The sequence below is a fragment of the Propionicicella superfundia DSM 22317 genome, assembly GCF_000423465.1.
GTDB lineage: Bacteria > Actinomycetota > Actinomycetes > Propionibacteriales > Propionibacteriaceae > Propionicicella > Propionicicella superfundia.
This window is the reverse complement of record NZ_KE384021.1, coordinates 373,115-430,785: the sequence shown is the minus strand read 5'-3', so window position 1 is coordinate 430,785 and position 57,671 is coordinate 373,115. Positions and strand designations below refer to the sequence as shown.

General features: G+C 69.9%; 51 protein-coding genes, 1 tRNA gene and 1 pseudogene (1 of these 53 cut by a window edge). 19 read left to right on the top strand and 34 right to left on the bottom strand.

Annotated features, from left to right (window positions below):
• On the bottom strand, positions 1–602 hold the 5' end (the start) of the coding sequence (locus G555_RS19680; protein WP_051208947.1) for a UTP--glucose-1-phosphate uridylyltransferase. The gene continues 811 nt to the left of window position 1, outside the view; 602 of the gene's 1,413 nt are visible here — the first part of the coding sequence; it begins with the start codon at positions 600–602; its stop codon lies off the left edge, out of view.
• A 423-nt stretch (positions 603–1,025) separates the two neighbouring features.
• Between G555_RS19680 and G555_RS0111805 the strand changes: the two genes are divergently transcribed.
• The 12 genes and pseudogenes from G555_RS0111805 (at position 1,026) to G555_RS0111750 (ending at position 10,554) form a co-directional block, all read left to right on the top strand.
• Positions 1,026–1,098: transfer RNA gene (locus tag G555_RS0111805), tRNA-Arg, on the top strand.
• Complete coding sequence (locus G555_RS22860; protein WP_211223244.1) at positions 1,087–1,449, top strand: hypothetical protein; 363 nt, start codon at positions 1,087–1,089, stop codon at positions 1,447–1,449. Before G555_RS0111805 ends, G555_RS22860 begins: the two co-directional genes overlap by 12 nt.
• Positions 1,439–1,801, top strand: a complete 363-nt coding sequence (locus tag G555_RS22855; RefSeq protein WP_342662682.1) for a nucleotidyl transferase AbiEii/AbiGii toxin family protein — start codon at positions 1,439–1,441, stop codon at positions 1,799–1,801. The genes G555_RS22860 and G555_RS22855 overlap by 11 nt, the downstream gene beginning before the upstream one ends.
• A gap of 160 nt (positions 1,802–1,961) precedes the next feature.
• Positions 1,962–3,215, top strand: a complete 1,254-nt coding sequence (locus tag G555_RS0111795) for an ATP-binding protein (protein ID WP_028709019.1) — start codon at positions 1,962–1,964, stop codon at positions 3,213–3,215.
• Positions 3,154–3,411 (top strand): annotated as a pseudogene (locus G555_RS23295) (type II toxin-antitoxin system RelE/ParE family toxin); the annotation flags it as partial. The gene G555_RS0111795 and the pseudogene G555_RS23295, both read left to right, overlap by 62 nt.
• A 56-nt stretch (positions 3,412–3,467) precedes the next feature.
• Positions 3,468–3,785, top strand: coding sequence for an addiction module antidote protein (locus G555_RS0111785; RefSeq protein WP_028709017.1), 318 nt, complete (start codon positions 3,468–3,470; stop codon positions 3,783–3,785).
• A 139-nt stretch (positions 3,786–3,924) separates the two neighbouring features.
• Entirely contained in the window at positions 3,925–4,668 is a 744-nt protein-coding gene (locus G555_RS0111780) for an SDR family oxidoreductase (protein ID WP_211223243.1), read from the top strand.
• A gap of 468 nt (positions 4,669–5,136) precedes the next feature.
• On the top strand, positions 5,137–5,802 hold the full coding sequence (locus G555_RS19665; protein ID WP_245581265.1) for a TetR-like C-terminal domain-containing protein: 666 nt from the start codon (positions 5,137–5,139) through the stop codon (positions 5,800–5,802).
• Between the two features lie 116 nt (positions 5,803–5,918).
• The gene (locus tag G555_RS0111765; protein WP_028709015.1) at positions 5,919–6,122 is read left to right on the top strand and encodes a hypothetical protein; all 204 of its coding nucleotides are present in this window, start codon (positions 5,919–5,921) and stop codon (positions 6,120–6,122) included.
• On the top strand, positions 6,119–6,517 hold the full coding sequence (locus G555_RS0111760) for a type II toxin-antitoxin system death-on-curing family toxin (RefSeq protein ID WP_028709014.1): 399 nt from the start codon (positions 6,119–6,121) through the stop codon (positions 6,515–6,517). Before G555_RS0111765 ends, G555_RS0111760 begins: the two co-directional genes overlap by 4 nt.
• 347 nt (positions 6,518–6,864) lie before the next feature.
• Positions 6,865–9,360: an McrB family protein gene (locus tag G555_RS21320; protein WP_028709013.1), complete on the top strand. Its 2,496-nt coding sequence runs from the start codon at positions 6,865–6,867 to the stop codon at positions 9,358–9,360.
• A 6-nt stretch (positions 9,361–9,366) separates the two neighbouring features.
• A complete protein-coding gene (locus G555_RS0111750) occupies positions 9,367–10,554 on the top strand; it encodes an McrC family protein (protein ID WP_028709012.1) in 1,188 nt (395 codons plus the stop codon).
• Positions 10,555–10,732: 178 nt separating this feature from the next.
• On the opposite strand, the gene G555_RS0111740 is transcribed toward G555_RS0111750, so the two are convergent.
• The 7 genes from G555_RS0111740 to G555_RS19645 are packed head-to-tail and all read right to left on the bottom strand — an operon-like array spanning position 10,733 to position 18,830.
• Positions 10,733–12,016, bottom strand: coding sequence for an O-antigen ligase family protein (locus G555_RS0111740; protein WP_156887533.1), 1,284 nt, complete (start codon positions 12,014–12,016; stop codon positions 10,733–10,735).
• Between the two features lie 58 nt (positions 12,017–12,074).
• Positions 12,075–13,322, bottom strand: coding sequence for a glycosyltransferase family 4 protein (locus G555_RS0111735; protein WP_169337912.1), 1,248 nt, complete (start codon positions 13,320–13,322; stop codon positions 12,075–12,077).
• Positions 13,309–14,565 carry a lipopolysaccharide biosynthesis protein gene (locus tag G555_RS22325; RefSeq protein WP_028709009.1) on the bottom strand — a complete coding sequence of 419 codons (1,257 nt, stop codon included), beginning with the start codon at positions 14,563–14,565 and terminating at the stop codon, positions 13,309–13,311. Before G555_RS22325 ends, G555_RS0111735 begins: the two co-directional genes overlap by 14 nt.
• Positions 14,562–15,233: an LbetaH domain-containing protein gene (locus G555_RS19655; RefSeq protein WP_051208941.1), complete on the bottom strand. Its 672-nt coding sequence runs from the start codon at positions 15,231–15,233 to the stop codon at positions 14,562–14,564. Before G555_RS19655 ends, G555_RS22325 begins: the two co-directional genes overlap by 4 nt.
• Complete coding sequence (locus G555_RS19650; RefSeq protein ID WP_051209175.1) at positions 15,230–15,874, bottom strand: sugar transferase; 645 nt, start codon at positions 15,872–15,874, stop codon at positions 15,230–15,232. The genes G555_RS19655 and G555_RS19650 overlap by 4 nt, the downstream gene beginning before the upstream one ends.
• 47 nt (positions 15,875–15,921) lie before the next feature.
• On the bottom strand, positions 15,922–17,049 hold the full coding sequence (locus G555_RS0111715) for a DegT/DnrJ/EryC1/StrS family aminotransferase (protein ID WP_028709008.1): 1,128 nt from the start codon (positions 17,047–17,049) through the stop codon (positions 15,922–15,924).
• Entirely contained in the window at positions 17,046–18,830 is a 1,785-nt protein-coding gene (locus G555_RS19645; protein WP_211223242.1) for a polysaccharide biosynthesis protein, read from the bottom strand. Before G555_RS19645 ends, G555_RS0111715 begins: the two co-directional genes overlap by 4 nt.
• A gap of 456 nt (positions 18,831–19,286) precedes the next feature.
• On the opposite strand from G555_RS19645, the gene G555_RS19640 reads away from it, so the two are divergent.
• The 4 genes from G555_RS19640 (at position 19,287) to G555_RS0111690 (ending at position 25,374) form a co-directional block, all read left to right on the top strand.
• Complete coding sequence (locus G555_RS19640) at positions 19,287–20,765, top strand: tyrosine-protein kinase domain-containing protein (RefSeq protein WP_051208937.1); 1,479 nt, start codon at positions 19,287–19,289, stop codon at positions 20,763–20,765.
• Positions 20,762–21,334: an arsenate reductase/protein-tyrosine-phosphatase family protein gene (locus G555_RS0111700; protein ID WP_028709007.1), complete on the top strand. Its 573-nt coding sequence runs from the start codon at positions 20,762–20,764 to the stop codon at positions 21,332–21,334. Before G555_RS19640 ends, G555_RS0111700 begins: the two co-directional genes overlap by 4 nt.
• A 523-nt stretch (positions 21,335–21,857) precedes the next feature.
• Positions 21,858–22,880 (top strand): LCP family protein, encoded by a 1,023-nt coding sequence (locus G555_RS19635; protein WP_051208934.1) that lies wholly within the window; start codon positions 21,858–21,860, stop codon positions 22,878–22,880.
• Positions 22,881–23,412: 532 nt separating this feature from the next.
• Positions 23,413–25,374 (top strand): helix-turn-helix transcriptional regulator, encoded by a 1,962-nt coding sequence (locus G555_RS0111690; RefSeq protein ID WP_028709006.1) that lies wholly within the window; start codon positions 23,413–23,415, stop codon positions 25,372–25,374.
• Here G555_RS0111690 and hutI read toward each other — a convergent pair.
• From hutI to hutH, 5 genes are read right to left on the bottom strand one after another with little or no spacing between them, the layout of a single operon-like run.
• The gene (gene hutI, locus G555_RS0111685) at positions 25,360–26,511 is read right to left on the bottom strand and encodes an imidazolonepropionase (RefSeq protein ID WP_028709005.1); all 1,152 of its coding nucleotides are present in this window, start codon (positions 26,509–26,511) and stop codon (positions 25,360–25,362) included. The two genes, G555_RS0111690 and hutI, sit on opposite strands and share 15 nt — an antisense overlap.
• Positions 26,508–27,632 (bottom strand): formimidoylglutamate deiminase, encoded by a 1,125-nt coding sequence (locus G555_RS0111680; RefSeq protein ID WP_028709004.1) that lies wholly within the window; start codon positions 27,630–27,632, stop codon positions 26,508–26,510. Before G555_RS0111680 ends, hutI begins: the two co-directional genes overlap by 4 nt.
• Entirely contained in the window at positions 27,629–28,816 is a 1,188-nt protein-coding gene (locus tag G555_RS0111675) for an allantoate amidohydrolase (protein WP_028709003.1), read from the bottom strand. Before G555_RS0111675 ends, G555_RS0111680 begins: the two co-directional genes overlap by 4 nt.
• Complete coding sequence (gene hutU, locus G555_RS0111670) at positions 28,816–30,465, bottom strand: urocanate hydratase (RefSeq protein ID WP_028709002.1); 1,650 nt, start codon at positions 30,463–30,465, stop codon at positions 28,816–28,818. Before hutU ends, G555_RS0111675 begins: the two co-directional genes overlap by 1 nt.
• Positions 30,462–31,988 (bottom strand): histidine ammonia-lyase, encoded by a 1,527-nt coding sequence (gene hutH, locus G555_RS0111665; RefSeq protein ID WP_028709001.1) that lies wholly within the window; start codon positions 31,986–31,988, stop codon positions 30,462–30,464. Before hutH ends, hutU begins: the two co-directional genes overlap by 4 nt.
• 85 nt (positions 31,989–32,073) lie before the next feature.
• On the opposite strand from hutH, the gene G555_RS0111660 reads away from it, so the two are divergent.
• Positions 32,074–32,817, top strand: coding sequence for an IclR family transcriptional regulator (locus tag G555_RS0111660; protein WP_028709000.1), 744 nt, complete (start codon positions 32,074–32,076; stop codon positions 32,815–32,817).
• Between the two features lie 15 nt (positions 32,818–32,832).
• Here the strand turns inward: G555_RS0111660 and G555_RS0111655 are convergent, their stop codons facing one another.
• The 3 genes from G555_RS0111655 to G555_RS0111645 are packed head-to-tail and all read right to left on the bottom strand — an operon-like array spanning position 32,833 to position 35,509.
• Positions 32,833–33,633, bottom strand: coding sequence for an ABC transporter ATP-binding protein (locus G555_RS0111655; RefSeq protein ID WP_051208930.1), 801 nt, complete (start codon positions 33,631–33,633; stop codon positions 32,833–32,835).
• Between the two features lie 5 nt (positions 33,634–33,638).
• Positions 33,639–34,508 carry an ABC transporter permease gene (locus G555_RS0111650; protein WP_051208927.1) on the bottom strand — a complete coding sequence of 290 codons (870 nt, stop codon included), beginning with the start codon at positions 34,506–34,508 and terminating at the stop codon, positions 33,639–33,641.
• Positions 34,505–35,509: an ABC transporter substrate-binding protein gene (locus G555_RS0111645; RefSeq protein WP_028708997.1), complete on the bottom strand. Its 1,005-nt coding sequence runs from the start codon at positions 35,507–35,509 to the stop codon at positions 34,505–34,507. Before G555_RS0111645 ends, G555_RS0111650 begins: the two co-directional genes overlap by 4 nt.
• A gap of 354 nt (positions 35,510–35,863) precedes the next feature.
• Here G555_RS0111645 and G555_RS19630 point away from each other — a divergent pair, with 354 nt between their 5' ends.
• Positions 35,864–36,487, top strand: a complete 624-nt coding sequence (locus tag G555_RS19630; protein ID WP_084635213.1) for a TetR/AcrR family transcriptional regulator — start codon at positions 35,864–35,866, stop codon at positions 36,485–36,487.
• 40 nt (positions 36,488–36,527) lie between these two features.
• Positions 36,528–38,168, top strand: a complete 1,641-nt coding sequence (locus G555_RS0111635; protein WP_028708996.1) for an amidohydrolase — start codon at positions 36,528–36,530, stop codon at positions 38,166–38,168.
• A gap of 84 nt (positions 38,169–38,252) precedes the next feature.
• On the opposite strand, the gene G555_RS0111630 is transcribed toward G555_RS0111635, so the two are convergent.
• The 18 genes from G555_RS0111630 to G555_RS19585 form a co-directional block, all read right to left on the bottom strand.
• Positions 38,253–39,560, bottom strand: coding sequence for an O-acetylhomoserine aminocarboxypropyltransferase/cysteine synthase family protein (locus tag G555_RS0111630; RefSeq protein WP_028708995.1), 1,308 nt, complete (start codon positions 39,558–39,560; stop codon positions 38,253–38,255).
• A 61-nt stretch (positions 39,561–39,621) separates the two neighbouring features.
• Positions 39,622–41,004: an aminotransferase family protein gene (locus G555_RS0111625; RefSeq protein ID WP_028708994.1), complete on the bottom strand. Its 1,383-nt coding sequence runs from the start codon at positions 41,002–41,004 to the stop codon at positions 39,622–39,624.
• 576 nt (positions 41,005–41,580) lie between these two features.
• The gene (locus tag G555_RS19625) at positions 41,581–42,168 is read right to left on the bottom strand and encodes a carboxymuconolactone decarboxylase family protein (protein WP_051208923.1); all 588 of its coding nucleotides are present in this window, start codon (positions 42,166–42,168) and stop codon (positions 41,581–41,583) included.
• 4 nt (positions 42,169–42,172) lie between these two features.
• A complete protein-coding gene (locus G555_RS19620) occupies positions 42,173–43,078 on the bottom strand; it encodes an ABC transporter ATP-binding protein (RefSeq protein WP_084635212.1) in 906 nt (301 codons plus the stop codon).
• Positions 43,075–43,863 carry an ABC transporter ATP-binding protein gene (locus G555_RS19615; protein ID WP_036922492.1) on the bottom strand — a complete coding sequence of 263 codons (789 nt, stop codon included), beginning with the start codon at positions 43,861–43,863 and terminating at the stop codon, positions 43,075–43,077. The genes G555_RS19620 and G555_RS19615 overlap by 4 nt, the downstream gene beginning before the upstream one ends.
• Positions 43,853–44,776, bottom strand: a complete 924-nt coding sequence (locus G555_RS0111605; protein ID WP_084635211.1) for an ABC transporter permease — start codon at positions 44,774–44,776, stop codon at positions 43,853–43,855. The genes G555_RS19615 and G555_RS0111605 overlap by 11 nt, the downstream gene beginning before the upstream one ends.
• The gene (locus G555_RS0111600) at positions 44,776–45,738 is read right to left on the bottom strand and encodes an ABC transporter permease (RefSeq protein ID WP_028708992.1); all 963 of its coding nucleotides are present in this window, start codon (positions 45,736–45,738) and stop codon (positions 44,776–44,778) included. The genes G555_RS0111605 and G555_RS0111600 overlap by 1 nt, the downstream gene beginning before the upstream one ends.
• Positions 45,739–45,742: 4 nt before the next feature.
• Positions 45,743–47,383: an ABC transporter substrate-binding protein gene (locus tag G555_RS19610; RefSeq protein ID WP_084635210.1), complete on the bottom strand. Its 1,641-nt coding sequence runs from the start codon at positions 47,381–47,383 to the stop codon at positions 45,743–45,745.
• A 325-nt stretch (positions 47,384–47,708) separates the two neighbouring features.
• Entirely contained in the window at positions 47,709–48,626 is a 918-nt protein-coding gene (locus G555_RS19605; protein ID WP_036922809.1) for an alpha/beta hydrolase, read from the bottom strand.
• Between the two features lie 270 nt (positions 48,627–48,896).
• Positions 48,897–49,679 (bottom strand): tyrosine-protein phosphatase, encoded by a 783-nt coding sequence (locus tag G555_RS0111585; protein ID WP_084635209.1) that lies wholly within the window; start codon positions 49,677–49,679, stop codon positions 48,897–48,899.
• 269 nt (positions 49,680–49,948) lie between these two features.
• Positions 49,949–50,881 carry a cysteine synthase A gene (cysK, locus tag G555_RS0111575; protein ID WP_028708990.1) on the bottom strand — a complete coding sequence of 311 codons (933 nt, stop codon included), beginning with the start codon at positions 50,879–50,881 and terminating at the stop codon, positions 49,949–49,951.
• A 53-nt stretch (positions 50,882–50,934) separates the two neighbouring features.
• Positions 50,935–51,363: a thioredoxin family protein gene (locus G555_RS0111570; protein ID WP_028708989.1), complete on the bottom strand. Its 429-nt coding sequence runs from the start codon at positions 51,361–51,363 to the stop codon at positions 50,935–50,937.
• A complete protein-coding gene (locus tag G555_RS19600; RefSeq protein ID WP_051208918.1) occupies positions 51,360–51,845 on the bottom strand; it encodes a DUF4395 domain-containing protein in 486 nt (161 codons plus the stop codon). The genes G555_RS0111570 and G555_RS19600 overlap by 4 nt, the downstream gene beginning before the upstream one ends.
• A 429-nt stretch (positions 51,846–52,274) precedes the next feature.
• Entirely contained in the window at positions 52,275–53,045 is a 771-nt protein-coding gene (locus G555_RS19595; protein ID WP_051208915.1) for an enoyl-CoA hydratase/isomerase family protein, read from the bottom strand.
• Between the two features lie 46 nt (positions 53,046–53,091).
• Positions 53,092–54,852 (bottom strand): ABC transporter substrate-binding protein, encoded by a 1,761-nt coding sequence (locus tag G555_RS0111555; protein WP_028708988.1) that lies wholly within the window; start codon positions 54,850–54,852, stop codon positions 53,092–53,094.
• Positions 54,853–54,912: 60 nt separating this feature from the next.
• Positions 54,913–55,902 (bottom strand): ABC transporter permease, encoded by a 990-nt coding sequence (locus tag G555_RS0111550; protein ID WP_028708987.1) that lies wholly within the window; start codon positions 55,900–55,902, stop codon positions 54,913–54,915.
• Positions 55,903–55,904: 2 nt separating this feature from the next.
• Positions 55,905–56,831 (bottom strand): ABC transporter permease, encoded by a 927-nt coding sequence (locus G555_RS19590; protein WP_036922488.1) that lies wholly within the window; start codon positions 56,829–56,831, stop codon positions 55,905–55,907.
• Positions 56,828–57,671: ABC transporter ATP-binding protein (locus G555_RS19585; protein ID WP_211223241.1), on the bottom strand; the 844-nt coding region annotated here is incomplete at its 5' end. The genes G555_RS19590 and G555_RS19585, both read right to left, overlap by 4 nt.

Here is a 57,671-nt window from a genome sequence, read left to right as displayed (position 1 = left end):
TCCAGCAGCGCCGCCAGAATCCCCGAGGCCGCCAACTGGGCGAACACCTCGCCGTGGCCGGGCGGACACCATTCCTTCTCGGGGTCGGCGGGCCAGGAGACCGGCGTCGAATCGTCTTCGCGGACCTTCGGATACTGGCTCTGCAGGAAGTCCAGCGGGATGCCCGGAACCGGCAGGTCGCGATGGGACGCGAGCCGCGCGAGAGTGTCGTCGCGCGTGCGGAAGCTGTTCATGAACAGCAATGGCAGCGGCACGTCGTAGGCCTTCCGCGCCGCGCGCACCTGCTCGACGATGAGGTCGAGAAAGGTGAGCCCCTCGCGCACCGGCAGCAGGGTCTTCGCGGCCGCCAGGCCCATGGATGTCCCGAGCCCGCCGTTCAGTTTCAGGACGGCCGTGCGGCGCAACGCCTCAGCGCCTGCGTCCTCCGCGACATCCGCCGAGCGCGGCGGATCGGGCAGCGGAGCGATGGACGATTCCGGGATCATGCCGGTGACCCCGGAGTCGAAGAGTTGATAGGAGTGGGTGAATCCGTCGATCTCCGACTGCGAGCAGTCGTGGCGCCGCATCTTGGCGACGGCGGCGGCCAGTCCTTCAGCGGTCATGACCCGAACTCTAGCGGCAGCGTCCGACCGCACGATGAGGCCAACGGGGAGGGAGGTCCGAGGGCGCCCCTCCAGAACCCGTCTCGGGACGCAAAAGGAGAGCGACGCCGGTCGAAGGGCTTGAAGCCGTCTACCCACCCCCAGGAGACATCATCAACCCGGCGTCGCTCTCGCACTCAGCAGCTTAGGGCAGAACCGGCTCAATGCCAACTCCAGCCCGGAAACGGCCCCCAGAGTTGCCTGGTTCACAGGCTACACACAGCGTTCGATCCCCCCACGAGGGGACAAAACGGGACATTCGACCTTGGGCGGCCCCGTCGAGGTGCAGCCCCACGCGCTTTCGGCGTCCGTCCGACTCGCACAGGTGCCGCGCCCCTTCCTCCGCCCCGCGGCGGCAACCCGGTATGCTTTCAAGGCATCCTCGGCCCCATAGCTCAGGGGATAGAGCAGAGGTTTCCTAAACCTTGTGTCGCAAGTTCGAATCTTGCTGGGGCCGCCGAATCTGAAGATCCCTGCCTGGAGTGCCGACCACCCGTGGCCGACCGCCGAGGAGGTCGAACAAGACCTGCTGCTGTCCCGCGCGATCTGCGCGATCGCCGCCGACGACTACAGCGAAGACCTCGGCTATGTGCGCAGCTCGGCGTCCGGAATCGGCCCGCTGCCCCAGGCGCTGACCAGGCTCGGTGCCGAACTCGGCTACCCGTCAACACCCAGGGTGAGCCAGCACCCGAAGGTGTACTGGCGCGCGGCCGCCGCCACGGGCGTGCCGTTGCGGCTGAAGATCGAGGTCAACACCCATGAGCGATCTCCGGCGCTTCCGCTGACGACGCGACCCCATCCAGGTTGAGTCAGCCTGGTGGGGCGGACGGGCGGACGTGCTCACCTTCCAGCCTGCCGAACTGGTGGCCACCAAGATCCGCGCCCTCTACCAGCGATCCAAGGGGCGTGACCTGTTCGACCTCTGGCTCGCCCTCGATCACCTGCAACTGGCCCCCGACGAGATCCTGTCGGCATTCGGCCCCTATCGGCCTGAGGGGCTGACGGCAGCCAGGGCAGCCGAGAACCTCGCCCGGAAACTCGCCGATCCGGTCTTCCGCGCCGACCTCGATCCGCTCGTCCCGAGATGGCCCGACCGCTACAGCATTGAGGCCGCTGCAGCGCTCATCACTTCCCATCTGCTCGACCGACTCGACGACTGACCCTCCACACCGCCCCAAGCCAAAGCAGATGGCCCAAGCACCTCCTGCATCATCGGCTCGGATTTCGTTGCACGAAATACGCTGTCCCCTCTGAGCAATCCGTTCAATCCGATTCCGGCAATCTGTAAAGTTCAGATCCGGCAAAGTGTAAAGTCGGCGCATGGTTGAGTATCGACCCCGGGTCGCGGACGGCGAGTTGGCCGCGAAGATGCGCGCGGTCGGCGCTGTGTTGATCGAGGGTCCGAAGGCGTGCGGGAAGACTGCGACCGCTTCACGAGCCGCGGCAACGACCTTCGACATGGCCGGCGACCCCACCGCGCAAGCATCGGTCGATCTGAACCCCGACTGGCTGTTCGATCGGCCGACACCGATCCTGTTCGACGAGTGGCAGGCAACCCCCGCCCTGTGGAACCGGGTGCGGCGCGCGGTCGACAACTCCAACCGCGGTCGGGGCCTATACCTGCTCACCGGATCGGCGACGCCGCGCGACGACGTGAACCGCCACTCCGGAGCCGGCCGGATCGGAGTGCTCCGGATGCGCCCGATGAGCCTGTTCGAGTCAGGGCACTCGACCGGTCAGGTCTCGCTGGCCGGCCTTCTGGAAGGTCGGCGGCAGCTCGGAGCCGACAGTGGGCTAACGGTGCCTGACCTGATGGAGCGAATCGTCATCGGCGGCTGGCCGGATCTGCTCGACGCCGAGGAAGCGGACGCCCGGGAGTGGCTGCAGGGATACCTGCGCCAGATCATCGAGGTCGACATCGCCTCCTTCGTCGGACGCCGCGACCCAAGAACCCTCGAACGGGTTCTGGCGTCACTGGGGCGATTCGTCGCACAGAGCCCGGCAACCCGCACGTTGGCCGCAGACGCGGGAGGTGAGCGCGGCCCGGTGACGGCGCCCACGATCTACAGCCACTTGGACGCGCTCGACCGCCTCCGACTGCTGGACGACTCCGCGGCCTGGCGGCCCCACATGCGATCGCGCACCCGGCTGCGGACCACCCCGACCCGGTACTTCGTCGATCCCTCCATCGCGACCACTGCTCTCGGCGTGGGTAGCCGTGACCTCCTGGCCGATCTCAGGGCAGCCGGCTTCCACTTCGAGGCGCTGGTCGTCCGCGACCTGCGGATCTACGCCCAGGCGCTCGGGGGACGGCTAGACACCTGGCGTGACGCCGAGGGCAACGAGGTCGACGTGATCGTCAGCCTTCCGGGAGGCAAGTGGGCCGCGTTCGAGATCAAGATGAGCCAGGCTGACGTGGATGCCGGGGCGGCGAATCTGCTGAAGTTCACCGAACGCGTTGACGTGGCGGTCCAGGGCGAACCCGCGGCACTCGTCGTGGTCACGGCGACCGGTGCCGCCGGCCAACGACGTGACGGTGTGCACGTCGCCCCGGTCACCTCCCTCGCTCCATGACCAGGTCATCGAGCCGTGTGTCTGCGGGCGTATCGAAAACGGCGATCTCGGAGCATGTTCCCGGCTCACGCACGGAAATCCGGGTGATGTGGGGCCGGTCGGTGAAGGCGTCTCCGAACTGCGAATGCACCTCGGCCCGGGCTGCCGGGTCTCCTTCCTGCAGGACGGAGACATCCTGATCGTGCTGCTGGCCGGCGGCGACAAGTCCATCCAGCAGGCGGACATCGAGAAGGCCCATGAGCTTGCGGACGAGTGGCGAGAGGAGCAGAAGAACAGGCAACCAATACGTTCAAGCCGTTCGACGCGGCCGACTACCTCGACGGCCTCGACGACGTTGCCGCCTACCTGGCGATCGCGCTCGAAGAGTCCACCGAAGACCCCTCCGCCGTGCCGCGCGCGCTCGGCGTGATCGCGCACTCCCGCAACATGAGCGAACTCGCCCGCCGCGTCGGCATGAGCCGCGACGGGCTCTACAAGGCACTGTCCGCAGACGGCAACCCCACCTGGTCGACCATCCTCAAGGTCACCGAAGCGCTCGGCCTGCGCTTCGAGTTGCACGCCGTCGCCTGACATCGACCGCGAGGACCGGGGAGGAGCCGGACTCATCTGATCCTGTGAGTGCCCCAGCCACCTATATGGACGAACCGTGCATTTTGTGATGATATGTACACATCGTCCATATAAGTGAGCGGGCCCGGGAGGTCTCATCGTGAACACCACACCCACCACCAACCGCGTGGCCTTGGTGACCGGCGGCTCCGGCGGCATCGGCCGCGCCGTCGTCGATCGTCTCGCACAGGACGGCTTCGCCGTCGCAGTCCACTACGCCGGAAACGCAGCCAAGGCCGAGGCGATCGTCGCCGAGGTCGTCGGCAACGGCGGCCGGGCCATCGCCGTGGGCGGTGACGTGGCCGACGACGACGCGATGAAGGCCGCGTTCGACGCGACAACCTCCGCATTCGGGGGCATCGATGTCGTCGTGAACACGGCGGGCATCATGCTCCTGTCGCCCATCGCGACCATGGACCTTGCCGACCTCGACCGGATGCACCGGACCAACATCCGCGGCACCTTCGTCGTCTCGCAGCTTGCAGTCAACCAGTTGCGTGCCGGCGGCGCGATCATCAACTTCTCCACCAGCATCACCAGGACGTCCTTCCCTGCATACGGCGCCTACGCCGCGTCCAAGGCCGCCGTCGAGGCCCTGACCCTGATCCTGGCTCGCGAGCTGCGTGGCAGGGACATCACCGTCAACGCCGTCGCCCCCGGCCCCACCGCGACGCCGCTGTTCCTCGACGCGAAGGACGATGCCACCATCGCGAACCTGTCCAAGGCCGCGCCGCTGGAACGCCTCGGACAGCCTGAGGACATCGCCGAGGTCGTCGCCTTCCTCGCGGGCCCTGCCCGCTGGGTCAACGGCCAGATCATCTTCGCCAACGGCGGCATGGCCTGACCGGCCCCGCCTACCGATATCGGGGGCACATCATGAGCAACATCGTTGTTATCACCGGAGCCTCCAGCGGCTTTGGAGCCCTCACTGCCCGCGCTCTGGCCCGGGTCGGCAACACCGTCTACGCCGGGTGAGCGACCTTACCGGGTTCATGTCGACCCCTCCGAGACGGCTCCGAAGAAGTCTCGGAAGTCGCCGATCGAGTCCGCCGCGAGTTCCTCACTCGCGTCGACCTTGGCGATCTCCTGCACATCGCGAAGTAGTCATCACCGAGGGAGACCGACACCCATGACCGAGCACCCCGAGTTGCCCGCTCCTGGTCGCCTGTTTGATGGCAAACACCTCGCTCGGCTGGGCGCTGGTCGTCGTGATCGCCGCGACCTTCATCCCCGTCGCAACCCGTGCTCTTGGCAGCAGCCGAGGCGCGGGGCGGACCACCTAGACTGACCCAGCAAACCGACAGGAGTCTCCGTGCCCGCCGTCCCGTCCATCAAGGCAGCGCCCACCGCGGTCGCAGGCACGCCCGCTCGTCGCGGCCGGGGCCGCCGCCCCGCAGGCGATGTACGCGCGGACGTGCTCCGGACGGTCGGCGAACTCCTCCTCAGCGAAGGCCTCGCCGACTTCACGATCGAGCGGGTGTCCCGCATCTCCGGCGTGAGCAAGACGACCATCTACAAGTGGTGGCCCTCACGCGGCGCGCTCGCGCTCGACGGCTACTTCCACGCCGTCGAGCCGACCCTCGCCTTTCCCGAGACCGGGGACGTCCGGGCCGACCTCACAGCCCAACTCCACGCCTTCGGACGGCTTGTCGGCGCAACTCCCGCGGGTCGACTGCTCGCCGAACTCATCGGCGCAGCCCAGACCGATGCCGAACTTGCGATCGCCTACCGCTCGCTCTACTCGTCGGAACGACGCCACCTCGCCGCCGCACGCATGGAGCGCGCCCAAGCAGCCGGGCAACTCCGCCCCGACGTCGACCCCCAAGTCGTCATCGACCAGCTCTGGGGCGCCGTCTACCACCGCCTCCTCATTCCCGACGAACCCATCACCACCACCTTCATCGACGCACTCCTCAACAACCTCCTCGACGGCATCCTGGCCCCGGAACACCCAGCCGGAGACACGTCGCGACGCTGAGTGGTCCAGACTGGCTCGGACGCCCGCAGGTTGGGCGCAACCGCTGAGGACGTAGCGGTTCTCAACGCGGCGGAGCCGCGCGCGGTCATGTGATACCAGGTTGGTATCATGACGGCATGGCGATGACTCTTCGACTCACTCCCGAAGACGAGCGAGCCCTCACCCTGCTCGCCGAGGCTGACGGCATCAGCAAGCAGGAGGCCACGGTGCGGGCGATCCACGAGGCGGCATCCCGCCGGCTGCGGCAGGACAAGATCCGCACCCTGTCGGCCGATGCCCGGCAGCGATACGCGGACCTTCTGGACCGCCTCGGCCAGTGACCGAGCACCTCACGCTCGAGGACGTCCTGGCCCTGATCGAAGACCTGGGCGTTGGGCCGATCCGTGACATCGGCCTGCTCGACTCGGCACTGCACCGCCCGCAGGTCACCGTGTTCGGGCAGGACGCCTACCCCACTTTGGACGACAAGGCCGCGGTGCTGCTGGAATCACTGGTCCGCAACCATGCTCTGATCGATGGCAACAAACGCCTCGGCTGGCTCGCCACGGTCGTCTTCTACGGCCTCAACGACACCTCCCTTGACGCCCCCGACGACGACGCGTACGACCTCGTCATCGCGATCGCCGGCAGCACCACCGCCTACCAGGAGGCAGCGCTCCTCCTCGCGAAATGGCATGAGCCGCCCACGGCCCAGTCTCGGCCGACCGGACCGTGACGCCAGTGACCTGGATGCCTTCGATCCCTCCGCTCGCACCAACGCGCCGCACGCGGCGAAAGACGCTGCCAGCGCGACAGAGCACATCGGATTCGGGTCCCTCCACCAGGGTCCGACGACCGGCCGCCACCGCCTGGAACTCAGCGAGCACCGGTAGCGCAGGGTTCACATTCGGGATTCCGCTGACAGCAGGCCGCACCGGACGGCCATGCCGCGTGCAGGTCTGCGCCTCGGTGCCCGCGTTGAGTCGCTAAGTTTCTTCGTATTCGAAGTGGGCGACGTTGCCGACCAGTCACGCGATCGGGCTGTGTCAGCCGAAAGCCCCGTTCTCGGGAGGGCGGACACCGATGAGGAGCAAGCGCGGGGACGTTGAGGGAGAGGAACGCATCTACCGGTTCGCGTGGGACTGGGCCTCCCGGGTGCTGCCTGAACGTGACTCGATACTGACGCCAGGAACAAAGATCTGGACCCTCGAGAACCTCCTTGAGCTTGAGGATCGCTTCGTCGGCCACCCGGATGACTCGTCTGACAAATCGTTCCTGGCCAAGCTTCAGGAGCAGTTGAGCGGCGCTTCGCCAGATGCCGTGCAACTGATGGTCGAGCTGCACTTTCCCTTCTTCTGGTGGATCTGGGAGGGCGCGATCTCGGCTCCGAGGAAGCTCTCGGATCTCAACGCGATCCTCTCCTGGCATCCGGATCGGCCCCAGGTGCCGCCAGAGATCGTAGCCTCGCTAAGACCCGGGTTCGCGCACCCAGGTACGTGGCCGATGACCCGGCGCGGCACGCAGATCACGTCCGTGATCCGTGCCAGCACCGCTCTCCAGCGGCTGCCGCCCCAGGAGTACACGGCGCTGCTCCAGGACCCATTCGCGTTCCGGGACTTCGTTCTTGCCGTGCCAGCTCCGTCCGGCGACGCTGCGAAGCTCGGCCTGCTCCACCTTGTCTTCCCGGACACCTTTGAGCACATCTCGTCTGACCGCCACAGGAGGCTGCTCATCGAGCGGTTCGCCGATCTCACAGGCGGTGAGGCAGACCCCGACCGGGCGCTTCTTCGTATCCGCGAGGGCCTCGAACCGATCTACGGCGACGACTTCAGCTTCTACTCCGAGGACGTTGACCCGCTGCTCCACCTGTGGCTGAAGAACCCGAAGGCGTGGGATGCACTTCTTCGCTGGCTGGGGCGAATCTGGGCCACGCTCGACCTGGGCGGACTCGAGCGCAACTACAAGCTGTCCGTCGCGGAAGAGTTCGCCAAAGGACGCGCAGCCCTGCTTGCACGGGAGTCCGACTGGTACGACACCCTGCGGCGAGGGCTTGCCCATCGCGAGAACAACCTGCTCGGATGGCGACGCAAGGGCGACTTCGTCCGCTGGGCGAAGGACAATCCAGACGATGCTGAAGCGGCGCTGCGTGCCCTGTGGGAATCCGACCCTGGAAGCTCCGAGAAGTCGCGAATCGATGCGTTCGCCGACGGCATCCGTCCGGCTGGCCTCACGACGACCGGTGCTGCTGTGAACCTCGCGTCAGGGCTCCTGATGGCGACGGAACCCGAGACTCACCCCCCGCTCACGGTCGAGATGACCCGGAAGTTCTGGAGACTCGCTGGCTGGGGCAACGAACCGGCCAACACGTCGCCGGGACAGTTTGTGTGTCGCGCGTATGTCTTCTTCGACGAACTGCTCCGCGACACCTCCGGCTGGGAACGACCCATGCGCGATCGACTCGACGTACAAGGGGCGTTGTGGACTTTGGGGTATCTCAGTGAACGCCCGGATTCGTGGACGGAAGACGAGTGGAACGACTTCACGGCCTTCCAGGGCGGCGCCCAGATGGATGACGCACACGAAACGGGTGAGGAGCCCGAGGATCCTGTTGAGCCACCCGACGACACCGCGGTGCAGACGAAGGACTTCATCGCCTCAGCCGCGAAGGATCTTCATGTCGATCGCGCCTTCCTGGACAAGATCGTCACGCTGCTCGAAGACAAGGGTCAGGTGGTCTTCTACGGCCCGCCCGGCACCGGCAAGACCTACATCGCCAAGCGGCTGGCACGGGCCATGGTGGAGGAAGACCCGGATCGGGTGACTGTCGTACAGTTCCACCCGGCTACCACCTACGAGGACTTCTTCGAGGGGCTGCGTCCGAGGCTCGACGAGGACGGCGCCGTGAGCTACGAACTGCGCCGAGGGCCGCTCTCACAGATGGCGAAGGACGCCACAGACAACCCCAACCATCGGTACGTCATGGTCATCGACGAACTGAACCGTGCCAATCTTCCGAAGGTGTTCGGCGAACTGCTCTTCCTCCTCGAGTACCGACAAGAGCCCGTCGCAACGCTCTATCGGCCGGGCGAGAAGTTCGAGTTGCCCGAGAACCTGTTCTTCATCGCCACCATGAACACTGCCGATCGGTCGGTGGCACTCGTCGACGCTGCGCTACGGCGACGCTTCCACTTCATTCCGTTCTTCCCGCACCTCGGCGAGATGAAAGGCCTGCTGCGGCGCTGGCTCAGCGATCACGGCCGCGACACGGCGGTCGCCGACCTGCTCGACGCGGTGAACTCGGAACTCCAGGGACAGATCGGCGACCATCTCGTCATCGGCCCAAGCCACTTCATGAAGGATGACCTGTCCGAAGGGGCCCTGCAACGCATCTGGGAGTTCAACATCTACCCCACACTCGAAGAGCTCCTATGGGGAAGGACGGAGGAACTCGCCGCCTGGCAATGGACGGCCGTCCGGCGCCGCTATGCCGCGAAGCTGCGCCTGCCCAACGACGACGACGCCACGGCGGAGGCAGAGGCAGCCGCCGGGGCTGCGTCAGCAACCGAACCGGAGCAGTGACCGGGGATGCCGGATGAGACGCTGGTGTGCCAACTCGCGGAGTACCAGCAGATCGAGGTGGAACTCACCGACAGCGCGGCCCGCCGGTTGCAGGCAGCCGCAGGCACCCGCCTCGCGCTGTCGCCCGGCCCGCACGGCTACCTGATCCGCGCGTCCTCCTATGTCGGCTCGATCTCCGTCCCGGGGATCGTCCTCCACATCGTGCCCAAAGTGCCGGTGGCGAACGTCCTGTACCTGATGGCCTGGAGCACCGAGCGGATCGCATTCAGCCAGAGCGAGATCGGCCAAGCCACCGGGAGCCTCACGGCAGCGGTCGCCACGTGGTACGCACGGATGCTCGAACGCAGCCTGGTGCTCGGGGTCGACCGCGCGTACGTCGAAGAGACTGATCGCGTCATTGCGCTCCGCGGCCGTATCGACTGGCCGGCTCAAGCGAAAGCTGTCAGCCTCCCGACCCCGATCGCCTGCCGCTACGACGATTGGTCGATCGACACCCGTCCCAACCGCATTGCTGCGGCCGCAGCGCTTGCCCTTCTCCGTAACCCGGCCGTCCCGCCGCAGTCCGCCTTCACGCTGCGGCGCCTCTTGAAGCTCCTGGCGGGAGTCGGACCACTACGGCCCGATGACCTGTCGGGCCACACTGACGTCCTGACGCGCCTCAACGAGCACTACCGAAGCACCGTCCAGCTCGCGCGCATCATCCTGCGAGCCGGCGGACCTTCGCAAGGTGCTGGGCGTACAGCGGTCTCATCCTTCATGATCAACATGAACGACGTGTTCGAAGACTTCGTCTTTGCCAGCCTGAAGCACCAACTGCGCGGCACCTGGGGCATCGACAAACACAAAGTACCGCTGGACGTCGCCCATCGCGTGCCGACCGAGCCGGACCTCCTCTTCGCCGACCAATCCGGCACCAATGTGCTCGTCGCGGACAGCAAGTACAAACTCATCAGCGCCGGCCGGGGACGCAACGCCGACTACTACCAACTGCTGGCCTACTGCACATCCCTCGGACTCCCGCGAGGCGTCCTGATCTACTGCGACGCCGGTGACGAGCCACGACCGCCGCACTCGATCGAGGTACGCCAATCTGGGACGGTTCTCGACACCTTCCAGGTCGGCCTCTCAGGGTCGTTCGATGACATTGCCGACGAGTTCGACCGGCTCGCTCGGTATCTGCGGTTCGGACACTGAGGTTCTGCGACGCCGTCGGATGGCAGGTGCGAGCTTCGCCTCGGCCCGAACGACGAACCTGAACCATTGGGTCATCCTGCTCAAGGAGGACACCGTGGACGTCGTTGCGGCGAGCTTCGAGCTGGTCAGGGCGTAGCCGACCGGCGTCCAGCCTGCGATCGCGAAGGTGCTGCGCTCCTCAGCCGGGGCGAGGCGTGGCCCCGCCCTCGTCCGCGCCCACGAGAAGCGGAATGGACACGAAGAAGACCGTGAAGACGGTTCCGACGAACCCGACCGTGAAGAAGCTGACGCTCTCCACCGACGCGAGGAGGACCAAGGCGAGGAAGGCGCTGCCGTAGATCCCGACGAACGACCTGTCCGCAGTCGAGCCCTTCAGGGATCGCCATGCGACTCCGAGGACGAGCAGGACCAGCGCGAGCTCGGCGAGGCCGCCGCTCACGAGGGTTTCGAGGAAGAAGCTGTGGAACTCGCTCACGGACATGCCGCCGGCCTGGGCCAGGGCGACACCACGAAACGACCCCACCCCGAAGAAGACGTTCGTCCCCAGCCAGACCTGGATCCCATGAGACCAGGCATCGTCACGACCCGCGAGCCCCGAGTCCGGGCGGAACACGACCTCGGCGAGCTCCGCGAACAGCGACTGCGGGAGCGCCGCCCAGCCCACCAGCGCGGCGGCACCGCACAGCAGCAGCAGCGACCTGCTCAACCGCGACCCTCGAACCGCCATCGCGCTCAAGAACACGAACGCACCCAGCAGCGAGCCTCGCGACATGGTCAGCAGCAAGGAGACGACGTGCAGCAGCCCCAGCACGACGTTACGGATGCGCACCCGTCGACGACACAGAAGCAGCTCGTGCGCGACGAGCGACAGGAAGAGGAAGTGTCCGAACTGGTTTCGATTGGCGAAGAACCCGCGGAAGTCGAGCTGATAGCTCGAGCTGACGGACAGCAACCGTCCGAACTGGTCCCCGAAGGCGACGAGGTTGTAGAGGCAGGCGACGATCGACGTGGCCAGGAACACGAGAAGGAACGGACGAAGACCTCGAATGCCCACCCGCATCCGCGACGCGACACCGGCGAACAGCAGGACGCCCACGACCTTCCCGGCCAGCGCCACGAGATCGAGCACGTCGAACGAACCCTGGTCGAGCAACGTCGACCACAGGGTCACGGACTGCGCCACCCCATAGACGAGGGCGACACCCAGCCACCCGACGCCGGGGCCGATGCGGCGGGTGACGACCGGCCAGGCGAGCACGGCGTACTGAAGGCACGCGGCGACGACGACGAGCAGAACATACCGGGACCAGTCCCCCGTGATCGAGCAGGCCGCGACAGGACCGAGCGATATCAGGACGGCCGCGACCAGAGTCGATGGCCACACGGAGGACGACCCGGCGGCCACGTCGTCCCCCAGGCCGGGGCCGAGGGTCCTCGATCGCGATGAGCCGGTCTTCGGCAAGGACGTTCCCCCCTTCTCGTTCGTGTCGGCCCCGCGCGGCGGATTCGCGCCCGAGCGATCAGTTCGCGGGCGCTGCCTCGCCTCGGACGAGGTCGTCGGCGTCTCCGGCATCGAGCGTCCGGCGAACCAGGTCGACGATCTCCCCATAGGTGCGGGCACGGTCGAAGACCTCCTCCGCGAGGCGGCGGCTGTTTGCCCCCATCGTCCGCCGCAGGACGTCGGAGGAACTCAACAGGCCGATGGCCTCCATCAGCGGCTCGGGACTCTCCGGGGGGCAGTTGATCCCCGCCCTGTACGCCGTCAGCAGCGACCTGTACTCGCTCGAATCCTGCGTGTTGATGACGGGCAGGCCGGCGGCCGCGTAGTCGGCGACCTTGTTGATGACACTGCCCGCCGAGCCGGACCTGATGGGATTGACCGCGACATCGCACGCCGCGAGACGGCGCACCATGTCGGGGTACGGGAGGTGACCGGTGAACTCCGCCTCCACGCCGCACGTGACGGCCGCCGCCCTGACCTCGCGATCGAGCGGCCCCGTGCCCATGACGGTGATGCTGACGTCGCCGATCCCCGCCTCTCCGGCGAGCCGCATCGCCTCGAACACCGTCGCGAGGTCGTAGCTCCTGCCCAAGGTGCCGATGTACGCCAGCCGGATCCCGCTCCGCGGCGACGGGCGCGATCCACCCGCCCAGCGGTCGAACCTCTCCAGATCGGTCCCGAGATGAACCGTCGACACGCCGCCGCGCCCGCCACGGGCGGCGAGGACCCGATCCGAGTACGTGCGGGACACCGTGACGACGCGATCGGCCGCCCGGTAGACCGACTCCGCCCGCCGGAAGACGGGCCGCATCACGAGCCTGCCCAGCCACCTCGGACGGATCACCATCAAGAAGGCCTCGGGCCACAGATCCTGCACGTCCAGGACCAGCGGAACCCCCCGCCGCCTCGCGTAGCGCGCGACGACGCCGGCCGCGGCCAGCGACGGCACGGCGCAATAGAGGAGATCCGGCGGTGTCCGCCTTTCCAGGTACCTGCGCACGCGGCGCGCGAACACCCTGTGGCTGACGATCCGGCGCAGCGACACGTTCGTCCGGTATCCCGGCTCGGGGATCGCGGTGAAGGCATACGGCGTGCCGACTCCGCCCTCCACGCGCTGCCGCTTGCGTCGATGGGAGAAGGACGACGTCACGAGCTCGACGTCGCCGACACCGGCCTGCAGCCGCTCGGCGAGCTCGTTGAACCTGTTGTTCGTCCCCCCGGGATCGCCCACGTAGTGAGCGACCATGAGGACATCACTTCTCGACACGTCGACCTCCGGTCCGTCTCGCTCCCCCGACGGCGGACGTCCCCGACGACACCTGCCGCAGGAACAGCGCGCCGACGACACCGCAGACCGCGTATCCGAGGATCGACCCCGCCGCGGCGCCCCCCATCCCCCACTCCGGAATGAACACGACATATCCGGCGATCGACGCGGCCATACCGGACAGCTCCGCCACCGTCACGCGTCCGGCGACTCCCGCCGAGATGAGAATCCCCTGCTGAACCCGCGTCCACGCATAGATGACGGCGGCAAGCCCCAGCGGCACGACGACCTGGAGCGACGGACGGTAGGACGCCGGGAGCACGAGGACCACCAGGACGTAGCAGATCCCCCCGAGAAGCACCGCCGTCGCCGCGGTCAGGCCCAGCGCCGGAAGCACGATCCTGCGCAGCAGGGTCAGCGGCCCGGTCTTCTCCTTCGTCCAGGTGCGCAGGGACGCGTCGACCCACTGCTGGACCGGCCAGGTCGCCATCTCCATCACGGTCGCGACCGTGACGTACAGACCGAGTTGCGCCGCCGACCCGAGCAGCGGCAGCAGCAGCCGGTCCGACCGCAGCATCGCCGTGTTCCCGAGGTCGGAGACGAGTAGCTTGAGACCCCGGCGGCGCAGGACACGGACGTCGGCGCCGTCGACGGCGGCCGCCGGACGTCGCAGGGCGAGACCGAGGATCAGGAGCGGAGCGAGACCGGACAGGGTGTACAACGCCATCCACACAACCGGGTTCGCCACCCGGAGCACCACCAGCACGACCGCGCCGGCGACGATGACCACCTGCGTGAAGACGGCATTCGACACGAACCACCGGCGCTCGCCGCTGACGAGAAACGCTGCCCGCACGCTTCGGGACAGGGCGTTGAGCGCCACATACGCCGCGACGAGGACCGCTCCGCCCACCAGCCACCCCGCCAGCGTCGGAATCGCGCCGACGAGAACGCCGGTGAGCGGCGCAACGAGCCCGATGCCGGGCAGGACCAGCGAGACGAACCGGCGAAGATGATCCGGGAACGGACCCGACCGCGTCGAGATGTAGGGGCGCTCCAGGCCGGTCAGCGCGAAGACCGTGGCGAAGTAGGCGATCTGCAGCGCGAAGGCCAGTTCGCCGCGCTGCGCCGGCGACATCGCCCGGGCCGCCAGGAGATTCACGGCGAAGGCCCCGCCGGCGGCCACCAGTTGTCCCCCGACGAGGACGGCGGCGTCTCCGCGACGCGTCGGCGCTCTCGTCATGAACTGCGCACCGCCCGCACGGGACGCTCGCCCGAGCCTGCGATGACCCGCCCGTCGCTGCCGACCACCGTCGTGCCGGCCGCCACGCCTCCGCGAATGGTGGCACCCGCCCCGACGACGGCGCCCGCTCCGACGGCCAGCCGGGGGAGGACGACCGCGCTCCCCCCGAAGAACGCCGACTCCCCCACCTGGACCTCGCCCATGATGTTGACCGACGGGCTCAGCGTCGTGAACGCGCCGAGGACGACGTCGTGCCCCACCGAACAGTTGAAGTTCACCTGCACGTGATCCCCGATGCGGGCACCCGCCGAGACGACGACGCCGGGGCAGACAACGGCTCCCGTCCCGACGACCACCCCCTGGCCCAGCACGGCGCGATCGTCCACGAACGTGTGGAATCGCGCACCTCGACCTCGCAGCAGGTCCACGAGCGAGCGGCGGACGCCGGGATCGGCGACCGCGCAGACGACCCGGTCCCGGGGCCCGGGCACATATCCCCTGACCGTGGAGACGATCGGGGCGAGAAGCGGCGCGGCCGGAGCACCGTCGTCGAGGAACGCCACGTCACCGATCCCGTGAAGGAACCGATGCCGCGGCGACCCCTCGAGCCAGCCGAACACCCCTCGGCCGAACCCTCCCGCCCCCACGATCAGGATCCGCCGCGTCACGACACCCCACCAGGACCCGCGCCCGGGAAGGGCTCCCCCACCGGGCAGCCCTCCGAACGGATGCCTTCCCTGCGTAGGACGGTCAGCACCGTCCTCGCCAGGATCGCGGCGTCCAACCGGGCGCAGCGGTGATCCACGTAGTGCACGTCCAGTTCCAACCGTCTGCCCCAGTCCAGGGAGTTGCGACCGCTCACCTGCGCCAGCCCCGTGAGGCCGGGCCGCACCTCGTGGCGGCGCCGCTGCTCCGGCGTGAACAGAGGCAGGTATCGCGGCAGCAGCGGACGCGGGCCGACGAGGCTCATGTCGCCTCGCAGGACGTTCCACAGGCTCGGGAGCTCGTCCAGACTGCACGCGCGCAGCCACGACCCCACGGGGGTCATGCGCTGCTCGTTCGTCACGACCCCGCGGGACTCGTCGACGTCGAGCATCGTCCGGAACTTCACGACGGTGAACAGCTCCCCGCCTCGCCCCGGCCGCTCCTGCCGGAAGACGACCGGCCGCCCCAGCCGCACGGCGACGAGCACGGCCACCGCCGCGACCACCGGCGAGAGCACGACCAGCGCCAGCGCTGACGCGACCACGTCGACAACGCGCTTCCCGGCCTCGTACGCCGCCGGACGACCGGTCGCCACGTCAGGCATCCCGCCGGGCGTGCCGATCCCCACGACCCCTGTGTCCCCGCATCCGGCTACCTCGCGAGGAACCGGTCGATGGCGGCGAAGACCCTCTCCTGGTCCGCGCCCCCCAGCGCGGAGCCGCTCGGCAGAGTCAGCCCGGTGCGGAACAGTCGCTCCGAGGTGCCGTCGATCCAGGACATGGCCTGCGCGAAGACCGGCTGGAGATGCATCGGCTTCCACATCGGCCGCGATTCGATGGCCAGGTCGCTGAGCGCGGCGGCGAGCTCGCCGGCATTCCACCCGGCCGTCGCCTCGTCGACCAGGATCGCGGTCAGCCAGGCGTTGTCCTCCTCGTCCGCCTCGGCACCGAAGACGTCGACACCCGCGACGTCCGCGAAGGCCTCCTTGTACCGGTCGCGAAGCGCCCGCCGGCGGGCGATCATGGAATCGATCCGGATCAGCTGCGCCCGCCCGACCGCCGCGAGGAGATTCGACAGCCGGTAGTTGAACCCGATGTCGGTGTGCTCGTAGTGCGCCACCGGCTGACGCGCCTGGGTCGCGAGGTACCGCACGCGCCGGGCCAGCTCGGCATCGTCGGTGAGCAGGGCACCTCCTCCCGAGGTCGTCATCACCTTGTTGCCGTTGAAGGAGATCGCAGCGGCGACGCCGTAGGACGCCGCCGGACGTCCGCGGCGCAGGGAACCGAACGATTCCGCGGCATCGGACACGACCGGGACGCCGGCAGCGGCGGCGATCCCGTCGATCTCCTCATGCCGGCAGACCTTTCCGAGAAGATCGACCGGAAGTATCGCCGCAACCCGGCGCCCTCTCCTTCGCAGGTCGTCGACGGCACGTCGCACCAGGGCGGGGTTCAGGTTCCCGTCGGGCGCCGAGTCGACGAAGCCCGGTTCGGCCCCCGTGTACACGATGGCGTTCGCCGTCGCCGCGAAGGTCATCGTCGAGGTCAGGACGACGTCGCCCGGGCCGACCCCGAGGCCGACGAGCGCGAGGTGGAGAGCCGCGGTCCCGGAGGACAGCGCCACGCAGTGGAGCCGATCGCACCGCGCGGCGAGCTCGGCCTCGAACGCGTCGACCTCCGGGCCGAGCGGGGCCACCCAGCCCGACCGGATCGCTCGCACGAGGTATCGCTCCTCCAGGACGCCCACATCGGGCCCGGAGAGCGTGACGCGCCCGGTCATCGGTTGCCCGCCCCGACGGGGGAGGTCAACGCGGCTGCGGACAGGGGGTCCTCCAGCCAGACGCGGGACCAGTCGGTCCAGTCGAGCCCGGTCGGCGAGAGGGCCGGAACCGCGGCCCGCGAGATCTTCGGGTGCACCCGTGACCGGTGCTGCTCCCCCTCGGAGACGAGGTCCTCGTGCAGCTTCTCGCCCTCACGGAGTCCGGTGAACACGATCTCCACATCGCGTCCGGAGAGCTGGATCATGCGCTCTGCGATGTCGAGGATCCTCACCGGCTCTCCCATGTCCAGGATGAGGACCTCGCCCGGGTGACCGATGGCGCCGGCCTGGATGACGAGCTGGCAGGCTTCCGGGATCGTCATGAAGTACCTCGTGACGTCGGGATCGGTCACCGTCACAGGGCCGCCGTGCTCGATCATCGCCGTGAACAGGGGGAGCACCGATCCCCGGCTGCCGAGGACGTTTCCGAAGCGCACCGAGAGGTAGGCGGACCCGGTCTGTCGCGCGACCTCGGCCGTGAGCCGCTCGGCCAGGCGTTTCGAGTGCCCCAGGACGCTGCACGGGTTGGCCGCCTTGTCGGTGGAGATGTTGACGAACGTCGAGACGCCGACGGCCCGCGCGGCATCGAGCACACTCTGGGTGCCGAGGACGTTGGTCTTCCACGCCTCTTCGGGATACTGCTGCAGCATCGGGAGGTGCTTCAGCGCGGCGGCGTGGAACACGACCTCCGGGCGTCGGCTCCGGAACACGCCCAGCAGCGTCGCCGCGTCCCGGATGTCGGCGAGAACCACCTCGGGGCCGGTGAGCAGTCCGTGGCCGAGGACGCCGAGCTCGGCCGACTGGAGGCCGGTCTCGTCGCGGTCGAGCATGATGAGCTCAGCGGGACCGTATCGGTTGATCTGCCGGCAGAGCTCGGAGCCGATCGAGCCGCCCGCCCCGGTCACCAGGACCCGCTTGCCGGTCAGGTAGCCCGCGATCCTCTCGACGTCGGTGTTGACCGGCGGCCTTCCCAGCAGGTCCTCCATCGACAGGTCGCGGAGATCATCGACCTGTGTGGCTCCGCGCAGCACCTCGGACAGAGGCGGCAGCACCTTCACCTGCAGACCGCAGGGACTCGCCAGGTCCACGACCCGTTCGATGAGGTCGGCACCGGCCCCGGCGATCGCAACCACCAGCACGGTCGCACCCGTCCGGGAGACGACGTCCGGCAGATCGTCGAGGCGGCCCAGGACGTCGACGCTGCGGATCCGCACATGCCGCTTTCCCGGGTCGTCGTCCAGGAGGCCGACCGGGACGTACGGCGACGCCGGGTCCGTCGCCATCCTCCGGACCAGCGTCTCGCCCAGGTACCCGGCGCCGAAGACGATCGCCGGCTCCACGCCTGTGGACGTTCGCGCCGCGGACTCGCGCGCCAACCGCGCGACGTAGCGGACGGCGAGCAGGAGGAGCAGGGCGATCGGGAGCGCGATGAGAACGGCGCTCCGCGGCAGCCTCAGGTCCCCGTCCAGCACGGTGGCGCCCACCAGGAGCACGGCGACCACGAGGAAGGACGTCAGCGTGACCGCGCGCACCTCCTCGAAGGACCCGTACCTGTAACGGCCCTGGTAGAGGCGGAGCGCCAGTCCGACGACGAGTTGCACGGCCGAGACCGCCACGGCCGCCACGAGAACCGCCGCCAGGGACGCGGTATCGACGTGGAACTCACTTCGGAGCACGACGGCCATGAGAAGAGCCGCGGACCATGCGACCGCATCCAACAGGAACTGGAACGTGAATCGCACACCGTTCCTGCTCTGCCTGCTCGCCATTGCTTTCTGCAATTTTCTTCCTCCCTTGCGGGGCACACGACATGCCTCGGGGAACCCGATTCGAGAGTCTGCCACGACGGTGCTCGCTCGTGATTCGACAAGGAGGGTCATGCCGCACCAAATGGTGAGGGAAATGCAGGTGGAAGGGGACGACTCCTGCACCACCGGCGAGGAGGAGACGAGGGGTTCGGGGCTCGCTGCCCGGCGGCGGAGACCTCGGCGGCGGCGTGCGCCGCGCGGTCGAGGCCGCCGGGTCTCCCGCCTGCACACGCGGGTCGAGTTGCAGGTGACGTGCCCCTGCCCTTCCGCGTTGGTACCGGAATTGGTCCTCCGCGTGCTCCCGTCGGTCATCCTCCACGCGCCGGAAGGCATGCGGCGGCTCCATAGGCTGGCCTTACGACGGCTACGAGTCCGAGAAAGCGTGCCTACATGGAACTGACCGATTACATCTCAATCCTGCGCAAATACTGGCTGAGCGTTCTGGGCCTTCTTGTGTCGGGGTTGATCGCGGCGGCGAGCGTGACGTTTTTCATGACGCCCGTCTTCACCGCGTCCACGTCCTTGTTCTTCACCGTGAACGGTGCGGACACGGTCGGGGATCTGAACCAGGGCTCGACATATGCGAACACGCAGGTGAAGTCCTATATGCAGGTCGTCACGACGCAGACCGTCCTGCAACCGGTCATCGAGCGGCTCGAGCTCACGATGAGCCCGAGCGAGCTGGCACAGTCGGTCAGCACCACCGTCCCCACCAACACCGCGATCCTGGAGATCTCCGTCACGAACGCGGACGCCACGCAGAGCGCGAGCATCGCGAACGCCATCGCCGCCCAGATGAGGACGGTCGTCACGCAGTTGTCGCCGCAGTCCGACACCGGGGCCAAGCGCGTCACCGCCACGGTGATCCAGCCGGCCGCGGTTCCCACATCGGCGACGTCGCCGAGCCTGGCGCTCAACCTCTCTCTCGGCGCCATCCTGGGACTCCTCCTGGGCGTGGGGCAGGCCGTCCTGCGCTCACGTCTCGACATCACCGTCGTCTCCGAGCAGGACGTCGCGGACGTGACCGAGCGTTCCGTCGTCGGCGTCGTGGCGTTCGACTCCGAAGCGGCTCACCACCCGCTGGTGTTCGAATCCGCGCCGCACTCGGCCCGGGCCGAGGCCTACCGGCACCTGCGCACCAACGTGCAGTTCCTGGAGCTCGGCCTCCGACGCAACTCGATCGTCGTCAGCTCGTCCGTGGTCGGCGAGGGAAAGACGTCCACTGCGATCAATCTCGCCGGCGCCCTTGCTGACACCGGGCGATCGGTCCTGCTCGTGGAGGCCGACCTGCGGAGGCCCTCGATCGCTCCGACGCTGGGCCTGGACGGCACGGTGGGCCTCACGGATGTCGTCATCGGGCGGGCGCGGCTCGCCGACGTCGTCCAGCCGGTCGCACGCGGCAACCTCCACGCTCTCCCCGCCGGCTCGACGCCGCCGAATCCCGCGGAACTGCTCGGCTCACGTCCGATGGAGGACCTGCTGGACCGGGCGATGGCGGAGTACGACATCGTCATCGTGGATTCGCCGCCGCTTCTTCCCGTGACGGACGCCGCGCTTCTCGCCCGCGTCGGCGGCGGAGTGCTCCTCGTGGCCGGCTGCGGAGTGGTCACCAAACCGCAGCTCGCGGCGTCCATCGGGTCGCTCGAGCACGTCGAGGCCGAGATCCTCGGGCTCGTCCTCAACCGGCGCCGAGCCGGCCATGGTGACGGGTACGGGCGGCAGCGCTACGACTACGGCGCGCACTCCGGACCGGACCTGACGTTCGACACATCCGTACGACGGGCGAGCCGGCGCGCCATGCCCATCGCGCCGCAGGAGCTCATCGTCGCTTCCGGCAAGGACGACAGCCTGCCCCGCAGTCTGCGATGAACGCGCCCGTCGCCGCGGCACCGGTACGCCTGCTGACCGTCTGCACAGGAAACCTCTGCCGCTCCCCGGTCGCCGAACACCTCCTGCGGCAAGGACTGGACGACTCGGTCGCCGTGCGCAGCGCCGGGGTGAGAGCCGTGGTGGGAGGTGCCATCGATCCCCCGGTCGCCGCGTTCCTTCGGCGCTCCGGGGTGCGGGCGGAGGGCTTCCGGGCCCATCAGGTGACCGACGCGTCGATCGTCGAAGCCGACCTGGTCCTCGCCCTTGCCACCGAGCACCGGTCCGCGATCCTCCGCCGGGTTCCCGGCGCCGTTCGGCGCACCTACACGCTGCGGGAGTTCGCGAGGATCGCGCACGCGCTCGATCCTGTCGCGCTGACCGGGCACACCTCGGCGGAGCGGCTGCGTCAGCTCCTCCCGCGGGTGAGCCTCGCGCGCGCGATCACAGCCCGGCCCGAGAACGGCGACGATGTGCCGGATCCGACGGGGCGGGATGCCGCCGCCTACGCGAGGGCCCTCCGCCTCATCGCCGAGTCCGTCGAGACGATCGTGCGCGCCGTCGAGAGCTGACGCGCGCCGGCTCTCGTCCGAGCCGCGAGCACCGAAGGTGCGCGCCGGAGCGAATGCACCGCAGGCCCGGCTCGGGGGACCCGGACCTGCGGCGCACACTCGCTCGTCCGTCCCGGAGTGTGCGTCGACACCACACGCACGGATCGGACTGTGGACCGCCCACCGGTGGACGGCGATTACAGCCTGCTCCGTCGAGCACGCCGGCGACACTCTTCCCGGGCCTTTTCATATCGATGATCCCCACGTATTCATACCGACGGGGTGCTCCGCCACACCACAGAGGGGACCCGGCGGGGCCTCAGGCTTTCCACAGCTCGGCGCCGCCGACCCCGTGAGCGACCGAAAGGCCCCTCCCGGCCGAGGACGCGGTCCCGTCCCGCGATGCCCGGTCGCGGACGCCGACGCCCCCAGGCCGTGCGCGACACGAATCGCAGACCCATTGCGGCACGAAGGATGAGCTATTTCTGCAGGCAATTCCATCTACGCCTTGCCCCGTGCCGCAATTCGCACGAAGACTCGGATAGTGACCGACGAGAAAGAACAGGGACTCCCCGATCCGGGAAAGCCCGGTCCTCGCCGTGGCCGGCCGTCGAGGCTGTGGCGATGGCTCGTCGCGCTCATAATCGCGATAGCGCTGATCGCCGGTGGGGCAACAGGGTATGCGGTCTGGCGCACGAAGGCAGCCCTTTCGGCCATCCAGCGCGACCCGGGGCTGCTTCCGTCGACCGGCGGAGCCGAATCCTCCGACGCCGACGGATCCCCGCTGAACATCCTCGTCGTCGGCAGCGACTCTCGCGGTGACGATGCGGGCCGTAGCGACGCCCTGTTGATCGCGCACGTGACCGCGAATCGGGACAAAGTCTATCTCATCTCGTTTCCTCGTGATCTCTACGTCAACATTCCTGGACACGGAGAGAATAAGATCAACGCGGCTCATTCGCTGGGGGGAACGGCGCTCACGGCCGAGACCCTCGAGGCTCTGCTGGGCATCACCATAGATCACGCCGTCTCCGTCGACTTCGAGGGGTTTCTCTCGCTGTCCGACACCGTGGGCGAGATCACGGTATGGAACGAGACGAGTTCTCGCAGTGGCGAATACCGGTTCCCGCGAGGCGAGTTGACTCTGCAATCCGACGCGCTCCTCGCCTACGTCCGACAGCGATACGGGCTTCCGAACGGCGACCTCGACCGCGCCAAGCGGCAGCGGACGGTCCTCAGGGCCATGCTGGTCAAGCTGTCAACCCGCGAGACCCTGTCCGACCCCGCGAAGCTCGACACCGTGCTGAGCGAGGTCGGCGGCTACCTCACCGTCGACGCGGGACTCTCCGACGAGACGATCCTTCGCATCGGCGCGAGCCTCAAACTGGACGCCGCGAGCGACATCCTCACGCTTCAGGCCCCGACAACGGGATTCGGTACGTCCCCCGACGGAGCATCGATCGACCTCTACGATCCGACGAGCATGAGCGAACTCGGAGCGGCCCTGCGCGACGACGGGCTCCGGAGCTACACCTCCCGTCACGACAGCCTCGACGAGGACTACTGAGCCCCCGTGCGGTCCCCCTCCGCCGCGGCCGGCGCACGCACCGCCTGCTCCGACCGCGCCCGCCGACTCCGTTCGGCACCAAATCCCGTGGGCATTTGTACATGAATGCCACGACCAAACACCATTCGACTCACGACCATTGCTGCACCACGAGCGTCGCGCAACGCACGAACTGGTGAGGAACCATCGCCCGGGCACTCCTCACGAGCCTCGCGTCTAGTATTTGGACCGACGAGTACAACAACCTCAACGGCCTTAGCGTTTTCATCCACGCGACAGCGACAGGGGTTCCCATCTCCGAGACAGCTCGCTTCGCGGGGACGCCTCGTCCTCCGCCCCAACGACGGGAATCGCCGCAGCGATCAACACATCAGGAAGTCGAGGTAGATGGGCCAACGCATTCCCTCGGATGTCTATCTGCGAGCTCCTGGTTGATCCGACAGGAGGATGAGGGGGAGGAACTCACGCAATGAGGCAGCACGACCAACGCTGGAAAGAAGGATCCACCTTACTTGACGGGGACAATCCGTCGATGTACCCACCGATCGACGAGGAATGGCAGAGTCTTCCATCAGGCGAAGACCTCTTGCTGGCGCTCCTGGTCGTCAAGGAGGAGATCAGCGACGACCTTTTCGAGCTTGCCTCTCGCGCTGCAGGAATCGATCGCGACCTCGGGTGGGAGCAGTGGAGTTCCGGCGCGGTGCGCGACGGTGCGGCGATATGGCTCGTACCCGGCTCCGCTCTCACGCTGCGCCCCGAGCCACGCGCACGCGGTATCGCTCTTCTGGAAGACCTCGGCGGAGAGGACAGCGGAAAGGAGAGATTGCTGGATGCCTGGATCACCGACCCCGTTCACGGTGCGCCCGACGATATCGCGGTGTGGGCACTGGATATTCAGCGATGGGACATCCTCGGAAAACTGTGGACGAAGGTTCTGCGATGGACCGGCGTCCAATCCTTTCCCCGAGCCTCGTCCGTATTCCGATCCGTGCCCGGCGCGGTTCGCGGACAATACCCGGAACTGTCGTTCGCCTGCCCACAGGCGTGGGCGGCCGGATCGGAGGGCGCAGGCGGCCTCGTCGAGGGCCTGAACCACCTGGCCCGGGACGGACTCGAGCACCATGCGCAGTGGAGACACGAGACGGATCCGGAACGAGCGATCCAGCGCGGGGTCCTGTGGGCCGCTGTGCTCCTCTACCTGCCCGACGCCGCCGTCTCCGTGAACCTGGACAAGGCCTGGGAGACGCGAGAGGCCGTCGCCGGCCGGATCGGGGCGCTGCAGGAAGAGGGATGGTCGCCCTCGGCGAGCACGAGTTCTCGCTTCCACACGATGTCGGCGTGGCTCGCCTTCGCGCGAGGGGACCTCGAACTCACGCGCAGGTACGCCGAAATGGCGATGCTGGTGGCCGAGGGCGACGAGCAGAGCCCCAGTGCCCGGCCCCTGCGCTCCCTCGCGCTGGAGTTGTGGGGGCACACCCGGGACGATCCACGGGCCCCGGCGCCCGGAGCGGTCCTCCCACGTCCCGGCGGCCCGGCCGACCCCGGAGGCCCGTACCCGTCGCTGAGCGGCGCGGCCGGTGACATGGCGCTGGGCTTCCACGCCCTGCGCTCCCTCGACTCCGAGGCATCCGCGCAGATGATCGCCCGGCTTGCGGACGCCTCGGCGCGGCGGGCTCCCCTGTGGTGGCTGAGCATCGCGTTCCGCGCCGAGCACAGCGCGCTGTGGGGCGACGCGGCGGCCGGGCTGAACGATCTGGATGCCGGGCTCGCGTTCTACTCCGACGGCTTCTCCGACCACGAGCTCCCGATCGCTCGGGCACTCCTGACACTGGCGCGCTTCCGATTGCTCATCCGCATCGGAGCCCACGGTGCCGCCCGCGAGCTCGCGGCCTGCGCGCAGGCCCCCGTCGCCTGTCTGGCGGTGGTCGAGGCCGAGCTGTGCACCGGGCACTTCGACGAGGCCATCCGCGTCGCGGACAAGGAGCTGGTCCGCCACGACGTCTGGCCCTCGATCCGCTCGCATCTCACCGTCCTCCGCGCTGCCGCGATCGTCATGAGCACCACGGGCACCGACGCCGAACGGCAGTCCTCGGCCCGCGCTGCCGTGGACCTCTGCCTGCGCGTGAACTCGCCCTTGAGCGTCGCGCACCTGCCACATCCCTTCCGCGACGCGCTCATGAGCGCCTGCCGCACCGCCGCGGCAGCGGCGGACGTCCCCACGACGCCCTACGACGAACTGGACCGCGCGCTGGCCGGCCTGTCCGACGCCGGCCTCGACGCGCTGGGCACCTTCGCTCATGTCAGGCTCACCCGGAGGGAACGGATCCTGCTTCCCCTGCTCGCCACCGACCGGTCCGTGCCCGAGCTCTCGGCCGAGCTCCATGTGTCTCCGAACACGATCCGGAAGCAGGTCGTGACGCTCCGCGCGAAGTTCGGCGCGAAGAGCCGCTCCGAACTCGTCCGGCGGGCGCGCGACGCCTCACTGCTCGAGTGAGGCGCCCCGCCCCGTCCTCACCGAGGCGATGAGGGGGACGCCGGGCCGGTAGCTGAGGTGGACGTGACTGGGCGCGTCGAGGATCACCAGGTCGGCCCGCGCGCCCAGCCGGAGGTGGCCCACGTCGTCACGTCGCAGCGACCACGCTCCCGCCTCGGTGGCGGCATGCAGCGCCTCCAGGGGAGTCATCCCCAGCTCCCGCACCGCTAACGCGATGCAGAAGGACATCGACGACGTGTAGGAGCTCCCCGGGTTGCAGTCGGTGGCGATGGCGACCCGCACACCGGCGTCGAGCAGCCGCCGCGCATCGGAGTAGCGCTCCCGGGTGGCGAACTCCGCTCCGGGCAGAAGACCGGCGACGACCCCGCTGTCGGCGAGCGCGGAGACATCGGCGTCGGTGAGATAGGTGCAGTGGTCGGCCGCGACCGCGCCGATCTCGCATGCGAGCTGCACGCCCGGACCATAGCCGAGCTGGTTGGCGTGGATCCGGGCGAGCAGCCCGGCCGCCCGGCCCGCCTCGAGCACGGCGCGCGACTGATCGGCATCGAACGCCCCCGTCTCGCAGAACACGTCGACCCAGCGCGCGTGCGGCGCGCAGGCGGTGAGCATCTCGCCGGTGACCAGCGCCACGTAGTCGTCCGGATCCACGCCGTCGGGCACGACGTGGGCGCCGAGATAGGTCGTCTCGGCGGTGGCCGCCCGGGCGATCCGCAGGAGGCGTTCCTCCGCCTCGACGGTGAGCCCGTAGCCGCTCTTGACCTCGAAGGTCGTCGTCCCCTGACGCCGCAGCTCGGCGGTCCGGCTCGCGACCAGGGCGCCGAGTTCTGCATCGCCGGCCGCCGCCGTCGCCGCCACGGTGGACCGGATCCCGCCCGCGCTGTACGGCGCCCCCGACATCCGGGCCTCGAACTCGGCGGCGCGATCGCCGGCGAAGACCAGGTGCGTGTGCGCATCGACGAAACCGGGGACGACGGCCGCACCCTGCACGTCGACCCGCTCGTCGGCGGCCGGGGTGTCGACGGCGTCGCCCACCCACGCCACGCGTCCCCCGTCGACGACCAGCCCCGCGCCGTGCCGCAGCGGGCGCCCCTCGTCCCACGTGACGAGTTCTCCGATGTTCGTGTACGCGGTGCTCACAGCCTCCCCCAGACCTCGTCGACGACGGACCGCAGCTCGGCGCGCACCCACTGCGGGTCCAGCTCCGGCGGTGGCACGACGTCGGCTGCCGTCGCGGCCCAGATCGGCTCGGTGGCTCCGGCGGTCCGCACCGACTCGGCGAGATCGAACCCGCCGAGGTCCCCGAACCCGAGCGATGCCGCGCCGTCGGACGTGGCCGCCCGCCACAGCCCGGCGGCGTCCCAGCCCTGCCGGTCGCCGCTGGCGAGGCGCTCGTGCATGGCCAGGCCGCGAGCCTCGGCGAACGTGTCGATCACGGTGTTGGAGTCCGAGCCGAGGGTGATCCGTGCCCCCGCGTCGCGCAGCGCCACGCTGGGCCCGATCCCGTCGGCCAGCTCCGCCTCAGTCGTCGGGCAGAAACACGCCCAGCCCGCGGCCCGGCCGAGGATCCCGACGTCCGCGGCGGTCAGATGGGTCGCGTGGACGGCGGTCGTGCGCGACGTCCACACGCCCGCATCGGCGAGCAACCCGACGGGGGTGCGTCCGGTCGCGGCCAGGCAGGCATCGTTCTCGGCCGGCTGCTCGCTCACGTGGACGTGCAGCGGCGCCTCGGGCAGGGCTCCGGCCACCAGCGCCAGGGACGCCTCGTCGACCGCGCGGACCGAGTGGATCGCTGCGCCCACCACCACCGCCGGATCGCCGGCATGGCGCGCCGCGAGCTCCCGCACATCCTGCGCCCAGGACGCGGCGTCGGCGTGTGCGAACCGGAGCTGCGCGGAAGCGAGTTCCTCTCCCGCGAAGCCGGCCCGCAGGTAGCAGGCGTCGAGCAGGCAGATCCGGAGCCCGGCCTCCCGGGCGGCGGCGATCACCGCCTCGGCCATGGCGTGCGGGTCGGCGTACCGCCTGCCTCCCGGGCCGTGGTGGAGGTAGTGGAACTCGCCGACGGCTCCGATCCCGGCACAGGCCATCTCGGCATAGGTGGCGCGGGCGAGCCGGAAGTAGAGGTCGGGATCCAGCACGCCGGCGACCGCGTACATCCCGTCCCGCCAGCCCCAGAACGTCCGCCCGGTGTGCGCGCGGCCGCGCAGGGCACGGTGAAAGGCATGGGAGTGGCAGTTCGCGAAAGCCGGACGGGGCGTCACGCGAGCTCCCGGATCACCTCGGCCAGCGCCGCGACCCCCGCCTCGCAGTCGGCGGGCTCGGCGTACTCCTCGGGCGCGTGCGAGATCCCGCTCGGGTTGCGGACGAACAGCATCGCGGTGGGGACGCGCGACGCCAGGATTCCGGCGTCGTGCCCCGCCCCGGTGGGCAGTTGCGGAGCGCCGAGCAGCGTCGCGAGCCGATCCCGCAGACCGGGATCGAACGTGACGGCGGACGTGACCGACTCCTCGGTGAGCTCCGCCCGGGTGCCGTGTCCGGCCGCGGCCCTGCGCGTGTCGGACAGGATGCGGTCCACCAGTCCGGCGAGCGCCTCCTCCGACTCCGCACGCGCGTCCAGCCATGCGGTGACCTGCACCGGGATGGAGTTCGTGCTGCCGGGCGCCACCCGGACCCGGCCGAACGTGGCCCGCCGGGCGGTCTCGGACGCCGCGGCCGCCGACGCCAGGACCGCGGCCGCGTAGGTGAGCATCGGGTCGTGACGATCGGTCATCGCGGTCGTGCCGGCATGGTTGCCCTGGCCGTGCAGGTCGAGCCGGTACCGTCCGTGCGGCCAGATCGCCGAGGCCACGCCGACCGCGTCGCCGGAGTCGATCAGCGCCCGTCCCTGCTCGACGTGCAACTCGACGAACGCACCGATCGAGGCCAGCCAGTCCGCCGGGCCGACCGCGGCCGGGTCGGCGCCGCCGGCCCGCATCGCCTCCGCCAGGGTCGTGCCGTCGTCGTCGCGCAGGCTCAGCGCCCGCTCGGGCGCCAGGACGCCGGTGGCGAGCCGCGATCCGACGCAGGCGACACCGAAACGCGCCCCCTCCTCGTCGGTGAAGTTCGCCACGACGATCGGACGCGACGGAGTGAAGCCGGCGTCGCGAAGGGTGTCGACGGCAGCCAGGGAGGACGCCACGCCGAGGGGCCCGTCGAAGGCGCCGCCCCCGCGGACCGAGTCCAGGTGGGAGCCGATCAGCAACGCGTCGTCCCCGCTGCCCCACCAGGCGAGCTGATTGCCGTTGCCGTCCTCCGTGACGTCGAGCCCGCGCCGGCCCGCCTCGGCGGCGAACCACTCGCGCAGTTCGAGCGTGGGACGTTCCCAGGCGAGCCGGTGGTACCCGCCGCCCGTCAGATCGCGGCCGATCCCCGCGAGGTCGTCCAGCAGCCCCGTCGCCGTCGCCATCACAGCCCCATCGGGATCCGGACGCCGCGCTCGCGGGCGACGTCGCGTGCCCGGTCGTAGCCGGCGTCGACATGCCGCATGACGCCCGTCCCGGGATCGTTGGTGAGGACCCGGGCGATCTTCTCCGCCGCGAGCGCCGTACCGTCGGCGACGACCACCTGGCCGGCGTGGATGGACCTTCCGATGCCGACTCCGCCACCGTGGTGGATCGAGACCCAGGTCGCGCCCGAGGCTGTGTTGAGCAGGGCGTTGAGCAGCGGCCAGTCGGCGATCGCGTCCGATCCGTCGGCCATTCCCTCCGTCTCGCGGTAGGGGGAGGCGACGGAGCCGGCGTCGAGATGATCACGGCCGATCACGATCGGCGCCGACACGGCTCCCGATGCGACGAGCTCGTTGAACCGAAGACCCGCGAGGTGCCGTTCGCCGTAGCCGAGCCAGCAGATCCGGGCCGGCAGCCCTTCGAAGTGCACCTTCTCGCCCGCCTTGGTGATCCAGCGCCGCAGGTGCTCGTCGTCGGGGAAGAGGTCGAGGATCGCGGCGTCGGTGGCGGCGATGTCGGCCGGATCGCCCGAGAGCGCTGCCCAGCGGAACGGGCCCTTGCCCTCGCAGAAGAGCGGACGGATGTACGCCGGCACGAATCCCGGGAACGCGAAGGCCCGGTCGTACCCGCCGAGCTCGGCCTCGGCGCGGATCGAGTTGCCGTAGTCGAACACCTCCGCCCCGGCGTCCTGGAAGCCCACCATGGCCGCCACGTGCGCGGCCATCGACTCCCGTGCGCGGCGGGTGAAGTCCTCGGGGTCGGCGGCGGCGACCGTGTGCCAGTCCGCGACGGAGATGCCGAGCGGAAGGTAGCTCAGCGGGTCGTGCGCCGAGGTCTGGTCGGTGACGATGTCGACCGGCACGCCGTCGGCGAGCAGCCGCGGGAACACCTCGGCCGCGTTGCCGACCAGGCCCACCGACAGCGCCCGCCCGTCGGCCTTGGCCGCCAGCACCCGCGCGACCGCGTCGGCGTAGTCGTCGGTGTACTCGTCGAGATAGCCGTGCTCGACCCGGCGGGCGAGCCGGCCGGCGTCCACCTCGACGATCAGGACGACACCCTCGTTCATCGTGACCGCCAGCGGCTGAGCCCCGCCCATGCCGCCGCAGCCGCCGGTGAGCGTGAGCGTGCCGGCCAGGGTGCCGCCGAAGCGCTTGCGCGCGACCGCGCCGAAGGTCTCATAGGTGCCCTGCAGGATCCCCTGCGTGCCGATGTAGATCCACGAGCCGGCCGTCATCTGCCCGTACATGATGAGCCCCAGGGACTCCAGGCGCCGGAACTCGGGCCAGGTCGCCCAGTCCCCGACGAGGTTGGAGTTCGCGATCAGCACGCGCGGGGCCCACTCGTGAGTGCGGAAGACGCCCACCGGCTTGCCCGACTGCACGAGCAGCGTCTCGTCGGCCGCGAGGTCGGCGAGGCTCGCGACGATGGCGTCGAACGCCTCCCAGGAGCGGGCGGCGCGGCCCGTCCCGCCGTACACGACGAGATCGTCGGGACGCTCGGCGACCTCGGGGTCGAGGTTGTTCATGATCATGCGCAGGGGCGCCTCGGTCTGCCAGGACCGGGCGGTGAGCCGGGTGCCGCGCGGCGCGCGGACGGAGGCATGGGTCATCGGGACTCCTTCGGGACGGCGGCGGTGAGCAGGTCCCCGCCGGCGATCAGCATGACGGTGGCTTCGATCTCTGGGGCGAGGTACCGGTCCGGGCCGGGCCCGGCGACCGACCTGCGGAGTCTGCGCACCGCCGCTCCGGTGGCCGGCGCCGGTTCCAGCGGCGCGCGCAGCTCGATCCCGCGGGCGGCGGTCAGCACCTCGATCGCGAGCACCCGGGTGAGCCCGTCGACGGCGGTGCGCAGCTTGCGGGCGGCATGCCACCCCATCGAGACGTGGTCCTCCTGCATGGCGCTGGACGGGATGGAGTCCACGCTCGCCGGCACGGCCAGGCGCTTCAGCTCCGACACGATCGCGGCCTGCGTGTACTGGGCGATCATGTGACCGGAGTCGACCCCCGGGTCGTCGGCGAGGAACGCCGGCAGGCCCCGGTTGCGGGCGACGTCGAGGAACCTGTCGGTGCGCCGCTCGCTCATGGAGGCGACATCGGCGACGGCGATCGCGAGGAAGTCCAAGGTATGCGCCAGCGGCGCCCCGTGGAAGTTGCCGTGGGACTCGATCCGCCCGCCGGGGAGGACGGACGGATTGTCGATCGCCGCGGCGAGCTCACGCTCCGCCACGGCGGTGGCGTAGTCGAGCACATCGCGCAGGCTCCCGTGCACCTGCGGGGCGCAGCGCAGCGAGTACGCGTCCTGCACCTCGCCGTCGCCGTGCCGGTGGCTGGCCACGATCGGCGACCCCGCGAGGAACCGCCGCAGGTTGGCCGCCGACGTCGCCTGGCCCGGGTGGGGACGGAGCGCCATCAGGTCGGCCGCGAAGACCCGGTCCGTGCCGCACTGCCCCTCCACGCTCATCGCCGCGGCCAGGTCAGCGGTGTCCGCGAGCCGCGCGAGGTCGTCCAGGGCCAGCACCAGCATGCCGAGCATGCCCTCGGTGCCGTTGATCAGCGCGAGGCCCTCCTTCTCGGCCAGCACCACCGGGTGCAGCCCGTGGTCGGGCAGCGCCTCGGCGGCGGGACGGATCACCCCGCGGTCGACGACCTCTCCCTCACCCGTCACGGCGAGCGCACAGTGCGCCAGCGGCGCCAGGTCGCCGGAGCAGCCCAGGCTGCCGTACTCGTGGACCACCGGCACGAGCCCGGCGTTGAGCAGCCCGGCGTAGGCCTGTGCGACCTCCACCCGGACGCCGCAGTGACCGGTCGCCATGGTCGAGAGGCGCAACACCATGAGAGCACGCACGACCTCGTCCTCGACCCGGGGCCCGTTGCCGGCCGCGTGGGAGCGGATGAGGCTCCGCTGCAGGGCGGTGCGGGACTCGGGCGGGATCGATCGGCGGGCCAGGGCGCCGAAGCCGGTGGAGATCCCATAGACGGCGTCGTCCGACGCGGCGAGGGCCTCCACGGCATGCCGCGACACCGTGATGGCCTCGCGGGCGGCGTCGCTGAGCTCGACCCGGGCACCATGCCGGGCGACGGCCACGACCTCGGCCCGGGTGAGCGGGCCCGGTCGTACGAGAATGCGATCCACGGGACAATTCAAGGACCGGGAGGGACACCGGGGCCAGATGCTGAAAACGGAATGTGCCTCGGATACGAGACGTCAGGATGGTGCCGTGAGCCGTCCCGTCCCGGCAGCCTCCGCCGCCCTGCGCGTCCTCCGCTATCTCTCCGAGAGAGCCGCCCCGGTGCCCGCGGGAAGGATCGCGCGCGATCTCGGCCTGCCCCGCTCGACCGCCTACCACCTGCTGGCCGCCATGGCCGCGGAGTCCTTCGTCGTCCACTATCCCGAGGAGCACGCCTGGGGCGTCGGCATCGCTGCCTGGGAGGTCGGCCAGGGGTACACGCGGCAGGCGCCGCTCGCCCGCCTCGCCCGCCTGCCGTTGACGCGGCTGGTCGACCGGGTGGGGCAGTCCGCCCACCTGTCGGTGCTCCATGGCTCCGACGTGGTCTACATCCACGAGGAGCGCGCCCCCGGGCGTCCCCCGCTGGTCACCGATGTCGGCGTCCGGCTCCCGGCGCACCTCGCGGCATCGGGACGGGCGATCCTGGCCGGGCTGCCGCGGCAGCAGGTGCGAGCGCTCTATCCGTCGGCCGCCGCGTTCACCGACCGCACCGGCGCGGGGCCGCGCACCTCTGCGGCGCTTCGGCGGGTCCTCGCCGAGACACGCGCCCGCGGGTATGCCACCGAGGACTCGGAGATCACCCCGGGCTTCGCGTCGGTCGCGGTCGCCATCCGGTCCCCCGCGAACCTCGCCAGCCTGGCCGTCACCTGGCCGGTGGCCTCCGACGTCGACCCGGCCGGCGTCGTGGCCGCGCTGCGCGCCACGGCGGCCACCATCGAGGACAGACTGCGCTGACCCCGCCGTGTCGGCTCAGCCGGCCCTCGTCGCGGCGGCGCCCTCCTCGCGCAGTGCGGCGAGCAGCCGCGCCTTGTAGGACATCAGCACCGGGGAGGTGAGGATGTCGACCGTGCGGGGCCGAGGGATCCCCGGCCGGAGGTCGAGCTTCACGCGCCCGGGACGGCCGGACAGCATCACGATCCTGTCCGACAGGAAGATCGCCTCGTCGATGTCGTGGGTGACGAAGAGCACGTTGAGCCGATGGGCCTCCCAGACCTGCAGCAGCAGTTCCTGCATGTCCTGGCGGGTCTGGGCGTCGAGGGCGCCGAAGGGCTCGTCCATGAGCAGCATCCGCGGGCGGTACGACAGGGCCCGCGCGATCGCCACCCGCTGCCGCATGCCGCCCGAGAGCTGTGACGGGAAGGCGTCGCGGAAGTCGCTCACGCCGACGAGCTCGAGGTACTCCCGGGCGCGTTCCCGCCGTTCGGCACGGGACAGCTCGGTGTCGCGCAGCGCGAACTCCACGTTGGCCTGCACGGTGAGCCAGGGGAACAACGTGTAGCTCTGGAACACCATCCCGCGGTCGCGCCCCGGGCCGAAGACCTCGCTGCCGCCGATCTCCACGCGCCCGGACGTCGGCTGCTCGAGCCCCGCGACGATGTGCAGCAGGGTGCTCTTGCCGCAGCCGGAGACGCCGATCAGCGTCGTGAACTCGTCGGCCTTCAGCTCCAGCGACACGGGACCGAGCGCCTCCACGGTGCGTTTGCGCGAGTGGTAGGTCTTCGTGATGCCGGTCAGGACCGCGTCGGTGCCCTCGGTCGGTGCCGTGTCCATGCGACTCATTTCGCTCCTCGCGACGCCCAGGGGAACAGCACCCTGCCGAGAGCCTTGAGAACCTGGTCGGACACGAGGCCGATCAGCCCGATCAGCCCGATCAGGAAGAAGATGCGGTCGGTGGCCAGATACCGCTGCGACACCACGATGCGCTGCCCGAGCCCGTCCGGGGCCGCGACCAGCTCCGCGACGACGAGCCAGGTCCACGCCCAGCCGAGGGTGACGCGAATCGTGTCCCAGAGCGCGGGTGCCGACGCCGGCAGCACGATCCGGAGCATCTGCTTGACGCGCGAGAGGCCGATGGTCTGTCCGACCTGGACGAACTCGTGCGGAGTCCGCTTGACGTTGTCCATCACCATCAGCACCTGCTGGAAGAAGGTGCCGATGAACAGGATCGCGTACTTCTGACTCTCGTCCACGCCGAACCAGACGATGGTGAGCGGCACGAACGCCACCGCCGGCATGTAGCGGATGAAGTCGATCAGCGGCTCCAGCAGTGCCTCGAACCAGCCGAGGGTGCCCATGAGGACGCCGATCGGCAGCGCGACGACGAGAGAGATCGCGAAGCCGATCATGACCCGCTCCACGCTTGCCCAGGTGTCGGCCGCGAGCTGGCCGCTGCGCGCCAGGTCGAGCCCGGCGCTCAGCACATCGCCGGGAGCCGGGAGGATCATGGGGCTGACGAGCCCCAGAGCGGTGACGAGGTACCACACGAGCAGCAGCGCGACGATCGCGCCGGCGCCCAGGATCCAGAACCGCTGCCAGCTCACGGGCTGGAAGAGCTGCCCCGGAGGCCTGGGCCGCCGTGCCCCGGCCCGGCCGGCCGGACGTACGGCCTCCTGCACGGCGGCCTCGCCGACCGGACGAGAGGTCATTTCTTCGCTGCCTCGACCCCGTGGCTCGTGTCGACGAGCGACGGCAGGTCGACACCGGTCACGTCGGTGTCGCCGGAGTCCACCTGGATCTTGTTGATCTCGCGGGCGGTCGAGGCGAAGTCACCGGCCAGATACGTGTTGGACTCGTCCAGCGTGTAGATCTGAACCCCCTCGAAGCTCGTCTCCAGATCCTCCACGCTGGCTCCGACGGCCTCGGCGATGATGGCGTGCCCCTCGTCGGGGTTCTCCTTCAGATAGGCGACCGCGGCGTCCCAGGCACGCAGGAGGCTCTTGACGGTGTCGGGGTTCTCCTTCGCCCACGGCGTGTTCACGGTGAAGACGTCGGCGATGAGACCCGGCTTCTCACCGGCGGTGTAGAGGAGCTTGACGTCCTTGCCCTGCGCGACGGCCGCGCTGATGTAGGGCTCGTAGGTCACGGCGGCGTCCACGGAGCCCGACAGCAGCGCGGCGCCCGCGTTGGCCGCCGGGGTCGGGACGACGGTGATGTCGTCGGTGGTCAGGCCGGCCGTGGAGAGGGCGTACCGCAGCAGCAGGTCGCTCGTGGTCGCCGCCTCGAAGGCGACCTTCTTCCCCTTCAGGTCCGCGATCGAGTCCACGCCGGAGCCGGCGAGGATGGCGTCGGCCGTGGTGGAGACGTCCTCCAGCATCACGATCGTGTGCTCCTGACCGGCATGGACGAGGTGGCCCAGGCTGTTGATCGCGGAGTTCGCGCCGACCACCTTGCCCGAGGTGAAGGCGGCAGCGGCGTCGGCGTCGGTCGTGAAGGTCACCAGATCGAGGCTCACCCCGTTCTGCACGTCGAATCCCTGGTCCTTGGCGATGTACCACGGGCCGTATCCGATCCACGGCTGCATGGCGATGCCCACGGTCGTGGGTGCAGCGCTCGTCGTGGAGGTCTGGGGTGAGCTACAGGCGCCGAGCGAGAGCGCCACCGCGCCCGCGAGGACGGCGATCGCCGTCCGGGTAAGGGTCCTGGTCATGGCGGCTACTTCCTTTCAGACAGCGTGTGGTCCGCCGCTTCGCTGTGTGCTCGACCACGTCGCATACCGGTCTGGCTCCATTCATTTCTGAACGACAGTTCAGGATTTTGGTGTTGTGGCGACCCGCCGGAAACGTCATCTGCCGAACCCGTCACCAGGCGCGTGCCCCGATGCCGCATGCTAACGAGGCGTGCCCAGCCTAGAAGGACGGTTTCACGGTTGTCGCACGTTTGTAACTTTCGAGACCGCTGACGGCGAGACGGCCACTCCGACGGGGGTCTCGCGAGGGTTGGAACTGTACAACTGTGTAAAAAGGGCCGCCCTCCGACCGAGACGGTGCCATGATGTGGGGCCATGACAGCACCCTCGAAATCCGACACCAGCAGACGTGGGCTCGTGGCCGCCGCGGGACGCGTGCTGCGCGACCGCGGCCTGGAGGGTGCCCGGGTCCGAGAGATCGCGGCCGCGGCGGGGGTCTCGCCGGGCACCGTCCTCTACCACTTCGGCAGCACCGACGATCTGCTGTTCGCCGTCCACGAGGACGCGGTCGCCCGCTACTCGGCGCTGCGCACGGCCGCGGCGGCCGGCCATCAGGACGACCCGTGGCTCCGGCTCGTCGCCACCTTCAAGGTCGGGCTCCCTCCCTACGCCGACCGGGAGGTGATCGAACTGCTCTACGAGATGCACCGGCTCGGCAGGAAGAGCCCGCGCCATGCAGTCCTTCTCTCGGGGCTGTGGCGCCTGGAGTACGGGCTGTACGTGGAGCTCGTCTCCGCCGGGGTCGCCCGCGGCGTGTTCCGGTGCGCGGACCCGGCGGCGACCGCGCGCACCCTGCTGGCGCTGGAGGACGGTCTGGTGCTCCACCTGATCAGCGGCAACGAGGCCGTGAGCAGTCCCCTCGCGCTCACGACCTTCCTGACCGCCGCGGCCCACCTCCTCGGCGATCCCGCGCTCGCGGCGTCGGGCAGGTACGCCTGATGCCCGGCGCCGGCCAGCACCCCGAACAGGAGGATCCCGGATGAGCGATCACCGATGGGCCGACACGGTCTTCGTGAACGGCACCGTGCACCAGCAGCATGGCCGTGCCGCCGCCAGCGCGGTGGCGGTCGACCGGGGACGCATCGTGGCGATCGGGGCCGACGCGGTGGCGCAGCACCGCGGTCCGCGCACCGAGGTCGTCGACCTGGCCGGACGAGCGCTCCTGCCGGGGTTCATCGACAGCCACCTCCATCTCGTCGGCGGCGGCATCGCGCGGCTGCAGTGCGATCTCTCCGGCGTCCATTCCCTGGAGGGCTACAGGCAGCTCATCGCCGACTACGCCGCGGGCCATCCCGGGCCGTGGATCGAGGGATTCGGCTGGTACGGCGACCTCTTCCCCGGCGGGTTCCCCCACAGGCGGGAGCTCGACCGGCTGATCCCCGACCGCCCCGCCGCGTTCCAGAGCCACGACGCGCACAGTCTCTGGGTGAACTCGGCCGCGCTCCGCATCGCCGGCATCGACAAGGACACGCCGGATCCGCCCGGAGGCCGGATCGCCCGCGACAGCGACGGCGAGCCGACCGGTCACGTCCTCGAACTGGCCGCCGATCTGATCGACGCCCATCGCCCGGCACCCGACCGGGGCACCGTCGACCGGGCCCTTCTGGAGGCGCAGGCCTATCTCCACGGCCTCGGTATCACGGCGTGGCAGGACGCCCTGGTCGGCGAGGCGCTCGGAATGCCGGACCCGTACGACCACTACCGTCGCGCCGCCGCCGACGGCTCGCTCGCGTCCCGTGTGACCGGGGCGCTGTACTGGCATCCCGGGAGCGGGCTCGACCTGGCCCGGGAACTCGCGGCCCGGCGGGATGCGGCCGACGGCCGGTTCCGGGCCACGGCGGCGAAGTTCATCCTCGACGGCAACTGCGAGAACCTGACGGGAGCCGTGTTCGACGCCTACGCCGGGCATCCCGGCGAGCACGGAGTGCTGCAGTTCGGCGACGACGAGCTGGCGGCAGCCGCCCGGGCGCTCGACGACCTGGGCTTCGACCTGCATCTTCACGCGGTCGGCGACCGCGCCGTCGCGCAGGCGCTGGACGCCATCGAGGCGACCGCGAACCGCGGCCGTCGGCGCCACCAGATCGCTCACATCGACCTCATCGCGAGACCCGATCTCGAACGGATGCGCCGGCTCGGGACCATCGCCAACGTCACGCCGCTGTGGGCCCGCCACGACCCGGTTCTCGTGGAGACCAAGCTGCCCCTGCTCACCGCCGATCAGCAGGAACGCCACTTCGCGTACGGGTCGCTGGCCCGCGCCGGCGTGCGGGTGGCCTTCGGCTCCGACTGGCCCGTCTCGACGCCCGATCCGATCGCCAACATCCACACCGCCGTGAACCGCACGGCGGCGCCGGGCGACCCCCACGCGTCCGACCCTCGATCGCTGGCGGATCCCCTGCTGCCGGGCGAGGCGCTGCCGGTGGAGGCCGCCGTGCGGGCCTACACCTCCGAGGCGGCCCATGCCTGCGGGCTGTCGGAGTTCGCCGGCTCCATCGAGGTGGGCAAGGAGGCCGACCTCGTCGTCCTCGACCGCGACCCGCTCCAGGTCGAGTCGGCCGCGCTCGGCACCCTGCGGGTCGAGGCGACCTTCGTCCACGGCCGCCTGGTCCACGAACGCTGAGCCGCCACCGCCGAACGCTCCCAAACCGCCGGAATTCGCGCGAATTCCGGCAGTTCGGGAGCGTTCGGCGGTGGCGGGGTGCGGTCAGACCGCCCGGCCCAGCGCCTGATCGAGATCCCAGAGCAGGTCCTCGACGGACTCGGTGCCGACCGAGAGCCGGATCTGCTCGGGACGGACGCCGGCGGCGATCTGCTGCTCCTCGCTCAACTGCGAATGCGTGACGGTCGCCGGATGCAGCGCGAGCGAGCGGGAGTCCCCCACGTTCGCGAGGAAGGTGAACACCTGCAACGCCTCGATGAAGGTCCGCGCGGCCGCAAGACCACCCTTGACGCCGAAGCCGACCACCGATCCCGCACCCCGGGGCAGGTAGCGCCGGCTCAGGTCGTAGTACGGGCTCGACGGCAGGCCCGGGTAGCTCACCCAGTCGACGCGCGGGTCCTCGGCGAGGAACTCCGCCACCGCCTTCGCGTTGGCGACCTGCCGCTCCAGCCGCAACGACAGCGTCTCCAGCCCCTGGATGAGCAGGAACGCGCTGAACGGGCTCATCGCGGCACCCAGCGTGCGCAGGTAGTGCAGGCGCAGCTTGAACGCGAAGGCGACGTTGCCCGCATCGGGGAAGTCGCCCCACTTCTCCCAGTGCACGATGCCGCCGTAGCTGGGATCGGGCTCGGTGAAGTCGGGGAACTTGCCGCTGCTCCAGTCGAAGGTGCCGCCGTCCACCACGAGCCCGCCGATGGTCGTCCCGTGACCGCCGATGAACTTCGTGGCCGAGTGGATCGAGATGTCGACTCCGTGCTCGAAGGGAGAGAACAGGTACGGCGTCGCGAACGTGTTGTCGAGAATCAGCGGGATCCCCGCCGCGTGGGCGATCTCGGCGAGCCGCTCGACGTCGAGGACGTTGATGTCGGGGTTCCCGATGGTCTCGATGAACACGCCTCTGGTGTGCTCGTCGATGGCCCGCTCGACGTTGGCGGGATCCTCGGCGTCCACGAGCTTCCCTGTGACGCCGTGCCGCGGCAGCGTGTTCGCGAACAGGTTGTACGAACCGCCGTACACCGTCCGGGACGCGACCACGTTGTCCCCCGCGTGCGTGATGTTGAGGATCGTGTTCGCCGTCGCCGCCTGCCCGGAGGCGAACGCGACGGCCGCCGTGCCGCCCTCGAGGTCGGCGAGCCGGTTCTCGAGGAACTCCACCGTCGGGTTGCCGATGCGGGTGTAGTCGTAGGACAGATCCTCGAGCGCGTTGATCGCCCGCGCGGTCTCGAAGTCGGGGAAGACGTAGGACGTCGTCTGGTAGATCGGCGGCGCCGCCGCGTGGTAGTCGCTGTCGGGGGTGAATCCCGCGTGGAGCTGCCGGGTCTCGAACCCGAGGCTGCGGTCGGGGACGCTCATGCGGCCGCCCTCCCCCGCCGCTGCCCTGTTCGGGCGGACATGGACGGTTGCGTACCTGTGCTCATCGATTGGCTCCTGTCTTTCGCGCGCCATGAGATGTGACGTCCCGCACCGCCGAGGACACCGTGTCGACGATCCGGTCCACGTCGGACTCCGACACGATCAGCGGCGGGGCGAGGCAGATGGCGTTGTCGAGGACGCGGGTGGCGAGCCCACGCTCGTACAGCGCCTCCTTGATCCGGGGAGCGACGGTCAGCTCCTCGGCGAACGGCTCCTTGGTGGCCCTGTCCTGCACGGGCTCGACGGCGGCCAGCAGCCCGAGCCCGCGGATCTCGCCGACGTGGGGATGATCGCCGAGAGTCTCCCGCAGCCCGTCCAGCAGCCGCCCGCCCAGCGCCGCCGAGCGCTCGACGAGCCCTTCGTCGCGAATGATCCTGATGGTCTCCAGGGCGACCGCGGAGCCGATGGGGTGACCCGAATAGGTGTACCCGTGCCACCAGCGCCCGCCCGACGACGCCTCGTCGAGGACGTCGCGGATCGCCCGCGAGAAGCCGACGCCGCCGAACGGGAAATAGCCGCTGGTGATGCCCTTCGCGAACTGGACGATGTCGGGGGTGACATCCCAGTGGTCGAGGCCGAACCAGCGTCCGGTCCGGCCGAAGCCGGTGATGACGTCGTCGCTGATGAACAGCACCTCGTAGGTGTCGCAGATCTCCCGGATGCGGCGGAAGTAGTCGTCCTGCGGCACGAGCACGCCCCCGCCGCCGCCCTGCACCGGCTCGGCGATGAAGGCGGCCACGTTCTCGGGCCCCGCCGCGAGGATCGCCTGTTCGAGGAGGTTCGCGGCCGCGATGCCGTCGGACACCCCGTCGGTCGACGCGAACCGGTACGGGTAGGGGGAGCCGATCAGCGTGTGGTCGGGCAGCCTCCCGCCGAACGGCTCGGAGAACTCCGCGACCCCGGTCGCCGAGGACGAGCCGATCGTCGACCCGTGGTACGAGAGCTCGCGCGAGATCACGATCCGCTTGCCGGGACGTCCGAGCGCACGCCAGTAGTACCGCGCGGTCCGGATCGACGTGTCGGTCGCCTCACCGCCGCCGGAGGTGAAGTAGAAGGAGTCGATCCCCGGATAGGTGATCCCGGCCAGCGTCTCGGCCAACTCGACGGTGACGGGGTTGAGCGACCCCGCGTACCCGGTGGCGAAGGACAGCCGTTCCGCCTGCCGGGCGGCGACGTCGATCAGCTCGCGCCGGCCGTGGCCGAGGTAGACGTTCCACATGCCCGACAGTCCGTCGAGATAGTCCTTGCCTGCCGCGTCGCGAAGGTAGGCCCCGTGGCCGCCGACCCAGATCCGGGGGGTCTGCGTCTCTCCCACGAAGTGCTGCGGGTGCACCACGTGGGCGAGGTCGGATGCGACCAGCGTCGCCGTGCTCGTCTCAGTCATGGCTCGGCCTCCGCTCGCCCACGCGCGCCGCGGGCAGGTAGGCGACCTCGTGGGCCGGGGCGCGGGCCGGTGTGGTCGTGGGTGCGATGGTGCTCATGGGCATGGAGGATCCTGCTTCTGTCGAAGGACGAACGGGATGCGGGACGGTACCCGCGGGAGACCGGGTGAATGGGCCCGGTCTTTCTCGGCGGTTGAGGTCCTTTCGACAAGCTCAAGGACCACTGCCTGGTGGGTGAGTTCTCTTTGTGGTGGGTGAGCTCTCTTTGCGGTGGGCGAGCTCTCTTACGGTGGTCGAGCTCTCTTACGGTGGTTGAGCCCTCTTACGGTGGTTGAGCCTGTCGAAACCACCATGACTCAAGGTCCTTTCGACAAGCTCAAGGACCACTGCCTGGTGGGTGAGCCCTCTTACGGTGGGCGAGCCCTCTTACGGTGGTTGAGCCTGTCGAAACCACCATGGCGCAAGGTCCTTTCGACAAGCTCAAGGACCGGTGCCTGGTGACTCAAGGTCCTATCGACAAGCTCAAGGACCGCTTACGAGACAAGCTCAAGGACCGCTGCGACCAGCTCGACCGCGGATCAGGGCCGTGTGGCGTTGACCGCCGCCTCGGCCTCGGCGAGTTCACCGGCGGCCTGCGCCGCGAGCTCGTCGGCGAGGTCCTGCAGGCCGGGATCCAGCTCGACGTGCAGGAACGAGTTGGTGATGTTGTTGCCGATCATGAGGATCCCGAACCCGACGAGCGCGACGATGCCCTCCTCGCCGTAGCGCTCGACGAGACGCGCCACGAGCTCCGGGTCGCTGCGGTGCTGGCGGGTCAGCGAACGTCCGAACTCCGCCAGATCCTGCTCGACCTCGTCGAAGTCCAGCCCGTTGATGTCCTCTCCGCGCTCGCGCAGGGCGCGCCGGAAGTACGTCGTGCAGAGCAGGCACTCGTTCTGCGTCGAGATCGCGAAGGAGTACACGACCGCACCGCGCTGGCCCACGATGCGTTCCACCTCCGCGTACAGCGGGTACCAGTTCATCAGCGCGTCGTAGGACGGCAGGTGGTTCAGCAGGGCGCGCTTCATGTGGGTGGGCTGCGCCCCCGACCGGACGATCTCGGCGTCCCAGCGCTTCTGACCCTCGGGGCTCAGATCCTCCCGGGTCACCAGCTTCACGTGTGCCATGTGTTCACTCCTCAGTGTGTGTTGTCGTCGATTCGGACGCCGGCCCGCCGGGACCGCGCGGGGCGGACGGGTCGTCCGCTCCCGGCCTCGGCGCGTCGCCCGTGGCGGAGGGCGCGGCACCGGGCCGGGAGAACCTTGGGACCGCGTCCACGAGACGGCGCGTGTACTCGTGGCGCGGGTGATGGAACAGCGAATGCGTCGGGCCCTGCTCGACGATCCGCCCGTCGTGCAGGACGAAGACCCTGTCGGCGAAGTGCCGCACCAGGCCCAGATCGTGTGACACGACGACCAACGACATCCCTCGCTCCCGCTGCAGGTCGCGGAGGAGTTCGAGGATGCTTGCCCGCAGCGTCACATCGAGGGCGCTCATGGGCTCGTCGCCGACGAGCAGGTCGGGCCGGTGGACGATCGCCCGGGCGATGGCGACCCGCTGACGCTGGCCGCCCGACAGGGCGTGCGGATAGGCGCTCGCCAGCTCGTGCGGCAGCCCGACGCGTTCGAGAACCTCGCCGATGAGCCGCCGGTGATCGCCGTCGATCTGCAACGAACGCAGCGGTTCGGCGACGATCCGGGCGACGGTGAGCCGCGGGTTCAACGACGCGTAGGGATCCTGCAGGACGATCCCGGTGCGACGGCGCAGCCAGTGCTGAGTACGGATGCCCCGCGGCCGCACGGGCCGCCCGTCGAACTCGACCGTGCCGGCCGTGGCGTGTTGCAGGCCCAGCAGGATGCGGACCAGGGTGGACTTGCCCGATCCCGACTCGCCGATGATGGCGACCGCCTCGCCGGCGTGGATGTCCACATCGGCGCCGTGCAGGACGCGGCGCACGGGCGCGGGCCCGAACACCTTCGTCCGCGGCAGCCGATGGTCGCGGGAGACGCCGCGACCCCGGAGCAGGACGTCGCTCATGCGACCGGCCCCCCGTCCCAGGCGGCGACCCGCGCCGCCTCCACGAGCCCGGCGGTGATGGCTTCGCGCGGGTCGTCCACCACGGTGTCGAGCCGGCCGCTCTCCACGATCCGGCCGTCGGCCATGACGACCACGTGGTCGGTGACCGCGCCGAGCAGCGCGATGTCGTGCGTGACGAACACGAGGGACGATCCCAGAGTCCCGACGAGGTCGTCGAAGAGCCGCAGGATGCCCGCCTGCACCGTGACGTCGAGCGCCGTGGTCGGCTCGTCCGCCACGAGGAGTCGCGGACCGGAGGCGACGGCCATCGCGATGGCCACACGCTGCCGCTGCCCGCCGGAGAGCTGATGCGGGTAGCGCCGGACGATCTCCTCCGGGTCGGGCAGCCCGACCCGGGCCGCGGCGGCCAGGACCCGCTGCCGCAGCTCGCGGCGATCCAGGTCGTAGTGGATGGACAAGGATTCGCCGATCTGAGCCCCGACCGTCCGGATCGGGTTCAGCGCCGAGCTCGGGTCCTGGAAGACGACGCCGAGCTCCTTGCCCCGGATCAGGGCGAGGTCGCGGTCGGGAAGGCCCAACAGCTCACGGCCGTTCCATCGCACCGACCCCTCCGCCGTCGCCCCTTCGGGCAGCAGGCCGAGGACGGCGAGCACGGTCAGGGTCTTGCCCGAGCCCGATTCTCCGATGATTCCCAGCCGTTCCCCCGTGGGGACGTCGAAGGTGACGCCGTGGACGAGCTCGCGCCTCCCGATCCGGATGCGCAGGTCGCTGACCTCAAGCCCCATCGCGCGCCTCCTGACTGCGGAGCCGGGGGTCCAGCGCCTCGGCGACGGCGTCGCCCAGGAGATTGAGGGCGAGCACCGTCACCCCGATGGCCACGCCGGGCCACACCACCGACAGGGGCGCGACGCCGATGTACTTCTGCGCGTCGGCGAGCACCCGCCCCCACGAGGGCTCGGCGGGCGCGGCGCCGTAGCCGAGGAAGGTCAGTCCCGACTCGGCGAGGATCGCGACGCCGGCCGTCAGCGAGAGCTGCACGACGAGAACGGGGACGACATTGGGCAGGACATGCAGCCACAGACGGCGCAGCAGGCCCGTTCCGGCCGCCCGCGCCGCGAGGATGTAGTCGCTGGCGTTCACGCGCACGATCTCGGAGCGGACGACCCTGGCGAGGTTCACCCCGTAGCCGATCCCCACCGCGACCACCACGACGCCGATGGAGCCGCCGAACGGTGTGGCCAGCAGCATGGCGATGAGCAGCACCGGGAACGCGACGAGGATGTCGACGAGCACGACGAGCGGCTCGGCGAAGCGGGGCCGCAGCGAGGCGGTCAGCGTCCCCAGCGCCAGGCCCACGAGCGCCGCGATCGCCGTGGCACCGGCGGCGACGAGGACCGTCGTGCGAGCGCCTGCCAGCAGCCACGACGCGGTGTCGCGCCCGATCTGGTCGGTGCCCAGGGGATGGGTCCACGACGGCGGCGCCCAGGTGTGGGACGAGTCGGCGGCGAGCAGCGGGTGCGGCGTCCAGACGAGGGACACGGCCGCCGCGATCAGCACCGCGGCGACCACCACGAGCCCGAAGACGCCGTGCGGGCGACGGGCGGTGCGCACCAGCCAGCCCGGGAGCCGCCAGGAGGCCCGCCGGCCCGGGCTGATGTCGATCTCGGCGAGCTCGGCCGCCGTCCATTCGGCCGCCATCACGCCTCCACCCGCCGTTGGCGGGGATCGATGACCCGGTGCGCGAGGTCCACCACGAGGCCGATGGCCAGGACGAGGCCCGTCAGGACGACCATGATCCCCTGCACGGACAGCAGATCCCGGTTGCCGACGTCGGAGACGAGCTTCGCCCCCAGACCGGGCAGCGCGAACAGTTCCTCGATGACGACGGCACCGCCCACCAGCGAGGCGGTCTGGAGTCCCACCACCGACAGGACCGAGATGCTCGCGTTCGGAACGCCGTGCCGGAGAACGGCGCCCGTCCGGGTCAGGCCGCGCGACATCGCGGTCCGGATGTAGTCGAGGTTCATCTCGTTCAGGACGGCCGAGCGCATGTAGCGCAGGACGACGGCGCCCTCGACGATCCCGATCGTCAGAGCCGGAAGGGCGATGGAGGCCAGCGCCGCAGCCGGGTCGGCCCAGCCGTCCTTCGGGAACCCCTGCGTCGGAAGGAGGCTGACCGCGCCGACGCCCCGGCCCAGGAGCAGGATGAGGATGAGCCCCGTCCACAGCACCGGGACGGCCGCCGCGGCCTGTGCGACATAGGCGACGACGCGGCCCGCCGTCGTCCGGTGCCGGAGGGCTCCGTAGACACCGAGGGGCACGCCGATCACCAGGGCGACCGCGATGCCCGCCACGCACAGCGGCAGGGTCACGGACAGCTTCTCGGCGATCTCGGCGCCGATCGGCGTGTGGGTGATCAGCGAGGTCCCGAGGTCGAAGCGGAGCAGTCCGCCCAGCCAGGCGACGTACTGCACGACGAGCGGCTGATCGAGCCCGTACTCGGATCGGATCTGCTCGATCTGCTCGGGCGTCGCCTTGATGCCGCCGATGACCTGCGCCACGTCGCCGGGCAGCACCCGCAGGACGACGAACACGACGATCGTCGTCACGAACAGGCCACCCACGAACAGGGCGACGCGGCGCAGGGTGAAGGACAGCATCGGATCAGTCGGCCTTGGCTACCGTGACCGTGCTGACGTCGAGGCGGTTGTTGATCTGGTCGGTCGGGAAGCCCTCGACCCCCGCGCGGACCGCGGTGACGGTCCGGAAGTTGATCAGCCAGTCCGCGGCGGCGTCCTCGGAGACGATCTTCGCGGCCTGTGCGAGCAGGTCGCTCGACGTCTCGGTCGACGTGGCGACCTGCGACTCGGCGTACAGCTTCTGCACCTCGGCGTTGTCGTAGCCGAAGTAATAGTCCGGGTTCGCCCAGGAGCCGAAGTCGTGGCTCTCGGCATGATCCACGATGCTCAGTTCGTAGTCGTGGTTCGTGTACACGTCCTGCAGCCAGGTGGCGAACTCGACCGAGGTGGTCTTGAGCGTGATCCCGGCCTCGGCGAGCTGCGAGGTCAGCAGGTTGGGCAGGACGTCCCCGTAGAAGCTCGGGATGGTCAGCGTGAGCGTCAGCCCGTCGGCGTAGCCCGCCTCGGCGAGAAGGCTCTTCGCCTTCGCGACGTCGCGCGTGTACAGGCCGGTCAGGTCCTCATAGCCCGGGTCGCCCTCGGGGATCGGGCCGCCCAGCGCGGTGTCCGCTCCGCCGCGCGCCTTGATGATCGCCTCGTGGTCGATGGAGTAGCGGATCGCCTGCCGCACGCGCTTGTCGGACAACGGTGAGACCGTGTTGTTGAACGCGAGGACGAACTTGTCGGACGCCTGCCCGCGGGTGGTCGTGAACTCGTCGGTGGACAACTGGGAGACGAGGTTCCCGTCGACCGGGGCGAGGACGTCCAGATCGCCGGCCTTGAGGGCGTTGAGCGCGGCGTTCGTGTCGGTGATGTAGCGGAAGACGACCTTGGCGACCTTGGGCTTGTCCCCGGCGTACGAGGCGCTGCGCGCGAGGGTGAGCGAGTCGCCCTGCTTCCACGATTCGAGGGTGAACGGGCCGGAGCCGATCGCCGTGGTGGCGGCGTCGTTGGTGGCGGCCGGATCGAGCACGAGTCCGGCGCGACCCGACAGGGCCCAGAGCAGATCCGGGTAGGGCTGCGTCAGGACGATGGTGAGCGTGGTGTCGTCGGCGGCGGTCACGCTCTTCACCGAGCCGAGGTACTCCGAGCCCAGCAGCTTGTCGTCGATCACGCTCTGGATGCTCTGCGCGGCCGTCTTCGCGGTGAGCGCGTCGCCGTTGCTGAACGTCACGCCCTCGGCGAGCGTGAACGTGTAGGTGAGCGCGTCGTCGGAGATCTTCCATTCGGTGGCGAGCGCGGGCTTGATGCTGCCGTCCGTCGCGCGGCTCACGAGTCCCTGGTACACGTTGCCGATCAGGACCTGCTCGAGCGCGGCGCCCGACGTCTTGCGGATGTCGAGGTTGGTGGGCTCCAGGGTCAGCCCGACGGTGAGCGTGGCATCGGTGTCGGCGACAGCGGTGGCCTGCTGCTTGTTGCCGAGGATGAGGAACGTGGCCACGATCGCCACGATCAGGACCGCGGCGACGGCGCCGAGGACGATCCAGCGGGAGCGGGAACGACGCTCCTTGCCGGCCAGGCTGGCGTCGACGCTGCCGGTCGCGGGTGCCTCGTCGCCGGGCGGGGCGGAGTTCTCCGGTGGCGTGGATTCGGGTACGGACGGGGTCTGGTTGGTGTCTTCGCTCATGGCGCGGTGGTCCCTTTCAGGGGCAGTACAGGTGTGGATTCGGGTAGAGAACACCGCACGCCCGGCAGGGATCACCCTGGGGGACGGATCAGCTCAGGAGACTGTGGTGACCGCTGCCGGCGCGCGGCGCGGCGACGATCGAGGGTGCGGTGTCAGTTGGACATTCGACAACACGCACACATGCACATCGCCGTCTCGGCGAGCGGGAGACGACCCGGGCCGGAGAACGTGGCAACGTCATGCATGGGGCACAGTGTAGCCACGGCCGGTGACGCCCGCGGCGCGAAGCGGCGAATCTGGACACTGCCGTCCGCGGCGGCCCGCTTCAGGCGTTCGGCGCGTCGAGCAGGCTCGCGAACACGGCGGCCAGCGGCCCGGGCGCGTCCTCCTGCAGGTTGTGCCCGCCGGCCAGCCGTTGGACGCTGCTCTCGGGGCGCAACTCCTCGAATCGCCGCAGCGTGGGCCCGTCGACGAGCGACTGCTCGGCCAGGACGAGGTCGAGCCCGACGGGCGCCGACGCGACGACCGGCCACAGCGCCTCGGCATCGATCGGCGGCATCCCGCGCGCGCCGAGCTGTCCCAGGTGGTGCTTCCACACCACGCGTCCGTCGGGAGTCGTCCTCGTGTTGAGGGCGACGCCCCGTTCGAGGGCGTCGCGGGCGCCGCCGAAGCCGAACGCGAGCGCACGTTCCACGATCTCGGCGCGGGAGGCGAAGGACGCGGGGCCGTCGAGGAACGCGGCGACCGTCCGGGCCGCGTCGGGGGGCAGCGGCAGGATGTCCACCAGCACCAGTCGGCGGAACGAGGCGCGCCCGGTGCGCAGCAGTTCGAGCCCGGTGAGCCCGCCCAGCGAATGGCCGATCAGGGTGAAGCCCGGGGCGAGGAGTCCGTCGCCGACAGCGGCGGCGAGGGCGTCGCCCACCGCCGGCGCGATGCGGTCGGGCGCGTAGACGCCGTCGTCGCGCCAGGGCGAGTCGCCGTGTCCCGGAAGGTCGATGGCGAGGAGGCCGTGCGGGGAGGCCGGCGAGCCGGCGAGCCACGCCAGCAGAGTCGCGTCCCACGTGTGTGCGTTGAGCGCGGCCCCGTGGGCCAGCGCGACGGTGGCGGGAGCATCCCCCCAGGACAGGGCGCTGACCTCGTCGGTCAGGGACACGCGCGTCACCGGAGGCAGCGGTCCGTCCGCGCCGACGGCGGCTGCGTCGGCGGCCAGGAATGCGAAGTCGTCGGGATCGGCGGAGGACATGCGCATCAGCGTACTGACGCGCGCCGCGGACCACGACCAGCGCACCGCGGCCCGCTACCCTTCGGCCGTGCCGCTACGCCACGGTCAGGACGCTACCGGTCCCCCGGTAGCTTCGCGGCCGGAGCGTAGCTAGGGGTAGTGCCCGCGTCTCCCGAGATGTGACAAACCGTCCCGCCGGTGCGCGGCGGGGCGACCGGGGCGTTCGTCCCGTTCCCTGGGGGCGCAATTCGTCACGCTCGCGGCCGGAGGTCCAGCGGTGGCCGGGCGGTCTCAGGTGAGGCGGTCGCGCAACCCGCCGAGTTCCTCGTCGCGCAGCCCGTGGGCTCGCAGATACCCCTCCGGGCTGCCCCAGCGGGCGTCGATCCGGTCAAGGACCGCCGCCATGGCCGGGGCGGGGCTGGTCGCGAGCAGGTCGATCACGTCCGTGAGGTCCACGACATGGTGCTGCTGCAGCGCCGCGATCCGCTCGCGCCGCCACGCCTGGTCGTAGTGGCGTTCCGTGTCCGCATAGTCGGCGACGACGTGGCGGCGATCGACCCCGATGGCCGACAGGATCAGCGCGACCGCGATCCCGGTGCGGTCCTTGCCCGCTGTGCAGTGCACGAGGGTCGCTCCCACGGTGTCCGTCGTCGCGACCGCTCGAGCCACCCGGGCGAGGGCCGCACCGCTGTGTTGGACGAGGTGCGCGTACATCTGCTCGATCGAGAAGCGCTGGGCGACGAAGGAACTGGCCGAACCCTCGAACAGCGGTTCGGCGTGCACCGCGATGCCCCAGCCGGGGAAGGGGGACGGGTCGGCTGTCGTCTCCTCGTCCCCGCGCAGGTCGATCACGAGCCCGATCGGGACGCGTCGCAGCCCGTCGAGCGTCTCGGCGCTCGCCGGTGCGGGGAAGTCCCCGCGCAGCAGGCGGCCCGGGGCGGTCGTCCCCCCGCCGAGCAGGGGATAGCCTCCGACGTCTCGCAGGTTCCGGAACCCGGGGACGGTCACGTCCCTGTCCGCGTTCCTGCCAGGGGCGGATCCGTGGGTCTGCGCGACTGCTCGCCCGTCACTCATGGGATTCCTCGAAGGTGTTGCTGCTTCCGAGGAACGCTACGCCACGTGGTCGGTTCGCGTCGGGCGTCCCATCGGGGCATCGGCGTCGCCCCGGTCGGAGCGGTCGGGCTCACCATGGTCGGGAGTCGGCCGGCGCTGTGATCGGGGCTGTGGACGTTTGGCTCGGTCCGGTGGCCCGGCCCTCTGGCGGGGGTCGGGTTCCACAGCGCCGGGGGCTCGGGGCGTGAACCCCGGAGCCCCCGGCGATGTCCGGACCGCGGATGCGACGATCAGTCGAGCAGATCGGCGTACAGCGGGGTGGACAGGTAGCGCTCACCCCAGTCGGGCACGATCACGACGATCGTCTTGCCGGCATTGGCCGGGTCGGCCGCGAGATCGGCCGCGGCGCGGAGGGCGGCGCCGGCGGAGATCCCCACCAGCAGCCCTTCCTCCTTGGCGGAGCGCCGCGCCCATTCCAGGGCGTCCTCGGATGCCACCTTGATGATGCCGTCGACGACGGCACGGTCCAGGATCTCGGGAACGAACCCCGGGCTGATGCCCTGGATCTTGTGCGGCCCCTTCGGCTCGCCCGACAGGACGGCCGACTCCGCCGCCTCCACGGCGTACAGCTTCACCTCGGGCTTGCGCTCCTTGAGCACCTGGCCGACGCCGCTGATGGTGCCGCCGGTGCCGACGCCCGACACCACGATGTCCACGGCGCCCTCGGTGTCCGCCCAGATCTCCTCGGCGGTCGTGGCGCGGTGGATGGCGACGTTCGCCGGGTTGGAGAACTGGCTGGCGAGGATCGCGCCCGGCGTGCTGGCGACGATCTCCTCGGCCCGCTTGTTCGCACCGGGGACGCCGTCGGCGGCGGGCGTGAGGACGAGCTCTGCCCCGAAGGCGCGCAGCACGGCACGGCGCTCCTTCGAGAAGGTCTCGGGCAGCGTGATGATGACCCGGTAGCCGCGAGCGGCACCGACCCAGGCCAGCGCGATGCCCGTGTTGCCCGACGTCCCCTCGACGATCGTCCCGCCCGGCTTCAACGAACCGTCGGCCTCGGCCGCGTCGACGATCGAGACGCCGATGCGGTCCTTCACCGAGTTCGCCGGGTTGTAGTACTCCAGCTTGCCGAGCACGGTCGCGGCGGAGTCGCCGTAGAGCCGGTTGATCTTCACCAGCGGGGTGCGCCCGATGAGTGCGGTCGCGTCTTCGTAGTAGGCCATTGTTCGTGTTCCTCCAGTTTCGTTGTTCTTCTTCTATGGTCTTTCGTGACGTCTCAGGCGGCGGCGGAGCCGGTCACCTGGCCGAGGGCGTCGAGGACGTCGGGCCTGCGTGCGGGACCGACGATCCGGTGCCGCACCGTCCCGTCGCGATCCAGCAGCAGGACCGTCGGGGTTCTGGTGATCCCGAACTCGCTCACGAGGTCGAGCCGGGTCTCGGCGTCGATGTCGACGTGAATGACGGTGGGGTCGTCGGCGGTCAGGGTCTCCAGCAGCCGGTGCGTGGTCCGGCACGGGCCGCACACGGGTGCCGAGAATTGCACGAGAGTCGCGCCGGTGCCGAGGTCGGCTCCGAGCTGATCGGCGCGGAGCTGCCGTTGCCGCGACGGACGCTCGCGCTTCGCACGGCCGTCGGTGACGTACCGATACCCGCCGAACGCGACGGCCACACCCACGGCGGCGAGCACGATCCACAGTCCGGTCACGACGCCGCTCGCCCTTCCTGGGCGGGCGCGGGTGCCGTGCCGCGGAGGCGCGCGACGAGCAGGTAGAGCTCGCATCCGAGGCAGAAGTCGAAGACCGCGTTCAGCAGGGCGGCCACGAGTGCGAACCCGACGGCGACGTAGAACAGCACGGGCAGGGTCAGGATCGCCCCGGCGAGGCCGGCGAGCGCGAAGACGAGGCCCACGGTCTGCGCGAAGCGTGGCGGACGGGCGTCCTCGAGTTCGGCCGGGGGGCCGAGCCGCGGACGCACCCAGGTGCGGAAGACCCACCCGTAGGGCTGGAACGGCAGGCCGAGCAGGGACCCCGCCGCGAAGGCGAGGGTCTGCAGGACGAGGAGCGGCGATCCCCAGGTGGGACCGAGAAGCAGGGTCGCGATGAGCACCACCGAGGTGATGGCGGCCCCGAAGCGTGGGCTTCGGGGATCGACGAGGGAAACAGCCGAAGCCGGCTGGGCAACAGACATGGACGAGTCCTTGGCGCTGAGGCGGAACGGACGGGAACTCAACGAGGGTTCCTCGCGACGAGCCGTCGTGGACAGGAGAGGAAAGGGTCGCCGAATCTCAGGAAGGAGGGGCGAGAAGGATCGTGTTGTGCGAGCGAATCAGTGGCTGAGACAACACATTCGCGCACGCGCTGCGCCCAGGCAGGTCATGGTGGCGCGTGCAGCAGACATGCCCACACCGTAGCACCGCCGAAGCCGGAGCCGGAATTCGTCCAGGCCGCGTCCGTGCGGGCGGGCTGCCGGACGCGGCCCCGCCGAACGCTCCGCAACCGCCGGACGCGGCCCCGCCGAACGCTCCGCAACCACCGGACACGGCCCCGCCGAACGCTCCGCAACTGCCGGATTCCGGCGGGTTTCCGGCAGTTTGGGAGCGTTCGGCGGGGCTGGGAGCTACCGGCGCTGGAACACCGGCGGCCGCTTCTCCAGGAAGGAGTGAATCGCCTCCTGGTAGTCCTCCGTCGCCGCGGAGGCGACGAACCGGGGTGCGTCGGCGGCGATCTGGTCGGCGACCCGATCGGGCGGATAGATGTTCGCGAGCGACTCCTTGGCGAGACGCACCGTCAGCGGCGGATTGCCGAGGATGCTCTCGGCGATCCTCCTGCCCTCCTCGATCAACTGCTCAGCCGGGACGAGGCTCGTCACGAAACCCACGGCGTAGGCCTGGTCGGCGCCGATGAGATCACCGGTCAGCGCCAGGTACCGGGCCAGCTTCGGCGGGAACACCGAGGCCGCCTCCGGTGCTCCGCCGACGATCCCGCGCTTGACCTCGGGGATGCCGAAGCGGGCCTCGGGCGTGGCCACGACGATGTCGGCGTAGGCGGCCACGCAGAAGCCGCTGCCCGCCGCGACACCCTGGACGAGCGCGATCACCGGCTTCGTCGTCCGCCCGATGGAGCCGAGTGCCACGTCGATGATCTCGTCGGCCGGGATGTCGCCCTCCGGCGCGACCGTCGGATTCGCGAATTCGTTCACGTCGTTCCCGCCGCTGAAGAAGCGGCCGTTCGCCTTGATGACGATGACGTACACCTCGTCGTCGGCGTCCAGCGCCGTGATGTTGTCGTAGAGCTCGTGGTAGGTCCAGTAGTCGAACGCGTTCGCCGGGGGCTTGTCCAAGGTGAGCCAGGCGACACGTCCGTCGATCCGGACGGTGAGAGCGGACATTCTTCGTTCCTTTCCGTTGTGCGACGCCGCCGGGTGCGGCGCGGTGCTACTTGACGGCGACATTCGTCCAGTCGGCACCGCCCGGGAGCGAGGCCCACGTCCACTTCGTGACGTTCGTGGACGTCGGCACCGTGACGACCCGTTCGAGCAGGGGCACCCAGGCCAGGTCCTTCGTCGCGATCGTGTTCGCCTCCTGCCAGGCCGCCTCCGGATCCTTGGCCACGAAGGCCTTCTCGACGGCCGCGTTCAGGTCGGGATTGTCGTAGGCGATGCCCCAGACCGCACCCGGGCTCGCGTAGTCGGAGTCCAGCCAGCCGCCGAGGATCTGCCGCGCGCTGTTGCCCTGCCAGTCCGGGGTGTAGGTCGCCAGGGCGACGTCCCACTGGTCGGCGTTCTCGGAGTCGGCGAGGAACGCCCAGTAGTCGGCCTCCGGCACGGGCACGAGGTTGACGGTGATCCCCGACTTCGCCAGCGATGCCTGCAGCGAGGTGGCGATCTTCGTGAACTCGTCGCTCGTCCGGTACGCGAGGTTCAGCTTCAGGCCCGCGAACCCTGCATCCTCCAGGAGCTGCTTCGCCTTCGCCGGGTCACCCGCGTTGTCGGTCGTGGCGTACGGATCCTCGCCCGTGTGGCCGACGAGCGTCGAGTTCAGGATCTCGCCCTGGACGTTCGCGGCGCTGGAGCCGCCGATCGCCTTGACGACCGCGGACTTGTCGATGGCGTAGCTCAGGGCCTGCCGCACGGACAACTCCTTGAGGCCCTTCTGCCCCTGGGACGTCCCGTCGGAGATGCCGTTGATCGACAGGAACACCTGCTGCCCGCCCGGGGACGTGTGCAGGTAGTCGGCCTTGGTCTGCTGGTACTGCGAGATCACCGTGGCCGGGAACGAGCGGACGTACAGCGGCAGGTCGGCCTCACCGGTCTGGAGTTGCTGCGCCACGGCATCGGCCGACGAGACGGTGGTGTCGATGAGGATCGTGTCGGCATACGCCGCCCGGACCGGGTCGGCAGCCGCGTCGTAGGTCTCCGCCCGCTTCAGCTCCAGCGAGTTGTTGGGGCTGTAGGACGAGATGTAGTACGGCCCGCTGGAGGCGAAGTTCTGGCGGAACTCCAGCGAATCCGAGAAGTACTTGGACACGACCTCCTCGGGCAGCGGGGACACGAACGGCAGCGTGAGCACTTCGAGGATGTCGTTCGCCGGCTGGGTGAACTTCAGGACGAGCGTGGTGTCGTCGGTGGCGGTGACGCCGGAGATCTCATGGCTGTCGATGAACTCCTTGACCGCCGTCAGGTCGCCGGTCTTGACCTTCGCGAATTCGGCCCCGTATTCGGCGAAGCCGTCCAGGAGCGCGTTGTAGTAGGCGATGGCGCCGACCTGGGCGTTGGGATCGGCGAACCGCTTGATGGCATAGACGAAGTCGTCCGCCGTGATCTTGCGGGTCGAGGCCCCCGAGAAATACGCGTTGTCGCGCAGATGGAAGGTATATGTGAGGCCATCGGCGCTCACGTCCCACGACTTCGCGAGATCGGGCACGATCTCGATGTCGTCGCCGACGCTCTCGGTGCTGCCGCTGGTTGTCACCAGTTGCCGGGTCGTCGCCCGGGCGACGGTCCATGCCTCGGCGGTGTAGGCCTGCAGGGGGTCGATCCTGTCGATGTCACCCACCGACGCGATCTTCAAGGTGCCACCCCGCTGCGCGCCGGCTCCCGCGGTCTCCCCGCCGGACCCTCCTGGTGCGCATGCGGACAGGAGAAGTGCGGCGCCGGCGGCCAAGGCTATGACCGCCGATGTTCTGCGGTTCCTCATGGTTGTCTTTCCTTTCCCTGATGCGTCGCGCCGACCGGACGGCGGCGCGGAGACATGTCCTCAGCGCGCCCTGCGCGCTCGGACGTCGATGACGATGTCGACGGCGGCGGTGATGACGACGAACACGACCGCCGCGAAGAGGGTGCAGCCGATGACCACCGGGCCGTCGCCGGTGAGAGCGGCCCTGACCGCGAGGCGTCCCACGCCGTCCAGGCCGAAGATCTGCTCGGTCACGATGGCGCCGCCCAGGATGGACGCGAACTCGATGCCCGCCAGCGTCAGGATCGGCGTCAGGGCTCCGGGCAGCGCGTGGCCGAACGAGACCCGCCACCAGCCCGCCCCCTTGGCCCGGGCGGTGCGGATGAAGTCGTACGACGAGACGTCGAGCACCGCTCCGCGCACGACGCGCTGGAAGACGCCGACCTCGTAGAGCACGAGCGTCAGCCAGGGCAGCACCAGGTGACGCGCCCACTGCCCCGGCGACTCCGTCAGCGGCACGTACCCCCCGCTGGGGAACACGTCGATTCCGGCGAGGGTGAGCCGGTAGTAGCCGAAATAGAGCAGCAGGACGCCGGTGACGAAGACCGGCAGGGACAGCAGGGCGTAGCTCACCGTCGAGCTCGCCCGGTCGAACAGCCCCTGGGGACGCCGGGTGGCGAGCACGCCGGACAGGATCGAGATGGTCATCCAGATGACCAGGGCGCCGATCGCCAGGGAGGCCGTGACCGGGATCTTCTCGAGGATGAGGTCGAGGACGGGCCGCTGCTCGCGGAACGAGTAGCCCAGGCTCGGGGGGACCGTGAACAGGCCCGTCCGGACGCCCTTGATCGCCGGCCCTCCGAACAGGAAGTACCGCAACTGCACCCACCACGGCTCGTCGAGGCCGAGGGACGCGGCGATCTGGGCGACGGTCTCGGGGGACGCGTTCTCGGGGGCGAGGGACCGCGCCGGGTTCGCGTAGGCGACCTTGGTCAGCAGGAACGCGACCAGCGTCACCAGCAGGATGGTCAGCAGCATCCGCAGTGCCCGAACGCCGATGGATCTGGTCACGGTCAGCCCTTCTTGTCGGGGTCCAGGTGGGCACGCAGCCGGGTGCTCACGATGTTGAAGCCGAGGACCGTGACGAACAGCGCGAGGCAGGGCGCGATGAGCATCATGGGCTGGGCGACGTACAGCCCGGAGGTCTGCGCCTCGGAGATCATCAGGCCCCAGCTCGCCTGCGGGGTGCGGATGCCGACGCCCAGGTAGGACAGCGTCGCCTCGGCCATGATGTTGGTCGGCAGTTGCACCGCCCAGTAGACGATCACCGACGGCGCCGTGTTGGGCAGGATCTCCCTGAGCACGATCCACGACGACGGCGACCCGGCCCCGATCGCCGCTTTCACGTAGTTCGCGTTCGTGACGTCGATGACCACGCCGCGCACCACGCGCGCGAAATACGTCCAGGAGAAGAGCGAGATGATCACCACGACGACCACCGGCGGGCTGACGTAGGTCGACCCGCCCGGCGCACGGTTGAGCGCGGCGATGGACAGCGCCGTGAGCAGCATCGGGAACGCCAGCGTGACGTTGGTCACCTCGGAGAGCACGGCGTCGGCCCAGCCCCGCCAGTACCCGGCGACGAGGCCGACCGCGACACCGATCAGCATGGCTGCGGTCGTCGACACGACGCCGATGACCAGGGACACGCGCGCCCCGTACAGCACGCGGATGAAGACGTCCCGCCCGAGCGCGTCCGCCCCCAGCAGGAATCCGTGCCCGCCCGTGATCGGGATTCCCGACTCGTCGATGGCGATGTCGGGGAACTGTGCGTCCGGGCCGTGTCCCACCACGGCCGCGATGACCGGGGCCAGCAGCGCGAGGGCCACGAGGAGGGCGACGATGACCGCGCCCGCGACGAAGGTGCGGTCACGGCGCAGGTGGCGCAGCACGAGCGCTGTCCCTGTCGGGCGCGACGGCGAGATGGTGTCGGCCGTCATGATGCCCGCGTCGTGATGCGAGGGACGGCGTCGATGAGCGCCCGCGTGTACGCCGAGCGCGGGTGCTGGAAGACCTCCGCCGGCGTTCCGGTGTCCTGGATGCCGTCGGGGCTCAGCACGACGACCCGGTCGGCGAGGTGGCGGGCGACGCCCAGGTCGTGGGTGATGAACAGGAAGGACGTCCGCGATTCGGTCTTGAGGACGCGGATCATCTCGATGAGCTCCTGCTGGGCGGTGACGTCGAGGGCCGAGATGGCCTCGTCGGCGACGATCAGGCCGGGGTCGAGGACCAGGGCCCGGGCGATCGCGACCCGCTGCCGCTGTCCTCCGGAGAGCTGGGACGGATAGCGGTCGAGGAGGTCGGTGGCGAGCCCGGCGAGGTCGGTGACCTCGCGCAGCCGGGTGTCCGCCTCGGCCCGTGACGCCCGGCCTGCGACAAGGGGCGCGACGATGGAGTCGCGGACCGTGCGGCGCGGGTTGAGGCTCGAGTAGGAGTCCTGGAACACCATCTGGACGGAGCGGCGCTGGGCGCGGGTGAGCCGCGGAATCGCCTCGGAGACGGCGGTCGGGTAATCCTGGCCCGCCACGCGCACCGTGCCCGAGTCGGCGTACAGCAGGCCGGCGACGATCTTGCCGATGGTCGACTTGCCCGATCCCGACTCCCCCACCAGGGCGACCAACTCGCCGACCCCGATCGCGAGGCTGATCCGGTCGACGACGGGCTTGCGGTGTCGTCCCCGGCGGCGGTAGCTCTTCGTGACGTCGCGCAGGTCGAGCAGCGGCCCGCTCGCCGGGTCCTTGAGCCCGTCCACCGGGTCCCCGAGCCCGTCCACCGGGTCC

Bases quoted from the DNA above. Each gene is read 5' to 3' on its own strand.
- G555_RS0111795 (WP_028709019.1), top strand. From the start codon at position 1,962: ATGGTTGAGTATCGACCCCGGGTCGCGGACGGCGAGTTGGCCGCGAAG.
- G555_RS0111765 (WP_028709015.1), top strand. From the start codon at position 5,919: ATGGCGATGACTCTTCGACTCACTCCCGAAGACGAGCGAGCCCTCACC.
- G555_RS21320 (WP_028709013.1), top strand. From the start codon at position 6,865: ATGAGGAGCAAGCGCGGGGACGTTGAGGGAGAGGAACGCATCTACCGG.
- G555_RS0111750 (WP_028709012.1), top strand. From the start codon at position 9,367: ATGCCGGATGAGACGCTGGTGTGCCAACTCGCGGAGTACCAGCAGATC.
- G555_RS22325 (WP_028709009.1), bottom strand. From the start codon at position 14,565: ATGACGAGAGCGCCGACGCGTCGCGGAGACGCCGCCGTCCTCGTCGGG.
- G555_RS19650 (WP_051209175.1), bottom strand. From the start codon at position 15,874: ATGCCTGACGTGGCGACCGGTCGTCCGGCGGCGTACGAGGCCGGGAAG.
- G555_RS0111715 (WP_028709008.1), bottom strand. From the start codon at position 17,049: ATGACCGGGCGCGTCACGCTCTCCGGGCCCGATGTGGGCGTCCTGGAG.
- G555_RS19640 (WP_051208937.1), top strand. From the start codon at position 19,287: ATGGAACTGACCGATTACATCTCAATCCTGCGCAAATACTGGCTGAGC.
- G555_RS0111700 (WP_028709007.1), top strand. From the start codon at position 20,762: ATGAACGCGCCCGTCGCCGCGGCACCGGTACGCCTGCTGACCGTCTGC.
- G555_RS0111690 (WP_028709006.1), top strand. From the start codon at position 23,413: ATGTACCCACCGATCGACGAGGAATGGCAGAGTCTTCCATCAGGCGAA.
- G555_RS0111675 (WP_028709003.1), bottom strand. From the start codon at position 28,816: ATGGCGACGGCGACGGGGCTGCTGGACGACCTCGCGGGGATCGGCCGC.
- hutU (WP_028709002.1), bottom strand. From the start codon at position 30,465: ATGACCCATGCCTCCGTCCGCGCGCCGCGCGGCACCCGGCTCACCGCC.
- G555_RS0111655 (WP_051208930.1), bottom strand. From the start codon at position 33,633: ATGGACACGGCACCGACCGAGGGCACCGACGCGGTCCTGACCGGCATC.
- G555_RS0111650 (WP_051208927.1), bottom strand. From the start codon at position 34,508: ATGACCTCTCGTCCGGTCGGCGAGGCCGCCGTGCAGGAGGCCGTACGT.
- G555_RS0111645 (WP_028708997.1), bottom strand. From the start codon at position 35,509: ATGACCAGGACCCTTACCCGGACGGCGATCGCCGTCCTCGCGGGCGCG.
- G555_RS19630 (WP_084635213.1), top strand. From the start codon at position 35,864: ATGACAGCACCCTCGAAATCCGACACCAGCAGACGTGGGCTCGTGGCC.
- G555_RS0111635 (WP_028708996.1), top strand. From the start codon at position 36,528: ATGAGCGATCACCGATGGGCCGACACGGTCTTCGTGAACGGCACCGTG.
- G555_RS0111630 (WP_028708995.1), bottom strand. From the start codon at position 39,560: ATGAGCGTCCCCGACCGCAGCCTCGGGTTCGAGACCCGGCAGCTCCAC.
- G555_RS0111625 (WP_028708994.1), bottom strand. From the start codon at position 41,004: ATGACTGAGACGAGCACGGCGACGCTGGTCGCATCCGACCTCGCCCAC.
- G555_RS19625 (WP_051208923.1), bottom strand. From the start codon at position 42,168: ATGGCACACGTGAAGCTGGTGACCCGGGAGGATCTGAGCCCCGAGGGT.
- G555_RS19620 (WP_084635212.1), bottom strand. From the start codon at position 43,078: ATGAGCGACGTCCTGCTCCGGGGTCGCGGCGTCTCCCGCGACCATCGG.
- G555_RS19615 (WP_036922492.1), bottom strand. From the start codon at position 43,863: ATGGGGCTTGAGGTCAGCGACCTGCGCATCCGGATCGGGAGGCGCGAG.
- G555_RS0111605 (WP_084635211.1), bottom strand. From the start codon at position 44,776: ATGGCGGCCGAATGGACGGCGGCCGAGCTCGCCGAGATCGACATCAGC.
- G555_RS0111600 (WP_028708992.1), bottom strand. From the start codon at position 45,738: ATGCTGTCCTTCACCCTGCGCCGCGTCGCCCTGTTCGTGGGTGGCCTG.
- G555_RS19610 (WP_084635210.1), bottom strand. From the start codon at position 47,383: ATGAGCGAAGACACCAACCAGACCCCGTCCGTACCCGAATCCACGCCA.
- G555_RS19605 (WP_036922809.1), bottom strand. From the start codon at position 48,626: ATGTCCTCCGCCGATCCCGACGACTTCGCATTCCTGGCCGCCGACGCA.
- G555_RS0111585 (WP_084635209.1), bottom strand. From the start codon at position 49,679: ATGAGTGACGGGCGAGCAGTCGCGCAGACCCACGGATCCGCCCCTGGC.
- cysK (WP_028708990.1), bottom strand. From the start codon at position 50,881: ATGGCCTACTACGAAGACGCGACCGCACTCATCGGGCGCACCCCGCTG.
- G555_RS19600 (WP_051208918.1), bottom strand. From the start codon at position 51,845: ATGTCTGTTGCCCAGCCGGCTTCGGCTGTTTCCCTCGTCGATCCCCGA.
- G555_RS19595 (WP_051208915.1), bottom strand. From the start codon at position 53,045: ATGTCCGCTCTCACCGTCCGGATCGACGGACGTGTCGCCTGGCTCACC.
- G555_RS0111555 (WP_028708988.1), bottom strand. From the start codon at position 54,852: ATGAGGAACCGCAGAACATCGGCGGTCATAGCCTTGGCCGCCGGCGCC.
- G555_RS19590 (WP_036922488.1), bottom strand. From the start codon at position 56,831: ATGACGGCCGACACCATCTCGCCGTCGCGCCCGACAGGGACAGCGCTC.